This window comes from Flavobacterium sp. AK-301 (genome assembly GCF_058310215.1).
Window position 1 is genome coordinate 89,471 of record NZ_JBZEES010000006.1, and the last position, 54,399, is coordinate 143,869.

Annotated in this window: 58 protein-coding genes (1 of these 58 running past the window's edge); 25 read left to right on the forward strand and 33 right to left on the reverse strand. The window is 32.7% G+C overall.

What is annotated here, in order from left to right:
- From AC4FQX_RS10275 to AC4FQX_RS10295, 5 genes are all read right to left on the reverse strand, one after another.
- Window positions 1–69, reverse strand: the beginning of a protein-coding gene (locus tag AC4FQX_RS10275) for a DUF4280 domain-containing protein (RefSeq protein WP_491167603.1). Its footprint begins 285 nt before the window's first position; the window shows 69 of its 354 coding nt (coding positions 1–69); it begins with the start codon at window positions 67–69; its stop codon lies beyond the left edge, outside the window.
- Window positions 70–108: 39 nt separating this feature from the next.
- Complete coding sequence (locus AC4FQX_RS10280; RefSeq protein ID WP_491167604.1) at window positions 109–699, reverse strand: hypothetical protein; 591 nt, start codon at window positions 697–699, stop codon at window positions 109–111.
- A 171-nt stretch (window positions 700–870) separates the two neighbouring features.
- Window positions 871–1,557 (reverse strand): hypothetical protein, encoded by a 687-nt coding sequence (locus tag AC4FQX_RS10285; RefSeq protein ID WP_491167605.1) that lies wholly within the window; start codon window positions 1,555–1,557, stop codon window positions 871–873.
- A gap of 75 nt (window positions 1,558–1,632) precedes the next feature.
- A complete protein-coding gene (locus AC4FQX_RS10290; RefSeq protein ID WP_491167606.1) occupies window positions 1,633–2,322 on the reverse strand; it encodes a hypothetical protein in 690 nt (229 codons plus the stop codon).
- Window position 2,323: 1 nt separating this feature from the next.
- Window positions 2,324–5,407: a phage baseplate assembly protein V gene (locus AC4FQX_RS10295; RefSeq protein WP_491167607.1), complete on the reverse strand. Its 3,084-nt coding sequence runs from the start codon at window positions 5,405–5,407 to the stop codon at window positions 2,324–2,326.
- A 313-nt stretch (window positions 5,408–5,720) separates the two neighbouring features.
- Here AC4FQX_RS10295 and msrA point away from each other — a divergent pair, with 313 nt between their 5' ends.
- Both msrA and AC4FQX_RS10305 read left to right on the forward strand, forming a co-directional pair.
- A complete protein-coding gene (msrA, locus tag AC4FQX_RS10300; RefSeq protein WP_491167608.1) occupies window positions 5,721–6,371 on the forward strand; it encodes a peptide-methionine (S)-S-oxide reductase MsrA in 651 nt (216 codons plus the stop codon).
- A gap of 58 nt (window positions 6,372–6,429) precedes the next feature.
- Window positions 6,430–6,729, forward strand: a complete 300-nt coding sequence (locus AC4FQX_RS10305; protein ID WP_491167609.1) for a hypothetical protein — start codon at window positions 6,430–6,432, stop codon at window positions 6,727–6,729.
- Between the two features lie 159 nt (window positions 6,730–6,888).
- On the opposite strand, the gene AC4FQX_RS10310 is transcribed toward AC4FQX_RS10305, so the two are convergent.
- The 6 genes from AC4FQX_RS10310 to AC4FQX_RS10335 all read right to left on the reverse strand — a co-directional run bounded on the left by AC4FQX_RS10310 (window position 6,889) and on the right by AC4FQX_RS10335 (window position 12,118).
- Window positions 6,889–7,251 carry a DUF6787 family protein gene (locus AC4FQX_RS10310; protein WP_491167610.1) on the reverse strand — a complete coding sequence of 121 codons (363 nt, stop codon included), beginning with the start codon at window positions 7,249–7,251 and terminating at the stop codon, window positions 6,889–6,891.
- Window positions 7,252–7,279: 28 nt separating this feature from the next.
- Complete coding sequence (locus AC4FQX_RS10315; protein ID WP_491167611.1) at window positions 7,280–7,705, reverse strand: DUF6146 family protein; 426 nt, start codon at window positions 7,703–7,705, stop codon at window positions 7,280–7,282.
- A 338-nt stretch (window positions 7,706–8,043) separates the two neighbouring features.
- Entirely contained in the window at window positions 8,044–8,640 is a 597-nt protein-coding gene (locus tag AC4FQX_RS10320) for a DUF937 domain-containing protein (protein ID WP_491167612.1), read from the reverse strand.
- A 99-nt stretch (window positions 8,641–8,739) separates the two neighbouring features.
- Window positions 8,740–9,702 (reverse strand): D-2-hydroxyacid dehydrogenase, encoded by a 963-nt coding sequence (locus AC4FQX_RS10325; RefSeq protein ID WP_491167613.1) that lies wholly within the window; start codon window positions 9,700–9,702, stop codon window positions 8,740–8,742.
- Between the two features lie 193 nt (window positions 9,703–9,895).
- Window positions 9,896–10,966, reverse strand: coding sequence for a 3-phosphoserine/phosphohydroxythreonine transaminase (serC, locus tag AC4FQX_RS10330; RefSeq protein WP_491167614.1), 1,071 nt, complete (start codon window positions 10,964–10,966; stop codon window positions 9,896–9,898).
- 87 nt (window positions 10,967–11,053) lie between these two features.
- Entirely contained in the window at window positions 11,054–12,118 is a 1,065-nt protein-coding gene (locus AC4FQX_RS10335; protein WP_491167615.1) for an acyl-CoA reductase, read from the reverse strand.
- A 72-nt stretch (window positions 12,119–12,190) separates the two neighbouring features.
- Here AC4FQX_RS10335 and AC4FQX_RS10340 point away from each other — a divergent pair, with 72 nt between their 5' ends.
- Window positions 12,191–12,544, forward strand: coding sequence for a 4Fe-4S dicluster domain-containing protein (locus tag AC4FQX_RS10340; RefSeq protein WP_491167616.1), 354 nt, complete (start codon window positions 12,191–12,193; stop codon window positions 12,542–12,544).
- Between the two features lie 134 nt (window positions 12,545–12,678).
- Here AC4FQX_RS10340 and AC4FQX_RS10345 read toward each other — a convergent pair whose 3' ends face one another.
- Window positions 12,679–13,203, reverse strand: coding sequence for a hypothetical protein (locus AC4FQX_RS10345; protein ID WP_491167617.1), 525 nt, complete (start codon window positions 13,201–13,203; stop codon window positions 12,679–12,681).
- A 214-nt stretch (window positions 13,204–13,417) separates the two neighbouring features.
- On the opposite strand from AC4FQX_RS10345, the gene ychF reads away from it, so the two are divergent.
- The 6 genes from ychF to AC4FQX_RS10375 all read left to right on the forward strand — a co-directional run bounded on the left by ychF (window position 13,418) and on the right by AC4FQX_RS10375 (window position 22,093).
- Window positions 13,418–14,512 (forward strand): redox-regulated ATPase YchF, encoded by a 1,095-nt coding sequence (gene ychF / locus AC4FQX_RS10350; protein ID WP_491167618.1) that lies wholly within the window; start codon window positions 13,418–13,420, stop codon window positions 14,510–14,512.
- Window positions 14,513–14,718: 206 nt separating this feature from the next.
- On the forward strand, window positions 14,719–15,906 hold the full coding sequence (gene pncB / locus AC4FQX_RS10355) for a nicotinate phosphoribosyltransferase (RefSeq protein ID WP_491167619.1): 1,188 nt from the start codon (window positions 14,719–14,721) through the stop codon (window positions 15,904–15,906).
- Window positions 15,907–15,921: 15 nt separating this feature from the next.
- Window positions 15,922–16,620, forward strand: a complete 699-nt coding sequence (locus AC4FQX_RS10360) for a TIGR02117 family protein (protein WP_491167620.1) — start codon at window positions 15,922–15,924, stop codon at window positions 16,618–16,620.
- Between the two features lie 8 nt (window positions 16,621–16,628).
- The gene (locus AC4FQX_RS10365) at window positions 16,629–17,411 is read left to right on the forward strand and encodes a DUF1963 domain-containing protein (RefSeq protein WP_491167621.1); all 783 of its coding nucleotides are present in this window, start codon (window positions 16,629–16,631) and stop codon (window positions 17,409–17,411) included.
- A 119-nt stretch (window positions 17,412–17,530) separates the two neighbouring features.
- On the forward strand, window positions 17,531–19,387 hold the full coding sequence (locus AC4FQX_RS10370) for a DNA topoisomerase IV subunit B (RefSeq protein ID WP_491167622.1): 1,857 nt from the start codon (window positions 17,531–17,533) through the stop codon (window positions 19,385–19,387).
- A gap of 39 nt (window positions 19,388–19,426) precedes the next feature.
- Complete coding sequence (locus AC4FQX_RS10375; protein ID WP_491167623.1) at window positions 19,427–22,093, forward strand: DNA gyrase/topoisomerase IV subunit A; 2,667 nt, start codon at window positions 19,427–19,429, stop codon at window positions 22,091–22,093.
- A 251-nt stretch (window positions 22,094–22,344) separates the two neighbouring features.
- On the opposite strand, the gene AC4FQX_RS10380 is transcribed toward AC4FQX_RS10375, so the two are convergent.
- From AC4FQX_RS10380 to AC4FQX_RS10415, 8 genes are all read right to left on the reverse strand, one after another.
- On the reverse strand, window positions 22,345–23,115 hold the full coding sequence (locus AC4FQX_RS10380; protein WP_491167624.1) for a TerC family protein: 771 nt from the start codon (window positions 23,113–23,115) through the stop codon (window positions 22,345–22,347).
- A 9-nt stretch (window positions 23,116–23,124) separates the two neighbouring features.
- Window positions 23,125–23,496, reverse strand: coding sequence for a DNA topoisomerase IV (locus AC4FQX_RS10385; protein ID WP_491167625.1), 372 nt, complete (start codon window positions 23,494–23,496; stop codon window positions 23,125–23,127).
- 6 nt (window positions 23,497–23,502) lie between these two features.
- The gene (locus AC4FQX_RS10390; RefSeq protein ID WP_491167626.1) at window positions 23,503–24,081 is read right to left on the reverse strand and encodes a DUF1572 family protein; all 579 of its coding nucleotides are present in this window, start codon (window positions 24,079–24,081) and stop codon (window positions 23,503–23,505) included.
- A gap of 37 nt (window positions 24,082–24,118) precedes the next feature.
- Window positions 24,119–24,343 carry a DUF6095 family protein gene (locus AC4FQX_RS10395; protein ID WP_491167627.1) on the reverse strand — a complete coding sequence of 75 codons (225 nt, stop codon included), beginning with the start codon at window positions 24,341–24,343 and terminating at the stop codon, window positions 24,119–24,121.
- A 123-nt stretch (window positions 24,344–24,466) separates the two neighbouring features.
- Complete coding sequence (gene murQ, locus AC4FQX_RS10400; protein ID WP_491167628.1) at window positions 24,467–25,285, reverse strand: N-acetylmuramic acid 6-phosphate etherase; 819 nt, start codon at window positions 25,283–25,285, stop codon at window positions 24,467–24,469.
- A 167-nt stretch (window positions 25,286–25,452) separates the two neighbouring features.
- Window positions 25,453–25,905, reverse strand: coding sequence for a DsrE family protein (locus AC4FQX_RS10405; RefSeq protein ID WP_491167629.1), 453 nt, complete (start codon window positions 25,903–25,905; stop codon window positions 25,453–25,455).
- Window positions 25,906–26,047: 142 nt separating this feature from the next.
- Complete coding sequence (locus AC4FQX_RS10410) at window positions 26,048–26,755, reverse strand: ZIP family metal transporter (RefSeq protein ID WP_491167630.1); 708 nt, start codon at window positions 26,753–26,755, stop codon at window positions 26,048–26,050.
- A gap of 4 nt (window positions 26,756–26,759) precedes the next feature.
- Window positions 26,760–27,491: a class I SAM-dependent DNA methyltransferase gene (locus AC4FQX_RS10415; RefSeq protein WP_491167631.1), complete on the reverse strand. Its 732-nt coding sequence runs from the start codon at window positions 27,489–27,491 to the stop codon at window positions 26,760–26,762.
- Window positions 27,492–27,688: 197 nt separating this feature from the next.
- Between AC4FQX_RS10415 and AC4FQX_RS10420 the strand changes: the two genes are divergently transcribed.
- Genes AC4FQX_RS10420 through AC4FQX_RS10430 form a run of 3 tightly spaced genes read left to right on the forward strand, consistent with a single transcriptional unit; the run spans window position 27,689 to window position 29,655 of the window.
- A complete protein-coding gene (locus AC4FQX_RS10420; RefSeq protein ID WP_491167632.1) occupies window positions 27,689–28,867 on the forward strand; it encodes a THUMP domain-containing class I SAM-dependent RNA methyltransferase in 1,179 nt (392 codons plus the stop codon).
- A gap of 15 nt (window positions 28,868–28,882) precedes the next feature.
- Window positions 28,883–29,116: a hypothetical protein gene (locus tag AC4FQX_RS10425; RefSeq protein WP_491167633.1), complete on the forward strand. Its 234-nt coding sequence runs from the start codon at window positions 28,883–28,885 to the stop codon at window positions 29,114–29,116.
- Between the two features lie 41 nt (window positions 29,117–29,157).
- A complete protein-coding gene (locus AC4FQX_RS10430; RefSeq protein WP_491167634.1) occupies window positions 29,158–29,655 on the forward strand; it encodes a 5' nucleotidase, NT5C type in 498 nt (165 codons plus the stop codon).
- Between the two features lie 18 nt (window positions 29,656–29,673).
- Here AC4FQX_RS10430 and AC4FQX_RS10435 read toward each other — a convergent pair whose 3' ends face one another.
- The 3 genes from AC4FQX_RS10435 to rlmD are packed head-to-tail and all read right to left on the reverse strand — an operon-like array spanning window position 29,674 to window position 32,357.
- Window positions 29,674–30,432, reverse strand: coding sequence for a DUF6048 family protein (locus AC4FQX_RS10435; protein ID WP_491167635.1), 759 nt, complete (start codon window positions 30,430–30,432; stop codon window positions 29,674–29,676).
- Window positions 30,404–30,916: a DUF6452 family protein gene (locus AC4FQX_RS10440; protein WP_491167636.1), complete on the reverse strand. Its 513-nt coding sequence runs from the start codon at window positions 30,914–30,916 to the stop codon at window positions 30,404–30,406. Before AC4FQX_RS10440 ends, AC4FQX_RS10435 begins: the two co-directional genes overlap by 29 nt.
- Window positions 30,917–30,944: 28 nt before the next feature.
- Window positions 30,945–32,357 carry a 23S rRNA (uracil(1939)-C(5))-methyltransferase RlmD gene (rlmD, locus tag AC4FQX_RS10445; protein WP_491167637.1) on the reverse strand — a complete coding sequence of 471 codons (1,413 nt, stop codon included), beginning with the start codon at window positions 32,355–32,357 and terminating at the stop codon, window positions 30,945–30,947.
- Window positions 32,358–32,590: 233 nt separating this feature from the next.
- Between rlmD and AC4FQX_RS10450 the strand changes: the two genes are divergently transcribed.
- From AC4FQX_RS10450 to rocD, 3 genes are all read left to right on the forward strand, one after another.
- Window positions 32,591–33,007 carry an OsmC family protein gene (locus AC4FQX_RS10450; RefSeq protein WP_491167638.1) on the forward strand — a complete coding sequence of 139 codons (417 nt, stop codon included), beginning with the start codon at window positions 32,591–32,593 and terminating at the stop codon, window positions 33,005–33,007.
- Window positions 33,008–33,141: 134 nt separating this feature from the next.
- Window positions 33,142–33,843 carry a DUF1003 domain-containing protein gene (locus tag AC4FQX_RS10455; protein WP_491167639.1) on the forward strand — a complete coding sequence of 234 codons (702 nt, stop codon included), beginning with the start codon at window positions 33,142–33,144 and terminating at the stop codon, window positions 33,841–33,843.
- Between the two features lie 139 nt (window positions 33,844–33,982).
- Window positions 33,983–35,227 (forward strand): ornithine--oxo-acid transaminase, encoded by a 1,245-nt coding sequence (rocD, locus tag AC4FQX_RS10460; RefSeq protein WP_491167640.1) that lies wholly within the window; start codon window positions 33,983–33,985, stop codon window positions 35,225–35,227.
- Between the two features lie 62 nt (window positions 35,228–35,289).
- Here the strand turns inward: rocD and AC4FQX_RS10465 are convergent, their stop codons facing one another.
- Genes AC4FQX_RS10465 through AC4FQX_RS10475 form a run of 3 tightly spaced genes read right to left on the reverse strand, consistent with a single transcriptional unit; the run spans window position 35,290 to window position 36,274 of the window.
- A complete protein-coding gene (locus AC4FQX_RS10465) occupies window positions 35,290–35,631 on the reverse strand; it encodes a CCC motif membrane protein (protein WP_491167641.1) in 342 nt (113 codons plus the stop codon).
- A 37-nt stretch (window positions 35,632–35,668) separates the two neighbouring features.
- On the reverse strand, window positions 35,669–35,947 hold the full coding sequence (locus AC4FQX_RS10470) for a DUF2752 domain-containing protein (protein WP_491167642.1): 279 nt from the start codon (window positions 35,945–35,947) through the stop codon (window positions 35,669–35,671).
- A 6-nt stretch (window positions 35,948–35,953) separates the two neighbouring features.
- Window positions 35,954–36,274: a CCC motif membrane protein gene (locus AC4FQX_RS10475; protein ID WP_491167643.1), complete on the reverse strand. Its 321-nt coding sequence runs from the start codon at window positions 36,272–36,274 to the stop codon at window positions 35,954–35,956.
- A gap of 192 nt (window positions 36,275–36,466) precedes the next feature.
- Here AC4FQX_RS10475 and AC4FQX_RS10480 point away from each other — a divergent pair, with 192 nt between their 5' ends.
- Both AC4FQX_RS10480 and AC4FQX_RS10485 read left to right on the forward strand, forming a co-directional pair.
- Complete coding sequence (locus tag AC4FQX_RS10480) at window positions 36,467–36,628, forward strand: hypothetical protein (protein ID WP_491167644.1); 162 nt, start codon at window positions 36,467–36,469, stop codon at window positions 36,626–36,628.
- Window positions 36,621–37,169 (forward strand): DUF8465 domain-containing protein, encoded by a 549-nt coding sequence (locus AC4FQX_RS10485; protein ID WP_491167645.1) that lies wholly within the window; start codon window positions 36,621–36,623, stop codon window positions 37,167–37,169. Before AC4FQX_RS10480 ends, AC4FQX_RS10485 begins: the two co-directional genes overlap by 8 nt.
- A gap of 129 nt (window positions 37,170–37,298) precedes the next feature.
- Here the strand turns inward: AC4FQX_RS10485 and AC4FQX_RS10490 are convergent, their stop codons facing one another.
- Window positions 37,299–38,228 carry a hypothetical protein gene (locus AC4FQX_RS10490; protein ID WP_491167646.1) on the reverse strand — a complete coding sequence of 310 codons (930 nt, stop codon included), beginning with the start codon at window positions 38,226–38,228 and terminating at the stop codon, window positions 37,299–37,301.
- A gap of 170 nt (window positions 38,229–38,398) precedes the next feature.
- On the opposite strand from AC4FQX_RS10490, the gene AC4FQX_RS10495 reads away from it, so the two are divergent.
- The 4 genes from AC4FQX_RS10495 to AC4FQX_RS10510 all read left to right on the forward strand — a co-directional run bounded on the left by AC4FQX_RS10495 (window position 38,399) and on the right by AC4FQX_RS10510 (window position 41,530).
- A complete protein-coding gene (locus tag AC4FQX_RS10495) occupies window positions 38,399–38,974 on the forward strand; it encodes a Crp/Fnr family transcriptional regulator (RefSeq protein WP_491167647.1) in 576 nt (191 codons plus the stop codon).
- A 79-nt stretch (window positions 38,975–39,053) separates the two neighbouring features.
- Window positions 39,054–39,497, forward strand: a complete 444-nt coding sequence (locus AC4FQX_RS10500) for a carboxymuconolactone decarboxylase family protein (RefSeq protein WP_491167648.1) — start codon at window positions 39,054–39,056, stop codon at window positions 39,495–39,497.
- Window positions 39,498–39,643: 146 nt separating this feature from the next.
- On the forward strand, window positions 39,644–40,771 hold the full coding sequence (locus AC4FQX_RS10505) for a cysteine desulfurase family protein (RefSeq protein ID WP_491167649.1): 1,128 nt from the start codon (window positions 39,644–39,646) through the stop codon (window positions 40,769–40,771).
- Window positions 40,772–40,864: 93 nt separating this feature from the next.
- Window positions 40,865–41,530: an SMI1/KNR4 family protein gene (locus AC4FQX_RS10510; RefSeq protein WP_491167650.1), complete on the forward strand. Its 666-nt coding sequence runs from the start codon at window positions 40,865–40,867 to the stop codon at window positions 41,528–41,530.
- Window positions 41,531–41,577: 47 nt separating this feature from the next.
- On the opposite strand, the gene AC4FQX_RS10515 is transcribed toward AC4FQX_RS10510, so the two are convergent.
- The 5 genes from AC4FQX_RS10515 to truA all read right to left on the reverse strand — a co-directional run bounded on the left by AC4FQX_RS10515 (window position 41,578) and on the right by truA (window position 46,892).
- A complete protein-coding gene (locus tag AC4FQX_RS10515) occupies window positions 41,578–41,991 on the reverse strand; it encodes a DUF1348 family protein (protein WP_491167651.1) in 414 nt (137 codons plus the stop codon).
- 5 nt (window positions 41,992–41,996) lie between these two features.
- On the reverse strand, window positions 41,997–42,545 hold the full coding sequence (locus AC4FQX_RS10520) for a TetR/AcrR family transcriptional regulator (protein WP_491167652.1): 549 nt from the start codon (window positions 42,543–42,545) through the stop codon (window positions 41,997–41,999).
- A gap of 196 nt (window positions 42,546–42,741) precedes the next feature.
- Window positions 42,742–44,130, reverse strand: a complete 1,389-nt coding sequence (lpdA, locus tag AC4FQX_RS10525) for a dihydrolipoyl dehydrogenase (RefSeq protein WP_491167653.1) — start codon at window positions 44,128–44,130, stop codon at window positions 42,742–42,744.
- A gap of 237 nt (window positions 44,131–44,367) precedes the next feature.
- Window positions 44,368–46,125: an ABC transporter ATP-binding protein gene (locus AC4FQX_RS10530; protein WP_491167654.1), complete on the reverse strand. Its 1,758-nt coding sequence runs from the start codon at window positions 46,123–46,125 to the stop codon at window positions 44,368–44,370.
- Window positions 46,126–46,133: 8 nt separating this feature from the next.
- On the reverse strand, window positions 46,134–46,892 hold the full coding sequence (gene truA / locus AC4FQX_RS10535; RefSeq protein ID WP_491167663.1) for a tRNA pseudouridine(38-40) synthase TruA: 759 nt from the start codon (window positions 46,890–46,892) through the stop codon (window positions 46,134–46,136).
- A 399-nt stretch (window positions 46,893–47,291) separates the two neighbouring features.
- Here truA and AC4FQX_RS10540 point away from each other — a divergent pair, with 399 nt between their 5' ends.
- Window positions 47,292–47,789, forward strand: coding sequence for a metallophosphoesterase family protein (locus AC4FQX_RS10540; protein WP_491167655.1), 498 nt, complete (start codon window positions 47,292–47,294; stop codon window positions 47,787–47,789).
- Window positions 47,790–47,913: 124 nt separating this feature from the next.
- Here the strand turns inward: AC4FQX_RS10540 and AC4FQX_RS10545 are convergent, their stop codons facing one another.
- Window positions 47,914–48,324 carry a DUF4293 domain-containing protein gene (locus AC4FQX_RS10545; protein ID WP_491167656.1) on the reverse strand — a complete coding sequence of 137 codons (411 nt, stop codon included), beginning with the start codon at window positions 48,322–48,324 and terminating at the stop codon, window positions 47,914–47,916.
- A gap of 190 nt (window positions 48,325–48,514) precedes the next feature.
- Here AC4FQX_RS10545 and rho point away from each other — a divergent pair, with 190 nt between their 5' ends.
- The 3 genes from rho to AC4FQX_RS10560 all read left to right on the forward strand — a co-directional run.
- Window positions 48,515–50,272, forward strand: a complete 1,758-nt coding sequence (gene rho, locus AC4FQX_RS10550; protein ID WP_491167657.1) for a transcription termination factor Rho — start codon at window positions 48,515–48,517, stop codon at window positions 50,270–50,272.
- A 553-nt stretch (window positions 50,273–50,825) separates the two neighbouring features.
- A complete protein-coding gene (locus AC4FQX_RS10555; RefSeq protein ID WP_491167658.1) occupies window positions 50,826–52,316 on the forward strand; it encodes a hypothetical protein in 1,491 nt (496 codons plus the stop codon).
- An 800-nt stretch (window positions 52,317–53,116) separates the two neighbouring features.
- Window positions 53,117–54,399, forward strand: a 1,283-nt coding sequence (locus AC4FQX_RS10560; protein ID WP_491167659.1) for a phage tail-like protein, incomplete at its 3' end; no start/stop codon positions are given.

Here is a 54,399-nt window from a genome sequence, read left to right on the forward strand (position 1 = left end):
GGTTAATTCAGTAACAGAATCTCCTTTATTACATTGTAATTGGGCGGTATCGGTTATTTTTTGTGGCATTGTAAATGATTAGAATTTTATGTTGTTTACTGTTGTTGTTTATTCATCAGGATAAATTTGTTCTTCTTTTTTTTCAATTACTTCTCCTGTTTCTCCATTTATGGTATATTCTATTTGCATATAGTCATTAAATCGTGTGGGCAGGATCGTAATATACCATAATGAAGGTTTTTTATCTTTATTTATTAAAATACTATTACGCGTAGGAACAAAGTTGAACGTAAAAGTTTCTCTATTATCAGCATCAAAACGCCCTTTACCCGTTTTTAAATTAATAAATCCTTCTTTTTCCATAAACTGGAGTATATGTTCCGGTTTGATTGCTCCAAATTTTTTATCTTCATTTATTTCTTTAATAAAATTACCTTGAGTATCATAATATTTCCAAATACCGATTCTTATACGTTTTCCTATAAGAGTTCCTTTATAACTCAATATTCCATTTTCATGAAAATCTTTATATATTTTAGTAAAAGAGGGTGTAGGAGGTATTTCATAGATTGCTGGGCTTTTACCACCCATAAGTTCTACTAGTGTACCATCAGGTTTCGTATAAAAACGTCCTTTAGAAATACTTTTTTCTGTTCGTATTTTATAATCCTCAAAATCGAATTTCTCATTGGTTCTCATCGTGTCTTGTTTTGTAGTACTATTATTTTGCCCATTACAGCAATATACTATACAGATTAATAGGACGAAAAGGGATGTTTTAAAAGCATGTTGCATTTTACTTTATTTTAGAGTTTAATGGTTTTTATTGGCAGTGAAAAATATTTTTTGATATAGAATTATAATTTATTTTTATTCCTCTAAAAAAAATCTTTCTACTTTTTTCTCGATTACTTCTCCTGTCTCTCCATTTATAGTATATTCTATTTGCATATAATCATTAAATCGGGTAGGTAGGATTGTGATATACCATAGAGGAGGTTTTTTAGTAGCACTTATTAAAACACTATTACGAGTAGGAACAAATTCTAATGTAAAAGTTTCTCTATTATCAGCATCAAAACGTCCTTTACCTGTTTTTAAATTAATGAAATCTTCTTTTTCCATAAATTGCAATATATTATCTGGTTTGATTGCTCCAAACTTTGCATCTTCATCAATTTCTTTGATGAAATTACCTTGTTCATCATAATACCGCCAAGTTCCTATACTCAAGAATTTACCTATTATTTGTCCTTTGTAATGTAATATTCCATTTTCATGAAAATCTTTGTATATGTTAAAAAAAGTAGGAGGAGGGGGAGTTTCCCTGATTGCGGGGCTTTTACTGCCTATCATTTCTACTTTAGTTCCATCTGATTTAATATATTTATGACCATATGTAGGGTCTTTTTCTTTCCTTTTTTTATAATCCTCAAAATCGAATTTTTCATTTGTTCTCATGATATTTTGTTTTGTGGTACTGTTATTTTGCCCATTACAGGAATATAAAGTACAGATTAGTATTGCGAAAATGTAGACTTTAAAAGGTTGTAGCATTTTACTTTATTTTAGAGTTTAAAACTTTCCATTGCCAGTGAAATAGTTTTTTTGAACTAGAATTATAATTTAGTTTTATTCATCAGGATAAATTTGTTCTGTTTTTTTCTCAATTACTTCTCCTGTTTCTCCATTTATAGTATATTCTGTTTGTGTATAGGCATTGTAGTCATCGGAGAATATCATAATATACCATAGTGGAGGTTTTTTATTATTGCTTATTAAAACGCTGTTACGAGCAGGAACAAAATTTAAAGTAAAGTTTTCGTTACCAGAATCGTCAAAACGTCCTTTACCTGTTTTTAGATTAATAAAGCCTTCTTTTTCCATAAACTGGAGTATATATTCCGGTTTGATTTTACCAAATTTCTCATCTTCATTAATTTCTTTGATGAAATTTCCTTGTGTATCATAGTATTTCCAAACACCTGTTTTTACATTATTTCCAATTATAATCCCTATCCAATATAAATTTCCATTTTCATGAAACTTTTTGTATATTTTGGTAAAAGAAGGAGCGGGGGGAGTTTCATAGATTGCGGGTGCTTTGCCATCTGTTAACTCTATAATTGTTCCATCGGATTTTTTATAAATATGTCCATATAGAGGATCAGTTTGTAATCTTTTATTATAATCCTCAAAGTCAAATTTTTCATTAGTTCTCATGGTCTCTTGTTTAATAGTCGTATTATTGTGTTGTCCATTACAGGAGCATATTATACTGTTTAATAGTACTAAAATATAGATTTTGAAAGGTTGCAGCATCTTATTTTATTTTAGAATTTAATACTTTCCATTGCCAATGAAATAAACTTCTTCTTGGAATAGGTGGTTTAGCTCCATGGCTATAATCCATAATATTATCCGTTTTTTGAGCCTGATAAGTATAGGCTGCACGTTTACTACCATCAAAGGTATGCGGTAATCCCATAGCATGGAACAGTTCATGAGCAATCGTTGCTTTTTTATGTTTATGAAAATAAGCACCAAAGGTTGAATTAGGATAAGCATAACCATTGAGTCCGGGGCAGGGTTCTCCTATAAAAAATACCTGATAATAATCTTTATAAAGATCGTTAAACTGACTTTTTAGTTCACTTTCTAAAAAAGTTCTGAGCAATCTATGCCAATTTTTAGAATATTCTTTAGGATTACTCCCTTTTATATAATATTTTTTAGGGTCTAAAGAATAGACTCCTCCTTTCTGACTGCAAAACTGATCTCTAAAAGTAGACGATCCGGAATTACTACTGGTGGCATCTAATGTTACTTCTGTTATGGAAGGGATGACCAGTGCCTGATTGAGACATTGAATAAAAAAATCTTTCCCCCCTGTCGTGGGGATTCCTGTTTTTTCTCCATTAAAATCTGTTTTTACTTTTACAAATACTACTTTAATTGGTTTTTGATATACTGCAGTATTAGGTAAAATGCGTAGTTGTCCGCATATTTTATCGGCTATTTTTACCTGTAATAGTTGTTCTGTATCAAAAGCTTTTGTACAGGTGATTTGTAAATAATTATTCAGATCATATTTCCCTTTTTTAGGAGTTAGCTCTGCTGTATTGAGTTGCAGATAATCGGTTGCTTTTTTATTGATAAATTCAAAGGTTATTTTTTCTTCGGGTAGTTCCTCTATATCGACTTTTAAATTAAGAATCGCTTTTTTATTAAGCATTAATGTCAGTACAGGAGTAGGGTATAGATAGGGTTTTCCTTTTCGTGATTTCCAGCCTATTATTAAGTTGGTATAGCTCCTGAGTTTTTTATCATACATTTTGAGATCTTTGATAAAATTACTATTCCACTTATTACCATTACCAAATACGGTAACGTTATCTGCTTCATGGTATTTTCCTAAAATATGTCCAAACCAGTTATCGCCGGGCATACCGGTATCGCCACCTCTTAGCCAGTCAAAACCATATTCTCCGTCATAATTGGCATGTGGTCTGAAATGTACCAGACATTTTGCGGTTATTTCCTCTTTTACCGTTTCATATTCCTCTGCAATATTGCTTTGCTGGGTTCCTGCTGCTGCTTTTACTTCTGTAGTTCCTCCGGAATTGATAACCGTACTTTCATCACTATGCAGGAATAGTTTTTGCTGTCCTGCGAGTACCATTTCCGGACTTTCCATTTTTATTTCGTTGTGACTGTTTATTAATGCTTTGCCACTAAACAGATGCATGAATCCACTGATTATCTGCTGCATAAAAGGAACAACAATAAGCATTTTCTGTACAACAGTAAACTTGAGGGTATTTCCAATATTCAGATTCATGTTTTCTGTTGCGTTGAACGTGATGTTTTTTGCATTAAAAATCATTCCTTCGGGTGCTGTTGTGGTAAGAGTACGTGTAGCAGAGTCAAAATGCAGAATAATACCACTGTTCTCTTTAATGGTTATACTTTCATTTTGGGCAGTGTCGTTCATTTCTATTACATTACCGCTTCGGGAACGCATAAATTTTATATCATTATTGGCAGTAGTATATTCGGGTAATTCTTTTCCGTTATAATTGGCTCCGGATACATAAGGAGCATCGGGATTATTACCCTGAAAGGAAACGAATACTTCTTCACCAATTTCCGGAATAAAATAAAATCCTTTTCCGCCGCCCGCATAAAGTGTCTGTACTCTGAGCCAGTCGCTTTTATTTTCTCCTGTACGATTACTCCAGAAATACTCTACTCGTATACGTCCCATTCCTTTTGGGTCGTTATTGTCTATTACAATTGCAGGCTGGTCATAAGCAAATCCATCGGGATTTAATCCGGTATAAGGCGGTTGTGAGCAGTCTATGGGAATAGCTTCAAAGAGATTGAGAAGGTTTCCTGTGCTTATGCTGTAAAAGCTACATTTTGTAATGATTGCATGATGAACGATTTCTTTGTTATGGATAATTATAATCTGTCCTATATTAATTGGTTCTCGTGTTTCGGCAGTATAAGTGACCATTTGTGCTGCTTTTCCGGCAGTATGTAGCTGATTCAGCTGATCCATGTTTTTCTGATTGCCAATTGTGGGTGTGTAATTATGGAAAGGATTCTGTAAATTCCTTTTTTGTTTATATTGCTGATCTTGTGCATCAAGGGCACTTTTCATCAGATCGTCTGTAAAATGGCTGTTGGTATGTTCGAGTATAGAGCTGATTTGAGTGGCTTTATTGGGATCATAACCGGAAACAGCAGATCGGTTAGCTGTTAACTCGACATTCATTCCGAAGCTTCTCAGATGTTTCCCGTTTTTAAAAGTGGTTTTAGTCTCTTTTATATTTCCAAATTGTAAACGGGTACCATCCCAGTAAAACCATTCTCCATATTGTCTGGCTAATCGGGTCAGGTATTCCCAGTCGGTTTCGTTAGACTGTAACGAGCTGGGGATTCTTTCTGTATATCGGGGAGTGATATGCTCAGGTTCCCATAATCCCTGAATATGGTTTTGTAAGGTATCTTTAGCGATCTCGGATAATGTTTTGTTCAGATGCAGACGGTTTATTTTCATATCGCCCATAGCGACTGTATGGCTTTTTCCGGTAACCATGAATCCGGAGGTTGCACCGTCAAGGTTAATCATCTTTAATCCGGTAATCAGCCCTTTATAATAGATTTCCTTTCCGGCTTCTGTATATAAAGTGAAAAAAATTTCATCATCAAGATATTTATTGATATATCCAAAATCTTCGTGCGCATTAGTCATTAGATCATCGGATATACGCCACAAAAAGCGGAAGCTGCTATGAGAAAGAATTTCCTGATGTATTTCCAGATCAGAGAAATTTACAAACTTATCATACAAAGGAATGCGTATAATGATTCTTTTTTTAATGTTATTGGCTCTATTCATAAAATTATATTATAAATTGAAAATCAGAGAAATATTGTGAGTTTTCTCTGTTCTCAGCCATATCCTAAATCATTTCGATTAATTATTTAACATTACAAACTTAATTATATTTTTATGAAATTATTACGGATTTCCATATTTATTTTATTATTATTTTAAATTAAAGTTTGCTTCGTTATTGTTTTGTGTTGTTATTCGTATAATGTAATTTGTTTTTGGGACCGAATAATTTTGATATATAAAGTTTAGTTAAGAAAAGAAGTATTGTTTTGTTAATTTCTTAAATTTGAGAAACAGGTAAAAGTAACAAAAGATGAAAAAAATAGTAGGTTTAGTATTAGTTATGTTATCTTTTTCGTGCCAGTCAAAAGAAGAGAAAAATATCGTTAGCTTTGAGAAACAAAAAGAACCAACCTTTATGGAAATAAAAGAATTTGAGATTGCAACGCTTGCCGGAGGCTGTTTCTGGTGTACAGAAGCTGTTTTTTCAGAATTAAGCGGCGTTAAAAAAGTGGTTTCGGGATATACAGGAGGAATAACTAAAAATCCAACTTACAGAGAGGTTTCTGCCGGAACAACAGGGCATGCAGAAGCTATTGAAATTACTTTTGATCCCAAAGTGATCTCTTATAAGGATATACTGGAAATATTTTTTGCTACTCATGATCCTACTACTTTAAACCGACAGGGAGCGGATATGGGTACGCAATACCGAAGTGAAATATTCTATCACAGCGAACAGCAGAAAGAAACAGCTCAGGCAATGATTGCTGATCTGGATTCTCAAAATCTGTTTGGTAAAAAAATAGTAACTAAATTATCACCGGCAACCGTATTTTATAAAGCAGAAGATTATCATCAGGATTATTACAGCCTGAATTCAGGTCAGCCGTATTGTCAGATGGTTATTAGTCCGAAGCTTGAAAAGCTGAAAAAGAAATATGCTTCTAAGCTTAAAAACTGATATTTGTTATTTGGTATCAAATTTGATAGTACAGTCAGTAAATTATTAAATTAATAAAATGGCAGAAGAAGTTCAGATTCAAACGAAAACAGATAATAAGATCAGCAAATTAATGTTAGGTCTGTTACTGGATGCAGTAGGAATGATGTCTTATATAATTCCCGGAGCAGGGGAGTTTATAGATATTATCTGGGCACCGATATCCGGTTTGATATTAGCTAAAATGTATAAAGGAACAGTGGGTAAAGTAGCGGGTATTATTTCTTTTATTGAGGAAGCAACACCCGGCTTGGATATTATCCCGACGTTTACTTTAACATGGGTGTATACCTATCTTATTAAAGGAGAGAAGTCCTAAGTTAGTTGATAGTTTTGTGAGAGGGTTTAACCGCAATGGGCGCAAAGATTTACGCAAGGTTCGCAAAGGTTTTCTGAGTACTATATACTAAAACTGTGAACTGAGTACCGAAACTGATTACTGTAAACGAAATACTCTTTTTCTGTTGTACGTAAGGTTTTATCTTTCTTCCTGATTCTTTTTTTCTGATTCTTTCTTCTTGACTCTTTCTTCTTTTTTCTCAGAGAACAGAAACCCCAGCCCCATACTTCGGAGCATCTTTTTTTCAAATTCCCAGAAGAATCTGAACTGTCCTGATAAAAAACCAAAAAGAACCAATAATACCTGATAAGCAGGAAAGATTACAATCAGCCGAATGGGGATATAAAGCCACATTGAAAGGTTTTCTTTTGTTATTCCTATCCAGTTGGTAACTGGTTTAGATAAATAAGCGGAAGCAGAACCTGTAATGGCGAAAACGATAAAAATGATAACTAATTGATAATTTGAGGTTACTCCCCAATGTTGTTTTAACTTTTTCATAAATTATAAAAAAGCAAATATAGAGGATTTAATTTCTAGGAACAAAACCTGCAAGTCTCTGATTGTATTTATTCTGAAAATAGATAAAATAATTATACAACATATAATTTACCTCATAACCGTAATCAATTCCACTTTCATAGTCAATCCTCATACTATACAAATCTGGATTATATGTAAAAGGCTGATTAACACGACTATTCCATTCGGATGTATAAATTCTATTTTTCTGTTCCAGATAGTTCTGACCGTAATAATGTCTTGGTTTTGCAATGGAATTGACATAAGTAGAAAATCCGGGATCAAGAATTATAATTTCATAGCCGATACTGTCATTTGCAATTCGGATGGTATCATTGGTTGTTTTACCGGAAGCAAATTTACTGCTGTATTGTGATTTACAACCTATAGCAATTATTCCTATAACTGCTAATGCTAAAAAATAGTTTTTCATTTTTAAAATAGTTTAGCTTGGTGAAATTTAAAAATTGATGTCAGTAAAATAATGAACTATTCAGTTTGTAGTGTTTAGTTTCAGTAAACAGTAATTAGTTCGCAGTTATCGGTGCTCAGTTCACAGTTTTAGTATATAGTACTCAGAAAACCTTTGCGAACCTTGCGTAAATCTTTGCGTCCTTTGCGGTTAAATTTAAAAGAGTTGAAAGTCTGACATCGAAAGTCTTAAAGTCAGCTGAGCTACAAAACTATCAACTGTAAACTATCCACTAAATAAAGGTACAAAAAAACACCGATGGCTACATCGGTGTTCTGATAATATTAAGAATTGAATTACTATTTCTTGAAAAGATTACCAAGTAATGAAGATCCCATTTTCATAAGATCATCTTTAATGTCTCCATCTCCGTTTTTATCAATTAGAGAGGTAAGAATAGAAGAGTTTCCTCCGGACGACTGACCACCCATAAGGCCACCCAACATATCCATTAATCCCCCTCCATTAGACACATTACTTTGTTGTGTTTGTTTTGCAAGATACGCCATAACAAGTGGAGCGGCTATTTTTAATATTTGACCAACCTGACCTGCAGATACTCCTGTTTTTTCACTTACAGCAGTTTCAACAGCACTTTGTTTATTCCCGAAAACGTGACCTAATATACCTGCTCCGTCAGAAGAATCGCTTCCTCCTAAGAATCCGGATAGATTGTCTAAAATACCGCCGTCATGTTTTCCTCCTGTTAATGCAGAAAGTAAACTTTCAGCACCATCGGATGTAGAAGCGTTATTTTTCATTCCGCCAATTAAGGCAGGCAGGGCAGATGTTAATACAGCAGAAGTATCATTTGTACTTGTTCCTGTTTTTTGACTAACACCTTCAATAATTTGTTTTCCCAAATCACTGTTCACTAAGTCTAGAATACCACTCATAAATTTTTATAGTAAATTTATTAAAAAAAAGAACCCGAACACAGATCGCTGTGTCTGTCAGTTATTTTATAGATTATTTAACTATTTAAAGAACAATTACTATGCCATCTCTGTTTTTAAAAGGCGTATAATCTGTTCTGCTAATTCTGTACCGATTCTATCCTGTGCTTCTCCTGTTGCAGCCCCGATATGAGGTGTTAAAGAGATTTTCGGATGCATCAGAATCTGAACGGCTGGAGTTGGCTCCTGTTCAAAAACATCCAGTCCTGCAAAAGACAGTTTTCCACTGTCCAGAGCTTTTATTAATTCTACTTCATTAATAACGCCACCACGGGCAGCATTCACTATTGCCGCACCGTCTTTCATTAGACTGATTTCTTTTTCTCCGATAACATAACCTTCCTGAGCAGGTACGTGAAGCGTAATAAAGTCAGAATGTTTATAGACGTCTTCCAGTGGTTCAGTCACAATATTTACATTTATGAACTGACCATTATAGAAATCTACTTTTATTTCAGCATTGCCTACAAATTTATCTGCAGCAATTACTCTCATTCCTAATCCTAATCCTATTTTTGCTACGGCACGTCCAATTCGACCAAAACCAATAATACCTAATGTTTTACCTCTTAGCTCAATTCCGTCTCCATAAGCTTTTTTCAGATCGTTGAATTTAGTGTCTCCTTCTAGAGGCATGCTTCTGTTAGAATCGTGTAAAAAACGAACTCCTGAGAATAAATGTGCAAAAACCAGTTCTGCAACGGATTCTGATGAAGAAGCAGGGGTATTGATTACATGAATGCCTTTTGATTTAGCATATTCTACATCAATATTATCCATTCCTACGCCACCGCGTCCTATTACTTTCAAGGTTGGACAATTGTCAATAATATCTTTTCTTACTTTAGTAGCGCTGCGAACTAAAAGTACATCAACAGAATTTGTATTGATGAAATTAGCGACCTGTTCCTGTGCTACTTTCGTTGTGATTACTTCAAATCCGCCTTTTTCTAAAGCCTTGATTCCGCTTTTAGAAATACCATCATTTGCTAATACTTTCATTTTATAATTTATTTGATATTCAGATATTTTTATAATACATCCTGCTTTGAATTTGCTTGAAATTAAGGTAAGATGTAAGAAGTAAAATGTAAATAGAGATCGTTGATTGTTCCGGTTGAAAAGGTTTTATCGAATCTCTTTCTTCTTGATTCTTTCTTCTTTTTTCTAAATATGTCTGAATTTATTATTATATCTATACTTGTTTCTCTAATGCCTGCATTGCATCTACTAATATCTGTACACTTTCCAGAGGCAGAGCGTTATACATGGAAGCTCTGTAACCTCCTACGGAACGGTGACCGTTTAGTCCGTTGATTCCTGCTTCTTTCCATAATTTATCAAAAACAGGGGCGTGTTCTTCATTTACTAATAAGAAGGTGGCATTCATTTTGGAACGATCTTCCTTTTTAGCGGTTCCTGTAAATAAAGGGTTTCTGTCAATCTCATTGTACAATAAAGCAGCCTTGGCATTGTTTATTTTTTCAATAGCAGGAATACCTCCCTGATTTTTTAACCATTGTAAAGTAAGAAGAGAAGTATAAACCGCAAAAACAGCAGGTGTATTATACATACTTTCTTTATCGATATGTTGCTGATAATCCAGAATACCCGGAATAGTTCTGCCTGTTTTTCCTAATATGGATTCTTTGATAACAATTAATGTTACTCCGGCAGGGCCCATATTTTTCTGAGCTCCGGCATAGATAATATCAAATTTGGAAAAGTCCAGCTGACGGGAGAAAATATCAGAACTCATATCGCAGACTACAGGAATATCCAGATCAGGAAAAGTGTTCATCTGGGTTCCGAAAATAGTATTGTTACTGGTACAGTGGAAATAATCAGCATCTGAAGGTATAGAATAATCCTTTGGAATATGATTAAAATTATCTTCTTTCGAAGAAGCAACGATAACTGTTTCACCAAAAGCTTTCGCTTCTTTAATAGCGTTGTTAGCCCATGTTCCGGTATTCAGATAAGCTGCTTTTCCATTTACTTTCATCAGGTTGTAAGGAACTCTTAAAAACTCTAAACTGGCTCCTCCCTGGAGAAATAGAGCCTGATATCCTTTTCCCTGAAGACCTAACAATTCTAAAGCCAGACTTCTGGCTTCTTCCATAACAGGAATGAAATCTTTACTTCTATGTGAAATTTCTAATATAGATAATCCTGAGTTATTAAAATTTAAAACGGCTTGTGCGGCTTTTTCAAAAACCTCTTGTGGCAGGATACATGGTCCTGCACTGTAGTTGTGCTTTTTCATTATAGTAATTGTAGTTGTTAACCAAAAAATTAAATAACAAATTTCTTAAAAATAACTGGATAAAGTCTTATAAAAAACGTTTTGTTTCTATAAAATTTGTGATAAAAATGTAATTGTATCTACATTATCTGCATAGTCCCATAAATCAGGCTTTTGTGTTTGTCCAAAGGGGATACTTTCGGGAATAAGGTTGTCACTTACAATACATTGAATTTGTTCTTTTTCTTTTTCAATACGTTTCTTAAGATCTTTCAGATCTGTATAATACTCATAGAATATACTCGAAATGGGAGAGCTGTAGCTGATATCTTCTTTTAATGTGATAAAGCCATTATCAGTTAACTTATAGTTGCTCATTAAAAATACGGCTTTATTATAATCATAATTATTAGCGTACTTTTCATAATGTATTATATCTCTGTATTCGAATATAGCTTCGAAGAATTCTTTAAAATCATAGTCTTTTGGAACAAATAATTTAGAGACATTACGACAACCTAAACCGAAATATCTAAAAATATCTTCTCCCAGATTGACCAGTTGTTCTTTTGTTTCCTTACCGTGTAATACTGCAATAGAATTTCTGTTTTTCCTGATAATAGAAGGTTTGTCTTTAAAGTAATATTCAAAATATCGGGCAGTATTGTTACTTCCTGTCGCAATAACGGCATCAAAACCGATTAATTTTCCTTCTGTAAATGTGATAAAGTCTTTCATTTCAAAAGCAACGGCAATCATATAATCTGCCAGAAAGGGTAAAAGGTGCTGATCATTAGAAGAGGTTTTTACCTGTACTTTATGCCCTGAGATTAAAACAGATAAAAAATCATGAAAACCCACTAACGGAACATTCCCGGCAAGGATTAGTCCGATTGTTTTTGGAGTTTCCGGTTCGAGATTTGTATAGTTTGATAGCCAGGTATTTATGTTTTTTTCTGTTAAAGCAGAAGCCCATGACTGAACAGCAAAATAAACCTGCTCCTGTGTATACCATCCATTGTGAGATTGTGATAATTCAATTAGATCTATGAACCTCTGATAAAATAAATCGTTCTGTAAAACAGACGCTTTCTTAACATTGTTGTTTAAAGAGAATTGATTTAAAAATTCTCCTAAATGGATAAAAAGATTTTTTTTCTCAGCTAAGGTCATATTGATTTGGTTTTAAATACTTTTGGGCGTAAATTTGTGCAAATTTAAGGTTTATAAATTAAAATTAAGCTTATGGCAATCATAATAACCGACGAATGTATTAATTGTGGCGCATGTGAGCCGGAATGTCCAAATACAGCTATATATGAGGGGGCAGATGACTGGAGATATAAAGACGGAACAAAACTAACCGGTAAGATTGTTTTACCTAGTGGTGAAGAGGTTGATGCAGATGAAACTCAGATACCTATTTCAGATGATATTTATTTCATAGTTCCCGGTAAATGTACAGAGTGTAAAGGATTTCATGATGAGCCACAATGTGCTGCAGTATGTCCGGTAGACTGTTGTATTCCGGATGATAATCGTGTTGAAAGTGATGAAACACTGTTAAACAGACAGGCATTTTTACATGGAGAGGACTAGAAACGATTAAGGCATAAAATAATAAAATCCCGAAAATTCTTTCGGGATTTTTTATTGGTATAAAAATGATAATGAAAAACCCTAAAAAAATCCTGTTTTAAAACAGGATTTTTTTGGTGATTTTATAAAGTTATTTATTTCGTGAAAGTAAAAGTTTCCACAATAACATTATCTGTGTTCTCATCATATCTTTCTAAAACAAGATTACCGTCAGCATCAAAGAATCCGAAAGAAATACCATCTTTTGTTTTATAGATCCAGTTGTTATTAGGTGTTTTTCTTAAGATACCTAAGTTTCCGTCTTCGGCTGTACTAACGTTATAACCGGCTCCTTCGGATGTGAACTCATATTGTTTGCCATTAAGACTATATAAGCTAGATCGGCTGCTTAAAGTTTCGACTACTTTACCATCTTTGGCTACAGTAACTTTTTTAGTAACCTGAACAGGTGTGTTTTTCACGTCACGAACATTTTTGTGAGCAGCAGAGGTTTTGGTTTCTACATCCTGAACAGCTTCTATCTCTTCTGTTTTTACAGTTGGAGTACCGTTGTTTACTTTAATGATAGTTGTTTTGGTTTCTTTTACTACATTTTTGTTTTGAGCATTTATTGTAAAACAAAATAATAATGTCATAATGCTCGAAATTGCAATTTTCATAATACCTGTGTTTAAGGGTTTGTATTCACAAATTTAAGAAAAAACTGTTAAATAGGTTCTTAAATTTTTTATAATTAATTAAATGTTTTTCAGAGAGAGTTTGAAAACCAAGGCTGAGGAAGGAGTTAAGAGCTCATTTTTTAAATCATTAATTTTTTTGATTTCAAAAGCTTATATTTGCACCCTGAAAAAATCAATTTTTTAAATTACTAAGATGAAAGCAGGGATTGTAGGGTTACCTAACGTTGGAAAATCGACTTTATTCAATTGTTTATCAAATGCTAAAGCACAGAGTGCTAATTTTCCATTTTGTACTATTGAACCAAATATAGGTGTTGTAAATGTTCCGGATCCAAGACTGGAAAAACTGGAAGAATTAGTTAATCCGGAGCGTATCCAGCCGGCTACTGTTGATATTGTTGATATTGCAGGGTTAGTAAAAGGAGCCAGTAAAGGAGAAGGACTTGGAAACCAGTTTTTAGGCAACATCAGAGAATGTAACGCTATTATTCATGTATTGCGTTGTTTTGATAATGATAATATTGTTCATGTAGATGGTAATGTAAATCCTATCAGAGATAAAGAAACAATAGATATTGAATTACAGTTAAAAGATCTTGAAACTGTTGAAAAACGTCTTGAGAAAGTAAAGAGAGCTGCAAAAACAGGAAATAAAGAAGCACAGGTTGAGGAAGCTTTTTTAGAAAGAATCAGACAGGCACTGCTACAGGCAAAATCAGCAAGAACAGTAGAGCCTCAGAATAATGATGAAGCAGAACTGATGGAGGATTTTCAGTTAATTACGTCAAAACCGGTTTTGTATGTGTGTAATGTTGATGAAGGGTCAGCTGCTACAGGAAATGCATATGTGGATCAGGTAAGAGAACTGGTAAAGGATGAAAATGCAGAAGTGATTGTTTTAGCAGTAGGAACAGAAGCAGATATTACTGAACTGGAAACGTATGAAGAACGTAAGATGTTCCTGGAGGATTTAGGTCTTAAAGAACCGGGATCTTCTGTTTTAATTCGTTCAGCTTATAAATTACTGAATTTACAAACCTACTTTACTGCGGGTGTAAAAGAAGTACGTGCCTGGACTATTACTGTAGGATCAACCGCACCACAGGCAGCAGGAGTAATTCATACTGATTTTGAAAAAGGATTTATTCGTGCTGAGGTTATCGCTTATGAAGATTTTGCTTCTTTTGGTTCTGAAGCAAAAGTGAAAGAAGCAGGAAAACTAAGAGTGGAAGGAAAAGAATATATTGTTAAAGATGGTGATGTAATGCATTTCAGGTTTAATGTATAAAAATCAGATTTATATATAAACAATATTTTGAAAATAGAAAAAAAAGTGAAGTTAGAGATAGTTTCACTTTTTTTTGTGATATAATCCGTATCAGGATAAGATTAAAAAATCTATTTTTGACGAACAACAAATAAAAGGTTGGTGTTACATAAATATTTTTAACTTTATGTGAAATATATAACACCGTTAATTAAATAAGAAAAACAATGTTGCCAGCTACTATAATAACTCCGGTATCTATTCTTGATAATGATTTTTACAAGTTTACAATGCAGCATGCAGTAATAAAGTTGTTTCCAAAAGCAAAAGCTAGTTATGGATTCATTAATAGAGGAAATCATTCTTTTCCGGAAGGTTTTGCAGATGCGCTTCGTAAATCAGTAGATGCTATGGCAACTCTGAAATTAACGAGAGAAGAGAAAAAATATTTAGCGGTAAACTGCCCTTATTTAGATCCTACTTATCTTGATTTTCTTCAGGGGTATCATTATGATCCCGATGAAGTGACGATACAGCAGGAAGGGGATCAGTTATCGGTAACCATAACTGGTTACTGGTATCGTACTATTTTATGGGAAGTTCCTTTAATGTCTTTAATATGTGAGTTGTTTTATAAACTGAAAAACTTACAGCGTGTAGAAGATTCAGTGGTTATTGATGTTACCAAAGAAAAAATAGAAAAATACAAAGCTCTGGGGATTACTATTGCCGAGTTTGGGACACGTCGTCGTCATTCCTATGATGTACATCGTCTCGTAATGCAGTCTCTGACTCAGTATGGTACAGGGAGTTTTATAGGTACAAGTAATGTTCATATGGCAATGCTGAGTGGTACTAAACCAATTGGTACACACGCTCATGAATGGTTTATGTTTCATGCGGCAAAATATGGTTTTAAAATGGCGAATTCTACGGGACTGGAACAATGGTCCGATATTTACAGAGGTGATCTGGGAATTGCATTGACAGATACTTATACAACTGATGTGTTTTTTGAACAGTTTGATAAAAAATTCGCAAAGTTATTTGATGGTGTTCGCCATGATAGTGGTGACCCAATTGAGTTTGCAGATAAGACGATGCATCATTATGAGAAATTGGGAATTAATCCAAAATCAAAGACTATTATTTTTTCGGACGGATTGAATTATGAAAAAGTAGAACGTATAGCAAATCACTGTAAAGGCAGAATAGGAATATCATTTGGAATCGGAACTAATTTCACAAATGATGTTGGATTAGAAGCGATGAATATTGTGGTTAAAATGCTTGAAGCTCATCCTGACGGAGGACACTGGACGGGTGTGGTTAAATTATCCGATGAAAAAGGAAAATATACCGGGACACCAAAAATGATCCATCTGGCTAAAGAAATTCTTGAAATTACAGATTAAATCCTATTCTGTGATATGAAACTATTCAGTAAAATAATTAAGTTCTTTTGGAAATTTATCTTAATTATAATCGGGTTATTGTCAGCTTATCTTCTGGTAGAATTTCTTTTATCCAGAATTGCCGTTAATTCAGAAGTAAAATCAGCTCCTGATGGGATTGATATTTATCTCCTTTCTAACGGGGTGCATACAGATATTGTAATGCCGATACAGTCTGATATAATAGATTGGAGTAAGGAGGTTAAATTTGAAAACACAAAATCAAAGGATAGTGCTATGCAGTTTGTAGCTATGGGTTGGGGAGACAAAGGTTTTTATCTGGAAACACCAGAGTGGTCAGATTTGAAATTTAGTGTTGCTTTTAAAGCAGCGTTTTATTTAGGCTCTTCCGCAATGCATACTACTTTTTATAAGCAGATTACTGAGGATGAAAAGTGTGTTAAGATTACGATTAGTAAAGAAGAGTATCAAAAATTAATCCGATATATAAAGGATAGTTTTCAGTATAATAGTGAAGGAAATATTATTTTAATTGATGCTCCGACTTATGGTGTAAATGATTCTTTTTATGAAGCAAAAAGAGTATACGGTCTTTTTTATACTTGTAATACCTGGACTAATAATGCTTTAAAAGCCTCAGGTCAGAAAGCTTGTTTCTGGACGGCTTTTGATAAAGGAATTTTTTATCAGTATAAAAATAAAACGATACAGTAACAGAACGAATGACTTTCAGAGAAGAAATAGAACGCAAAATAACAGAATTTGAACTGGATCGGTTCAAAGAACCTATTCTGAGAAGAGCTACTTTAGGTATTGCTGTCAGAACAGTCGCTCCCGATGATTATTCTATTGTGGGTAATACTCGTTTTGGAGGACATCCCGATCTGCCTTCTGATATGGAATATCCAATGGATGAAGGATTGTATCAGAATTTTCTTTGTCAGATTAATTTATTGGATATTGCTCATTTACGACACGATTTGCCAAAAGATGGTATGTTGTATTTTTTTATGATCGATAGTGAAATGGCGTCAGAAGTGAATGTAAATGTATTCTATTATCCCGAAAATAAAAGTTTAGAGTTATATGAGTTAATAAAAGGGCAGGATGCTGTTTGCAGTGAAGAAGATGATTACAGAGAAAACGGGCATACCGTTTCTTTTAAAAATGTTATCAGTTTACCACCAGATTATATTGCTCCTTCACCGGAACTGGAATTTAGTGACAGAGAAGCATCTCAGTATGCTGCGTTACGTTCTGTTTTGTTGGATCATGACGATCATACCCATCATTTATTTTGTCAGGAAACCTATATAAGTGAAGATCCCCGAAAGAATCATTTCGGAAGGAATTACAGAGAAGCGGATTTCTTATTGGCTTTACGATTTGATAAGCATACTGAATTTTGTTTCTGGGATGCCGGTGATTTACTTTTTATGATCCATAAAGAGGATTTAAAAAATCTTTCCTTTGATAAGGTATGTGCTACTATTGAAACTTCTTAAATTAATTTAATAAAAATTTAGATTAACCGAAATAGTGCATAGTTGTCTGATAACTTTCTATTCGCTCTCTTTCATTTTTTTAGGATATATAGTATCTTAGCGAAAAATCACAAGTTTACATGTCAGAACAAAATCAGTATACCGAAGATAATATCCGATCGCTCGATTGGAAGGAACACATCCGTATGCGTCCCGGAATGTATATTGGAAAACTGGGAGACGGTTCTTCTCCGGATGATGGTATTTATATTCTTCTTAAAGAGGTATTAGATAACTCTATCGATGAGTTTGTAATGGGTGCCGGAAAAACAATTGAAGTTACCATAAAAGAGAAAACAGTGACTGTAAGAGATTATGGTCGAGGTATTCCTTTGGGTAAAGTAGTTGATGTTGTTTCGAAGATGAACACAGGGGGAAAATATGATTCACTTGCTTTTAAAAAATCAGTTGGTTTAAATGGAGTAGGTACTAAAGCAGTAAATGCTTTGTCTAATTTTTTTCGTGTAGAATCCGTTCGTGATAATCAGCAGAAAGGTGCGGAATTTTCCGCAGGGAATCTGGTAACAGAAGAAGAAGTTACTGAAACAACAAAACGTAAAGGAACTAAGGTTACTTTTATTCCGGATGAGGCTATTTTTAAAAATTACAAATTCAGAAATGAGTATGTAATTAAAATGCTTAAAAATTACTGTTATCTGAATACCGGTCTGACCATTATTTATAACGGTGAAAAGTACTATTCCGATAACGGATTAAAAGATTTACTGGAAGAGACCATCAATGAAGATGATATGGTTTATCCGATTATTCACTTAAAAGGGGAGGATATTGAAGTAGCTCTGACACACAGTAAATCGCAGTATAGTGAAGAATATCATTCGTTTGTAAACGGACAGAATACAACTCAGGGCGGTACGCATTTGGCAGCTTTCAGAGAGGCACTTGTAAAAACAATCCGTGAGTTTTATAATAAGAATTTTGAAGCTTCAGATGTAAGAAAGTCCGTTGTTAGTGCAGTTAGTGTAAAAGTAATGGAACCGGTTTTTGAATCTCAGACCAAAACCAAATTAGGATCTACTGATATGGGACCCGATCTGCCTTCTGTACGTACATTTGTAAATGATTTTGTTAAAACACAGTTAGATAACTTTTTACATAAAAATACAGAGGTTGCCGAAGCATTGTTGCGTAAAATTTTACAGGCAGAAAGAGAACGCAAAGAGTTATCCGGTATCCGAAAATTAGCAAAAGATCGTGCTAAGAAATCCAGTGTACATAATAAGAAATTAAGAGATTGTCGTGTTCACCTGACGGATACAAAAGATCAGCGCAGTTTAGAAAGTACCCTTTTTATTACTGAGGGAGATTCTGCGAGTGGATCTATTACCAAGTCGCGTAATGTAAATACACAGGCGGTATTCAGTTTACGTGGTAAGCCTTTGAATTCTTATGGAATGACAAAGAAGATTGTTTATGAAAATGAAGAATTTAATTTGTTACAGGCAGCTTTGAATATTGAAGAAGATATGGGTGATCTGCGATACAATAATATCGTGATCGCTACGGATGCCGATGTTGACGGAATGCATATCCGATTATTACTGATTACTTTCTTTTTACAGTTTTTCCCGGAATTAATCAAAGAAGGACATTTGTATATTTTACAGACACCACTATTCAGGGTAAGAAATAAAAAAGAAACCATTTACTGCTATTCCGAAGAAGAACGAAGAGCAGCGATAGAAAAACTAAAACCAAAACCGGAGATTACCCGATTTAAAGGTTTAGGAGAAATTTCTCCTGATGAGTTTCAGTTCTTTATTGGTGAAGATATTCGTCTGGATCCTATTATGCTGGATAAAGCAACTTCAATAGAACAACTGTTATCTTTCTATATGGGAAAAAATACACCGGACAGACAAGAATTTATTATCAAGAATCTGAAAGTAGAGTTAGACGTACTTGAGAAAGAATAAAATAAAGAATAGAAGATTAATTTTATTCAAAGAAATTAAATGAACGAAGAAGAAGAAGAAAACTTAGATCCAATAGAAGAAGGAGAAGGGCAACCTACCGGAGGAGAGCATTTTTATGAAAATAACGAAGAAGGTCAGGATACCATTACGAAAGTAACCGGTATGTATAAAGACTGGTTTTTAGATTATGCTTCCTATGTAATTTTAGAACGTGCTGTTCCTGCGATAGAGGATGGTTTTAAACCCGTTCAGCGTCGTATTATGCACTCGTTAAAAGAGCTGGATGACGGACGTTACAATAAAGTAGCCAACGTTGTAGGTCATACCATGCAGTATCATCCTCACGGAGATGCCAGTATTGGAGATGCCATGGTACAGATTGGTCAGAAAGATTTGCTGATTGATACTCAGGGAAACTGGGGTAACATTCTGACTGGAGACGGAGCAGCAGCTTCCCGTTATATAGAAGCACGTCTTTCTAAGTTTGCTTTAGAAGTTTTATACAGTCCGAAAATTACAGATTGGGGTGTTTCCTATGATGGAAGAAGAGCGGAACCGAATAATCTCCCGGTTAAATTTCCTTTATTATTAGCACAAGGAGCAGAAGGTATTGCAGTAGGACTTTCTACAAAAGTATTGTCTCATAACTTTAATGAGCTAATTGATGCCTCTGTTAAAATATTAAAGGGGAAGCCTTTTCAGATTTATCCGGATTTTCCAACAGCGGGTATTGCGGATATATCAAATTATAATGATGGTATGCGTGGTGGTCGTGTTCGGGTAAGAGCGAAGATAGGACAACAGGATAAAAGTACTTTAGTAATTACTCAAATTCCTTTTAGTACCAATACGACAACTCTGATTGATAGTATTCTGAAAGCCAATGATAAAGGGAAGATCAAGATTAAAAAAATTGAAGATAATACCGCAGCAGAAGTAGAAATAGTAATTCATCTTCCGCCGGGTGTTTCACCGGATAAAACAATTGATGCTTTATATGCTTTTACTGCTTGTGAAACGTCTATTGCTCCTTTAGGTTGTGTTATTGAAGATAATAAACCGCTGTTTATCGGTGTTACCGAAATGTTGAAGATTTCAACAGAAAGAACCGTTGGGTTACTGAAAAAAGAATTGGAGATCCAGTTAGAAGAATTGGAAGAACAATGGCATTTTCTGTCTCTTGAGCGAATTTTTATTGAAAATAAAGTCTATCGTTTAATAGAGGAAGAATCTACTTGGGAAGGAGTAATAAACGCCATTGACGAAGGTTTAAAACCGTATACCAAACATTTAAAAAGAGCAGTTACTCAGGATGATATTGTTCGTTTAACAGAGATTAGAATTAAGAGGATTTCTAAGTTTGATATTGATAAAGCACAGGAAAAAATTGAAGCTTTGGAAGGGGATATCGAACAGGTAAAACACGATTTGATTCATCTGATTGATTTTGCAATTGCCTTTTTTATGCGATTAAAAGAGAAATACGGAAAAGGAAGAGAGCGTCAGACTGAGTTACGAATGTTTGATGATATTGAAGCTACTAAAGTTATTCTGCGTAATACAAAACTATATGTTAATCGTGAAGAAGGCTTTATAGGAACCAGTTTAAAGAAAGATGAGTATGTAGCAGACTGCTCTGATATAGATGATGTTATTGTATTTTTGAGGGATGGTAATATGATGGTCACTAAGGTAGATGCAAAAACTTTTGTGGGAAAAGATATTATTCATATTGCTATTTTTGATAAAAATGATAAACGAACGATTTATAACATGATTTATCGTGACGGTAAATCAGGATCTTCTTTTGTGAAGCGTTTCAATGTATCCGGAATAACAAGAGACAAAGCTTATAATTTAGGACAAGATAAACCGGGAACACAAGTGTTGTATTTCTCCTGTAACCCTAATGGAGAGGCTGAGGTTGTAACCGTTTTATTAAGACCGGTAGGAAGTGTTAAAAAACTTAAATTTGATTTAGATTTTGCAGAATTACTGATTAAAGGAAGAAACTCAAAAGGAAATGTAGTTACAAAATATCCGATCAAGAAAATTGAGCTGAAAGAAAAAGGTATTTCTACTTTGAAACCGAGAAAAATCTGGTTTGATGATACAGTACAACGATTAAATGTTGATGGAAGAGGGGAGTTATTAGGAGAGTTCAGAGGGCATGATAAGTTATTGATTATTACCCAATCCGGAAAATTAAAAGTGATTACTCCTGAATTATCGACTCATTTTGAGCAGGATATGATCGTTTTGGAAAAATGGATACCTAAAAAACCGGTTTCCACTATTTATTATGATGGTGAAAAAGAGCGTTATTATGTAAAACGTTTCCTGATTGAAAATGAAAATAAAGAAGAAATATTCATTACTGAACATGCTAATTCTCAAATTGAAATTGTATCAACTGATTTCCGTCCGTTAGCAGAATTAGTATTTGCAAAAACAAAAGGAGTTCAGAAAGAAAATATGATTATCGATCTGGAGAGTTTTATTGCTATTAAAGGTATTAAGGCTTTAGGGAATCAACTAACAACCGATAAGCTGAAACAGGTAAGCCTTTTAGAGCCGTTACCTTATGAGCCTCCTGTAGAAGAAAATCCGGAAGAAATGGAAGTTGTAGAAGCAGAGACAGAAGGAGAGGGAGAAGAAAATGATATAGATAATCTGGAAGATGATGGGCAGACTGCTTTGTTCTAGAAATTAGTATTGAGATTCTAGAATTGAGTATTGAGATTTAAAAAAGGGTTTTGTTGAATAAACGAAACCCTTTTTTATTATAATTGGATTTAGATTAACCGATTTGATTTTGTGAAGGATGTTCCAAGTCAAAAAGGTCAGGAGACCTTAGTACACTCCTGCAAAGTTGAAAACTTTACAGGGTATCAAATGAGCTTGTGAACCATCACAACTTCATCTATCTTTCTTCTTGGTTCTTTTATCTAAACTTTCTATTTCTTCTTACGCATTTTCATATTAATGAATTCTACTGCTAGGGAGAATGTAATAGCAAAGTAAAGATATCCTTTTGGTACGGCGCCGATTTCCTGTCCGACTAATTGTGCATGGGATAAATGCATACTTTCTGTAATTAGCATAAATCCGATTAAGATCAGGAATGCCAGACCAAGAATCTGAATAGATGGATTTGCATTTACAAAATTCCCTACAGGAACGGCAAACAGCATCATTACACCTACAGAAATAACCACAGCAGTGATCATAATATATAAAGCACCTTCTAAACCGTTTGTCATTCCGACAGCTGTCAGAATAGAATCTACAGAGAAAATAAGGTCAATTAAAAGTATCTGAATGATTACATTAGAAAAGGAAGCTTTTGCAGCCTGATTTAATGTTTTTTCTTCCTCTCCTTTATGATCTACTTTCTCATGGATTTCTTTCGTACTTTTATAAATCAGAAATAATCCTCCAAGAAATAAAACTAATGCTTGTCCTGTAAAACTAGCACTGAACCAACCCCAGTCTATACTGAATAAGGCGGCTTTCATCGCGACAAGCAACGTTATACCGAATAAAAGACCAATTCGCATGAACATAGCCAGAAACAATCCGATTCTGGTTGCTTTTTTACGTTTCTCCACAGGAAGTTTTCCTGTCACAATTGAAATAAAGATAATATTATCAATTCCCAGAATAATTTCAAGAAATGTCAAAGTTAATAAAGCAATCCACGCATCCGGATTTAGAAATACTTCCATAAAAATTAATTAGTTGATTTTAGTAACGGTTCCTTTTTGTTTTTTGTTATCGCCTACATTTGAAAACTCAAAAGTATAGGAATTTTTCTTAGTAGTCAATATTTTCATGTGAATTGCTTTTTGTTCTGCTCTGTTTTTTGGATTCAGTTTTTGCAGGATATATTCGCATTCATTGATCCATCGAACGGAGGAAGTGTCTGCTTTTCCTTCAAAATAATCAATCTCCAAAGATTCAGATCTTTCAAAAATAGTTGTTTTTTTCTGTCCGTCAATTTCAAAATCAAACTGGAATTTACCCGTTTTGAAATCACTGCAATTGCGTTTCTGATTATAACAGGACACTAAAAGAAGCAGGGCAGGAATGATTAGAATTTTTTTCATTTAAAATTATTTATTAATTCGATTTAATTCGTCGTCTGTAAAATTTTTGATGTTTTTTTCTTTAGAAAATTTTTCAGTATTATAATCTTTTGATTTGTTTCTGGAGATCGATAAGCTATTCCATTCAGATGTTTTTAATTGTTTTGCATAAAAAACAATCTGTCCTACATGATAAGGATAGTGGGCTAATTGTCTGTTGATTGCTTCTATTACACTATGCCCTTCATTTCGAATATAAATAATGGAAGACAGTTGTTCTTTTTGCAAATTGTTTATGGCAGAAAAAAGATATTGCCAACCTTCTTCCCATTTCTCAAATAATTCTTCTTTTGTTTTAAAAGGTTCTTCAAATTCTTCATCACGACGCCTCCATTCTTTTTCCCCGTCCGATGTAAGGAAATCGGTCCAGCGCGAACGCATATTTCCCCATAAATGTTTTACAATTATCGCTATACTATTAGTATCTTCATTAGTTGAGATAAATAATTGTTCAGGTTCTACTTGATTCATGGCTTTTTCGCCTAACGTTTTATAATATAGAAACTGTTTTCTGACACTTTCTAAATAAGATTCAGTTGCTTCCATGGAATAAGAATTGAATTAATAATAAAAATAATATTTTTTATTTTGCGTCAAATATACTTTTTACAACTGTTTTTAAGCCTAGATAGGTAAGATAAACACCTGTACAGCTTACAATTATTCCGATACTTAGTACTAACCAGTATAAAGGATGTTCCTGGTTTTTAAAAGAACTGTGAATAATTCCGGGACCAATAAAAAGCATTGGCAGAGCAAAAGCTAAATATTTAATACCTCTTGATAATATTTTCCTATCCGTAGACATGGTTTTATAGTTGTTGGTTTGTAATTGATAGTTTCAAAGTTTTAGAGTCGCAGAGTTTTTCTGAGTACTGTGATTGAGTACAGGAAACTAAATACTTTACATCTTTCTTCTTGTCTCTTTTTTCTATATTCTCTTTTGATATTCCTCAATGACAGTTCTGACTTTTTTGTATTTTTCTAAAAGAGCGGCAGCTTCTTTGTCAGTTATACTCAATTCAGAAACGATCATGCGTACACCGCGTTCAAAAAGTTTATGATTACTCAGCTGCATATCGACCATTTTGTTTCCTTTAATATAACCCAGTTGAATCATTGTAGTTGTGGAGATCATATTCAGAACCAGTTTCTGAGCAGTACCGGCTTTCATACGAGAACTTCCCGTAACAAATTCAGGACCTACAATAACTACAATAGGAAATTGAGCAGTAAGTGCGAGAGGACTGCCTTCATTACAGGTAATACACCCTGTTGCTATACCGTTTTTATTACAGGTTTCCAGTCCGCCGATAACATAAGGAGTAGTGCCTGAAGCCGCTATACCAATCACGACATCGTTTGTAGTAACAGCAAAAGTTTGTAAATCTTTCCATGCCTGTTGGTCATCATCTTCCGCAAATTCTACTGCTTTTCGTATAGCAGTATCACCGCCGGCAATAATACCATTTACCAGATCAGATGCTACGCCAAAAGTAGGAGGACATTCCGAAGCATCAACAATTCCTAATCTTCCGCTGGTTCCCGCTCCGATATAAAAAATCCGACCACCGGATTTTAGTTTGGTAACGAGCTCATTTACTAATTTTTCTATTTGAGGAATGGCTTTTTCAACAGCCGGAGGTACGGTTCTGTCCTCTTCATTGATATGAAGCAGTATTTCTTTTACCTTCATTTTTTCCAAATTGGAGTAATGAGAATCCTGCTCCGTTGTTTTTGTAAAAGGCATAATTTGATTTATATAATGGTCAGAGTCAAAGTTAATGATTTCCGTTCTGAACGCTGAAGTTTATTCCTTAAAATATTTTGTTTATTAATCTTGTGTTATTTGTTTTTTTTATAGAAAAACTTAGTATTGATGTTAGTTTTAACACACCTAAGAAGCGATTTTTCAGGTTAAAAACCACCTTTTATATATATCCACCCCTGTTCTTGTTTTGTAATAATTTCGCTAAGTCCAGAAGGAACAATGATAACACCATTGATGAGTTGTTCTTTTTTTATGTTTTTTCTGGTTATTGTATTTTGACAAGCGGCAAATAAGATACCTTTTTTTATCATTTTTATAATATCTTTTGTTACAGGTGATTTCTCATGCAGTAAAAAAGATATTCCCGGTCCGTGTACTACGACTTCAATTTGAATTTTATCTCCCCAGGTTTCTTTTAAATTTTCAATATTAATGATTAAGCCTTTTTGCGCTTCTATGTCGTTTGTACTCATTTGAATTATCACTTTGTGATTCTCTCTCTCTTTTGTTTGAGCCCCTACAGAGGTAATTATTGCCAGAGTGGAAAATAATACTATTACTATAGATATTATTTTTTTTGATTTGAATTTGATTTGCATTTTTTTAGTGTTTATTTCTCAAATCTACTGTATAAACAGGAGTATAAACGTAACAATAGTTACAGATTTCTAAAATTTAGCAGTATTTAATATTTTGTGTTTTTAAGAAAATAAGATTCTCTTGTGCTTAGAATAATCTAAATTATACAAAATAAGCACATAAAATCCCTAATGTTATTACCGATAATTTAGCAATATTAAACTTATGTCCCTCACTACTTTCAAAAATGATTGTAGAAGAAATATGAAATAATATTCCAACAACGACAGCAGAAATTTCAGTATAATAATGACTTAAAAAAGGTAAATATTCAGAAAGTATTGTTCCTAATGGTGTCATTAAAGCAAAAGTTACCATGAATAGAAAAATAGCTTTTTTATTCAGTTTAGCATTAATAAAGAAAGTGGTCAGAATGATTGCGATAGGGAAGTGGTGTATTGCAATTCCCCAGGCAAGATCATGATGATGACTTACAGGAAATCCTTCCAATAAGGCATGAATACATAAGCTGATAAATAAAAGCCATGGCATTTTATCCATTTCCTCATCATGATGAACATGTACATGACCATGTTCTGCTCCTTTTGAAAAATATTCCAGTATGATTTGGAATAAAATCCCAAGCATTATAAAGATTCCTATAGAATTATTATCATTATGTTCAGCATCATGATCAATATGTTGCTGTGCGTGGTAGATATCCGGTAATAAATGCAGAACAGTCAGTGATAGTAAAAAAGAACCACTAAAAGCCAACAGTAATTTGATGTTTTTTTTGTTCTTAGGTCTAAAAAACAATGCTATTGCATAACCTAGGAGAACAGATAACAGAGGAATAGTGTATAACATATATTTATTTAAAAATCATGATTAATCTGTCAGAATCTGTTTTATGAAATTTTTTCAGTTTATAATCGCCGAAAATGTCTAATAGATCAATATCGGCTTCCTGCATTAAGGTTTCAAAATCCTGTAAAGTTAAAGCTTTTACCTTTTCTGTAAAATGAAATTTTTCACCTTTATCTTCAAACTCAATCTCTTTTAATATATGACCGTCTTTTTCATAGCGTTTGATTTGAAACTCTATTCCATCAACTGTTTTGATCTCATTAGGCACTAAATTATTAATTACCCGATTTACATTCATAAAATCAATCATGGCAAATCCATATTCAGATAAACTTGCTTTTATTGCTTTCAGAGTAGTCAGATTATCCTCATCATTTTCAAAATAACCAAAACTGGTAAATAAATTAAGAATAGCATCAAACTTTTTATTGAAAGGTTTACGCATATCATGTATCTGAAAGTGTAAAGTGTCATTCTGACATTTTGAAGCTTCTTTAATACTATTTTCAGACAGATCAGCTCCCGTTACATCATATCCCAGTTTATTTAAATAAATAGAATGGCGTCCCTTCCCACAGGCGAGGTCCAAAACTTTTGCGTTTTCAGGCAGATTCAGGTAATGTGTGATGTTATCGATGAATAACTGGGCTTCGGCATAATCACGGTCTTTATAGAGAATATGATAGTAAGGAGTATCAAACCAAGAGGCATACCAGTTTTTAATTTCTTTTTGCATGTTCATTTATTAAGCAACAAATTTAGTGTATTTTTGCAAAGAATAAGAATAACAAGATTCAAATAGAAAACTTTACTATTTTAACTGCTTTAACTACTTGTTTTTGGTTTATCAGAAAGCAATTCAGACTTATTAATCAGTTATCTGTACTATTTAATCCTTTCAAATTTGTTGTTTGATAACCGGAATTTATAAAAATGGAAAATAATTTTAAAATGGTTGCCAAAACCTTTTTTGGTTTTGAAGAAGTGCTTGCTAAAGAGTTAAAAATGTTAGGAGCACAAGATGTAGAGCAGGGAATACGAATGGTGAGTTTTGTTGGAGATAAAGGGTTTATGTATAAAGCTAATTTATCATTAAGAACCGCTTTAAAAATTTTAAAACCTATTTACCATTTCAGAGCTTTTAATGAAGAAAGCTTATACAAAGGAATTTCAGGAATCAACTGGTCAAAATATTTAAATTCAAGTCAGACGTTTGTAATTGATACCACAGTTCATTCAGATCATTTTAACCATTCACAGTTTGTAGCTTTAAAGTGCAAAGACGCCATTGTGGATCAGTTTAGAAACCGATCCGGTCAGCGACCGAGTATTGATAAAGATTACCCGGATTTGAGAATTAATATTCATATTCAGAATGATCAGTGTTCAGTAGCCTTAGATACTTCCGGAAATTCATTACACCAGAGAGGATACAAAACGGCAACTAATATTGCTCCTATTAATGAAGTACTTGCAGCAGGGATGATTTTGCTTTCAGGCTGGGATGGTCAGGGAGATTTTCTCGATCCGATGTGTGGTAGTGGAACCATTTTAGCAGAAGCAGCTATGATTGCCTGTAATATTCCTGCAAATCTGAACAGAAAAGAGTTTGCTTTTGAAAAATGGAATGATTGGGATAATGACTTGTTTGATACCATTATAGATTCATTAATGACAAAAACAAGAGAATTCCACTATACAATTAAAGGGTATGATAAAGCCCCGTCAGCAGTAAGAAAAGCGCAGGATAATATCAGAAATGCCAATTTGGATGAATATGTGACCATTTCCGAACAGAATTTCTTTACTACAGAAAAAACAACACAAGGACCATTACATATGGTATTTAATCCTCCTTATGGAGAACGATTAGATATTGAAATGGAAAATTTCTATAAAAATATCGGAGACACTTTAAAGAAAAATTATCCCGGAACAAATGCATGGTTTATAACAGCAAATTTAGAAGCTTTGAAATTTGTAGGACTCAGACCATCCAGAAAAATAAAATTATTTAATGGAAGTTTAGAAGCCAGACTGGTAAAATATGAGATGTATGAAGGAAGTAAGAGAACAAAATTTCAAAAAGATAACAATCAGGACAATCAATAAAAATATCAAAAAAATATGAGTGCTAAAACAAAATCGTTACTTTATAATTTTGCGTGTTTCGCTATATTATATACTGTTTTTTATTTTCTGACAGTTACTTTTACACAATTAACAGGTTTATGGATTCCGTTAACAGCAGCAGTTGTAGCTTCATTATTAGCTCCTAAATTTCAGGTAATGAAGGTACAGGATAAAGAAAGAATATTTGTAAAATGGATATTTATCAAAGGGATCAAAGAGATAAAATAATTATAAAATAAATTATCAGAGTGAAAAGGCTTATAGTTGATATGGATGGGGTACTTGTAGATATTTATACACAGTTTCTGAGTTATGAAGAAGCAGAACTTGGAGTAAGGCAGACTATAGAAGATGTTATAGGAAAAACAGAATCAGAAGCTTTTCAGAATGGAAAAAAATATGTTCTTACACCCGGTTTTTTCAGGAGCGCACCTGTAATACCAGATAGCTACAGAGTCTTAAAACATTTAAATAAAGTATATGACTTGTATATTGTATCCTCTGCGATGGAGTTTCCTCAGAGTCTTTCCGAAAAGTATGAATGGTTACAAGAGCATTTTCCTTTTATTACCTGGAAACAGATTGTACTTTGCGGATCAAAAAAATTAGTAAGTGGAGACATTATGATAGATGACCATTATAAGAATTTAGATTTTTTTAATGGAACCACCCTTTTATTTACACAGCCGCATAATCAGCTGGAAGATGAAAAATGGCATACAAGAGTTAATTCGTGGGCAGATATTCAGAGATTGTTACTTTCATAGAAAGAGTATGTTTTAATCTTATTGTTTTTTTTCAGCTTTCTTTTTATAAAGAGGAATAAAGTAAGAAACAGTATAATTTAAACCCACACCAAATTTGCCATCATAAGTACGATTAAATCCCGGAATATACAGATTATCAAAATTATCAGGTTTTTTATCCGTTATTAAATAATTCAATCTAGCACTGAAACCAATAAAAACATTATTGAAAACCTCTGCTTTAATTCCGGCGACCACCTCTGCCCAGTGTGCGCTTAATCCACCATAATTTTTATCAGCAAGAACAGTATTATCCTCAAAATAATTTGGAGGTAAATTAATTCCGGGAGGTAAAATATTACCCTCAGGAGCTGTATTATAGTAAATAGTATAACTGTTCAGATTCTGGCTAAAAGTACTGAAACCGTAGCGAAAACCAAGATAGATCATGTTTTCCATATCCAGCCAGTTCTCATAAGTATTAAAATCGATTCCTGCCTTAATATAAGTTCCTTTAGTTGTGAAATTTAAGCGATCATCATCCGTTGTTTTATTTTCAGTACCAATTTCTCCCGCAAAAAATATTTTTTTTGAAAGACGATAATCTGCTGTTATTTCAAAACCTTTAAAATCTTTATCATAAACTGTTCTAGCAAGATGCTGAAGATCAAGTCCTACACGAAGTCCATAGCGTTGCATTTTCGTTGGAATAACAGTATCCTGCTCCTGAGAAAAACCAGTCTGAAAAGTTAAAACGAATACTAAAAGACTAAAGGAATATTTTAATATGTGTTTCATTTTCATTAATTATATTAGTTTGTAGTACCTGTATATCCTGGATCCAGCTTGTATTATCATAAGGAGTATCTATTACACCATCTGAGCTGTTCAGAGTGAATAGTGTCTTATAACCACAGGCTCTGGAAACATAAATATTTTCAGTGGTATAATTAAATTCTAATTTATCAGTATCAGAATTCAGAATTTCCCCATTAGGATTTAAAAAGTTAAAAGTAAGCAGAAAAGAAGTCTTTTGAGCATTAGTTCTTAATGGCAGTTTTATCGCATCTTTTCCCTGAAACAACAAAGTATCAGTACGGTTCTCTTCTACAATTTCTAAACTGGCAATTGTCCTTTTAGCCGAAGGGTTAGTAACATCATAAAACTCAATGACTAACTGAGGAGTAGTAGGCGTTCCGCTACAGATGTCATCTTTCTCACAATTCCAAAGCAGTACAGCAGAGAAAAGTGCTATAGTTATATATATTGTTTTCTTGATCATTTAACCGATTTAAAAGGTATTAAAGTATTTATCTTTTTTCCAAAAGTACAACATTTTCCACATGATGCGTTTGCGGAAACATATCCACAGGACGTACTCTGGTTACTTTATAAAAATCATCCATTAAAGCCAAATCCCTTGCCTGAGTGGCAGAATTACAACTTACATAAACTATTTTTTCCGGAGCAATCTTTAAGATTTGTTCTATAACAGCTGCATGCATACCATCTCTCGGAGGATCAGTGATAATAACATCCGGTTTACCATGTTGCGCAATAAAAGCCTCATTAAAGACTATTTTCATGTCTCCAACAAAGAATTCCGTATTCGTGATAGCATTGCGTTTTGCATTTTCCTTCGCATCCGCAATAGCCTCAGGAACCGCTTCCACACCAATTACCTTTTTAGCCTGTTTTGAAACAAACTGAGCAATAGTTCCCGTTCCCGTATATAGATCATATACTAATTCATTTCCGGTCAGACCTGCAAAATCACGTGTAATCTTATATAATTCATAAGCCTGATCCGAATTAGTCTGATAGAAAGATTTAGCATTGATACTAAATTTTAAACCTTCCATTTCCTCTAATATATAATCACGCCCCTTATATAAAATAACCTTCTGATCATATATTGTATCATTTGCCTTATCATTAATAACATACTGTAACGATGTTATTTCAGGAAACCGATTTGAAATAAAGTCTAACAATAATTCTCTTTTTTCTTTATCATCCTGATAAAACTGGATTAATACCATTATTTCACCGGTCGAAGCCGTACGGATCATAAGTGTTCTTAATAATCCACCATGATTACGGGCATTAAAGAAAGGCATATCATTTGCCAGAGCAAAAGTCCTGATTTCATTTCTGATAGCATTTGAAGGATCTTCTTGTAAATGACATTTATTTATATTCAGGATTTTATCCCACATTTTCGGAATATGAAATCCCAAAGCATTTCTGTCAACAATAGAATCAGCAGCTTCTATTTCATTTTCTGTCAGCCAGCGACTGTCAGAAAAGGAGAACTCCATTTTATTTCTGTAGAAGAACTGTTTTTCCGAACCCAGAATAGGCTCAAAAGCAGGTAAATCAATTTTGCCAATTCGTTTCAGGTTATTTTCCACCTCATTATGTTTGTAGAATAACTGCTGGTTATAATTCATATTCTGCCATTTGCAGCCACCGCAAACACCAAAGTGTTCACATACAGGTGTCACACGATGTTCCGAATATTCATGAAAGCGAATTGCTTTCCCTTCATAATAAGCCTTACGTTTCTTAAAGGTCTGTATATCTACAACATCTCCCGGAACAACATTCTGCACAAAGATAACCTTACCATCCGGAGCCTTTGCAACCGAAACCCCTTTAGCACCTGCATCAAGTACTTTTATAGTATCAAAAATGATTTTGTCTGTATTTTTTCTTGCCATAGCGCAAAAATAAGGGTTTGTATAGATTTTTGAATTCTATTTTCAAAATATTTTCAGTAAGTGTGATTTTTATCTGTTTTTTATCATTTTAGTATTCGATTACAGATGTTTTATTTTTGTTAAAATTAATTGTTTGGTAATGTAAATGAGTTTTTATTGTTTATTTTTAATAAATAATTAACCAATTAATAAATATTGTATTAAAATTTAATTTAACATATAAAAACTGCTTTATGAAAAGACATGCAACAGCAATTTGGGAAGGTTCTCTAAAAGAAGGAAAAGGAAGTTTGACTACACAGAGTAACGTTTTAAACAGAACACCATATTCATTTAAAACTCGTTTTGAAGATGGTCATGGTACTAATCCGGAAGAATTGGTCGGAGCAGCACATGCAGGGTGTTTTACGATGCAGTTAACCGCTTATATCGGAGAAGCAGGGTATCAGGTAGATCATATCGAAACAAAATGTGATATTGATTTTAAAGAAGGAACTATCGTAGGATCCTATTTATCTGTTATTGCAAAAATAAAAGATATTTCACCCGATGAATTTCAGAAATTAGTAGCTAAAGCAGAGAAGAACTGCCCTATTTCAAGATTATTGAATACTAAGATTACTTCAGATGCAACCTTAGTACAGAGTTAATTCAGTGTAGCTAAAAACTCAAACAAAGTCAAAACCTCATTAATATCTAAATTACTGAGGTTTTTGCAATATATATACTTTAAACGTATAGAAAGAAAAAGAGTACTATATTTTATCAAAAAAATCTATTTTCAATGAAAGTCAAACCTACCTTTATTAGTGATATTTCTAAGAAAGAATTTTCAGAGCGGGAAAAAATTTCGGGAAGTATTATTGGAGAGCCCATATTATCAATGATCCTTAAAGATTATCCTGATTTTAACAATGAATGCTATATTGCTATTTCAGAGTTGAATATTTATAGAGAAAAGTACATTGCTGATTATTTGTCAAAAGAATTAGGAGAGTTGACTTCTCTGGAAGAAAAAGTGATGGATTCTCTGGGGTCAGATGAGTTATTGGTCAATAAAGTAGAAGAAGAACCTACTAATTATACTATTGGTCAGAGGGTGGCAGATAAAGTAGCTTCTTTTGGTGGAAGCTGGACTTTTATAATTTTCTTTGGATTTTTCATTTTGTGCTGGATTGGAATAAATGTATGTTTTTTAGTAGATAAAGGATTTGATCCTTACCCTTTTATTTTACTCAATCTTATCCTTTCCTGTTTAGCTGCATTACAAGCTCCGGTAATTATGATGAGCCAGAACAGACAGGAAGAAAAAGACAGAGATCGTTCAAAAAAAGATTATATGATTAATCTCAAATCAGAAGTAGAGATCAGAATGCTTCATGAAAAACTGGATCATCTGATTTTGCATCAGCAACAGCAACTTATAGAGATCCAAAAAGTACAGATTGAAATGATGAATGACATTCTAAGCAGGATAAAAAAATAACCTAATTTTTAAAGCAAAATTACTTTTCCGAAATAAGTTTTATAATTTTTGATTTAGATTTAGTAATTTGCAGATTCGTATTGGATGATTCCTCTCCATAAAGAAGGAATTTTAATTTTTGAATTAAATAATAAAAACCATGTTGTTAACTGAGAAAATTACCTCACCAGTTGCTATTGCTCTGGAGGATAAGTATGGAGCACACAATTATCATCCATTACCTGTTGTATTATCAAAAGGAAAAGGAGTTTATGTATGGGATGTAGAAGGTAAAAAATATTATGATTTCTTATCAGCCTATTCGGCTGTTAATCAAGGACACTGTCATCCTAAGATCGTTGGAGCTATGATCGATCAGGCGAGCATATTAACCTTAACATCAAGAGCTTTTTATAATGACAAATTAGGTCAATATGAAAAGATGGTAACAGAATTTTTTGGTTTTGATAAGGTGTTACCTATGAATACAGGTGCTGAAGCAGTTGAGACCGCTATTAAATTGTGTAGAAAATGGGCTTATGAGAAAAAAGGGGTTCCGGAACAAGAAGCACAGATTATAGTTTGTGAGAATAACTTTCATGGAAGAACCACTACAATTATTTCTTTTTCCAATGATGAGAGCGCACGTAAAAACTTTGGACCTTATACCTCAGGATTTATTAAGATTCCGTATGATGATATCAAAGCACTGGAAACCGCCTTATCCGGTAATAAAAACATAGCAGGATTTTTAGTTGAACCTATTCAGGGTGAAGCAGGCGTATATGTTCCGGCAGAAGGATATCTGGCAAAAGCAAAAGCTTTATGCGAAGCAAATAATGTATTATTTATTGCAGATGAAGTGCAGACAGGTATTGCAAGAACCGGAAAGTTACTGGCAGTTCAGCATGAAAACGTACAACCCGATATTCTGATCTTAGGAAAAGCATTATCAGGAGGAGCCTACCCTGTTTCAGCAGTTTTGGCAAATGATGGCATTATGAACGTGATTAAACCAGGACAACACGGATCTACCTTTGGAGGTAACCCTATTGCCGCTGCAGTTGCTATTGCCGCTTTGGAAGTAGTAAAAGAAGAGAAATTAGATGAGAATGCCGCTGTTTTAGGAGAATTATTCCGTGATAAATTAAATGATTATATAGAAACCAGTAATATTGTCTCCTTAGTGAGAGGTAAAGGGTTGCTAAATGCTATTGTAATTAACGATACAGAAGAAAGTGATACAGCCTGGAATATCTGTGTAGCTTTAAAAGAGAATGGTTTGTTAGCAAAACCAACTCATGGTAATATTATTCGTTTTGCACCACCCTTAGTAATTAATGAAGAACAGTTATTAGATTGTGTTTCGATTATTATTAAAACTTTAAAGGAGTTTGAAAAATAAGAATTTTTTAGTCATATAAAAAAGCCACTTTAAGTGGCTTTTTTATAAACTATTATATTTAATTATCTACCGCTTCCCTGATTATATCCCTGCATAAACCCTTCCGAAAAACTACCTGATGACATTGCATCCCATCCAATATAAGCAATCATAATGATCATATAAATTAAATAGATCACACCTAATACAATTCCTATTATTGCTAAGATCTTACCTGTTTTTAGGTTTTGGTAACCATTATATAATTCAGGATTTTCCTGATATAATTTCATGTCTTTATTGGCTAATATGATAGCAATAACGCCAAGAATTATACTGATTATCCCATAACAGCAGCAAGTAACGATAGATGCTATTCCTAAAATGATAACATTTGTACTATTAGGTAATTTTAGTTTTTCCATGATTTAAAAATTAATTATTTAGATGTATTTGATAAATTTAGTGTGTGATTATTTTATAAAAATAAGAAATGACCATTATTAAAGCATTTAATATTGCCAGATTAATAATAATCCTATGGTAGTTTCGTCCTCGATCTATAAAGTTAAGTAAAAGAAAACCAAAAAGAGGAATAAGAGTATAAATAGCAGGATACATATAAAAAGCCTCCAGAAATTCACCTTTAAAAAGTAATGCTGCAGCACGTTGCGTTCCGCAGCCTAAACATTCCACTCCAAAGAGTTTTTTATTCATACAAGGTAACATGAAGTCTTCCATATACTTCTATTTAAAAAGACCTAATGAAAGAGGATCGGAAGTAATGACGCTGAAACCTGTAGTTAGTACCATATAAATAGAATATACTAAATACGGAATACTTAATATAAGTCCAATTATGGCTAAAATTTTTCCGGTTTGTAAATTTGCATAGCCACTATAAGATTCAGAATTCTGTTTGTATAGTCTAGTGTCTTTATAGGCAAGAAATAAGGCTATAAGTCCTAAAACGCTACTGATTCCTCCCAGAAATAGACAAGGAGTAATAATAGAAAGAACTCCTAAAGTCAGAACGGTTATACTATTAGGTAATTTTTGTTTTTGCATGGTACAGAAGTATCAATTATTGATTTTTGAGATAACAATTGTTCTTAATGTGCAAACTGAGACAATTGTTATTTTTTGCAATCTTACGAAAAATATATAAACTTTATTAAAATAAAGTATCTTATTTTAAAGTTTCCTATTTTTGGAAAAGAATTTTACAAGATGAAAAATAAAAAAATACTGATTCCAGTTATGGTTTTCGCAGGAGCTATAGCTCTTTATGAACAAAGTAAAGATAATGCCAATATCTGGATAATGATAGTTGCTATTGTTGTCTTTATGTTTGGGATGATGCGGCTGAGTGCGGCAACACCAAGTAAAAAAGATCAGGATAATACAAATGATTATGTTTAATAAAGGAGATAAAGTAACAGTACTTGACGATGCTATTAATGGCATTGTTCTGATTGTCAAAGGAGATGAGGTAACCATAGAAACAGAAGATGGTTTTGAACTTGATTTTAAAGCAAAAGAACTTCTGAAAATAGGAGAAAGTGATTTGTTGAAAAATGTGAGTAATCATAGTATAAGCCAGATCGTTCAGGATAAAGAAATTCCAAAACCAAGAAGTTTTGTAAAAGAAAAGAAATCTAAAAAAGAAGATTTTGTTCTGGAAGTTGATCTGCATATTGAAAAATTAGTTCCCAATAAAAAAGGAATGTCTAACTATGATATTCTGACTATTCAGACAGAAACAGCTCAGAGACAAGTTGAATTTGCAATAAAAAACAGAATCCCGAGAATTGTTTTTATCCATGGAATAGGAGAAGGAGTACTGAAAGCAGAACTCGACTTTATGTTAGGACGTTATGATAATATCTCCTTTCAGGATGCAAATTATCAAAAATACGGAGTCGGAGCAACAGAAGTATATATCAAACAGAATGTAAAATAAATTAAGTTTATGTTTATATCAGGATTATACTAAGAAATAAAAAAGGTAACAAAAATAAGTTTTTGTTACCTTTTTTTAATTGATGTCATTTTTTAATGAATCGGTTATTTAGTATATATCAACTATCAACTAGTTTGTCGTTGTTTGCGTTCCGAACTCTAAAGTATACAGTGAAACTTCCGTATCAGGGAATATAATATTTTTTAGTGTGATTTTATGATTAAATCCCTGACCGTTACTAAAAGGAGTAGTTTCTATTACGATCATACCGGTTGTATTCATTTCCCCATTTTCCGCAATACTCTGAAAGGTTACTTTTATATCTGCCGGAGGTATAGCAGAACAGATAAAATTGCTAGTAATACTGGTATCATATTTACGATATATTAGTTTATTGATATTACTAACAAGAATTGTTTTTGTTCCTGCTGTACTAGGAAATTCAGTTACAGGAATATCCAGAAGTAAAGCCTCATTGATATTTATTTTAAAAAGTAGATTATTACTACAGGATTGTAATGTAGCATTTTCGAAATCAAAAGGTAGTTTATTAGCCATTGTCTCATAATTACCAAAGGTATAGGTAGAAAAAACCATCTCTTCAGTTCCTTTCCTAAAAACAAAATTTTTAAAAATAATAGTATGAGAATATTTTTCAGTTACAACAACTCCCGTAACTGGATCCGGTTTAGAAGGAATGGCTGTTGTTGTGATTTCTAGGGTTCCTCCCGCAGCATTCCATTCATCCGTAACGACAGGGTCTGCTGGTGGTATAACAGAACAAATTGAAGTTCCGGCTATAGCACCACTAAACAACCTGTAAATTACTTTATTTGCAGAATTGATTGTTACAGTTGTTGTACCTATTTTGTTTTTAAAACTTTCTTTTGGAATATCAATAATTAAAGCCTCTTTTCCATTAATTTTATAGATAAGGTTATTTGTAGTACATTCGTTTACAGTTGCGTTGTCAAAATTAAAAGAGGTGAACTGCATATCCCCATCATCACAACCATTAAATAACAACACTAATATTATTAATCCTAAAAATCGTTTCATCTTTAATAAATTTGAAGACAAAAATAAGATTTTTAATGATTCTAAAAACGTTGTCAGAGCAGAAATAGGCTATTTATAAAAAATGCTGTTATTTTTGCCTTACTTTTAAAGTTAGTTATTCATTTTCACAAAGAAAAGCCATAAATAGTTTTACATATAAAAAAACCGGAATGATGCACTCAAACATTATAGAACATATTAATCGTTATGTGACCTTAAATGAAGAAGAAATTACAATTTTAAGATCCCATTTGAGATGTCAACCCATTAAAAAGAAAGAACTTCTTTTAGAAGCAGGGCAGATATGTAAAGCAAATTATTTTGTTTCACAAGGTTGTATTCGTTCCTATTTTATTAATGAAAGAGGTAAGGAGCAAGTTCTTTCCTTTGGTATTGAAAACTGGTGGATAACAGATTATATCAGTTTAGAAAATCAGTTACCGTCTCATTTTTATATTCAGGCAATTGAAGATGGAATAGTAATAGCTATTGATAAAAATATAGAAGAAGAACTTTTTGAAAAAATACCCAAGTTAGAGAGGTATTTCAGATTAGTACTTCAGAAATCATATTCCGCTGCCCAGATGCGGGTTAAATATGCTTTTAGTCTTTCAAGAGAAGATGTCTTTCTTCATTTTAAAAACACATTTCCTGAGTTTGTTCAGCGTGTTCCCCAATATATGCTGGCTTCCTACCTAGGTTTTTCAGCCGAATTTATGAGTAAGATCAGAGCAAAAAAAGAATGATTCCGATTTCTTGAACTGGTTCAACTTTTTTTCAAAAGTTATTACTGAATTTTGTATTTCAATTTTAAATAACAAAAAGATGAAAGACAGAATCAATCTTAATAAAACAGAACCAATGGCTCATGCAGCAATGATTGGTCTTGAAAAATATTTGGGAACTACTAAATTAACAAATATTCAAAAAGAACTGATTAAGATCAGAGCCTCTCAAATTAATGGTTGTGCTTTTTGTCTGGACATGCATACTAAAGATGCCCGTAAATATGGAGAAACAGAACAACGTATTTACCTTTTGAATGCATGGAAAGAAACAACATTATTTACAGAAGAAGAAAAAGCAATTCTAGCTTTAACCGAAGAAGTTACTTTAATTACAAAAGGTGTGTCTGATGAAACCTATCAGAATGCAGCCAAATATTTTGATGAACAAACATTGGCTCAGATCCTTATGGTAATCGTTACGATTAACGGATGGAATAGAATTGCTATTACAACTCAGATGCAACCAGCAGAACAGTTGTAACAGACCCTCACATTATAATAATTCCCGGACAGATTTTTAAAATTTGTCCAGGGATTTATTGATTATTATGTTTCTCATTTTACTAAAAACATTTTTACAAATAACATTTTACATCTTACTTCCTTAAAATTAGTAACTTTGTAGAGATGAAAAGAGTATATTTAGATAACGCTTCCACAACAGCAATACGACCGGAAGTTCTTTTAGAAATGACCAAAGTTCTTCAGGAAGAATATGGTAATCCGTCCTCTACACACAGTTTTGGGAGAACAGCAAAAGTTTTAACAGAAACAGCCAGAAAGTCCATTGCAAAGCAAATTAATGCAACCGCACAGGAAATTATTTTCACTTCCGGTGGTACAGAAGCAGATAACTGGATTATCAGAAGCGCTATAAAAGATCTGGGAATAAAACGCATTATAACAAGTAAAATAGAACATCATGCCGTTTTGTATAGTGTTGAAGCAGTACAAAAAGAATATGCTGTTAAAGTTGATTATGTGAATATAAAACCGAATGGCGATATTGATTTGAACCATTTAGCAGAATTACTTTCTTCAAATGAACCTACTCTGGTAAGCTTAATGCATGTAAATAATGAAACAGGGAATATCCTGGATTTAGAAAGAGCAGGACGAATTTGTAAACAGAATAATGCGCTTTTTCATAGCGATACAGTACAGTCTGTTGGAAAGATTCCTATTGACGTACAACAGCTTCAAGTAGATTTTTTAGTAGCAAGTGCACATAAATTTCACGGTCCCAAAGGTGTTGGTTTCGCTTATATCAGAAAGAATAATCTGTTACAGCCCATGCTCTTTGGAGGGGAACAGGAAAGAGGTTTACGTGCCGGAACAGAATCTATTCATAATCTGGTAGGGATGGCTACAGCCTTAGAATATTCATGTAAAGAACTTGAAAAAGAAAGAGAACAAATAACAGCATTAAAAGCATATGCTGTTCAGCAACTGGAACACCATTTCCCAGGTGTTAAAATAAATGGTAATATAGAGCATTCATTTTATAATTTACTGAACGTTTTATTGCCTTTTTCAGAAGATAAAACCGCAATGATTCTGTTTCATTTAGATATGAAAGGGATCGCCGTTTCCAGAGGAAGCGCCTGTCAGTCCGGAAGTATACGACCTTCCCATGTTTTAAAAGAGATTCTGTCAGAAGGAGATATTAAAAAACCCTCTCTGCGTATTTCGTTGAGTCATTATAATACCAAAAGAGATATTGATACGCTTATAGAAGGACTAAAAACGGTTTAAAAAAGTAAAATGTTTTTTGTAAAAGGTGAAATGGTATTAGTGGCTCCGTTAACTAGCAGAGCTAACTTTAAACTTTAAACCAATTATGACCATATGTATAAAATAAAACGAATAGCAGAAGAACTATTAGGGCGTAAAGTTCAGCAAACAGACGGCATTTCTATATCAGAAATAGAAAAAGCAGAAATGTATTTAGGATTTGATCTTCCTGAAGTATTGCGTTATTTTTATTTACTAATCGGAAATCAACCTTTATTTATGTCCTCCTTTCAGCGAATATTAAAACCTAATGAAATCTATCGTGAAGGAGATAAAGTAGTTTTCGCAGAAGAAAATCAGAATGTTTGTTATTGGGGTATTCGATTACAGGATATTGCTAATCAAGAAGCTATTGTTTTTCAAGGTAATAATGATGGTTCCTTAGTATGGTATTCAGAAGAGATTACTTTAGACGTTTTTTTGAAATTATTATTATACTACCAGTGTGCACAGGGTGGCTACGGATATAGTGGCTATATAGTGAATGATTTTTTTATAGATAAAAAAGAACAGGATATTTTTTTTCAGGACTTAAACGAAAACTGGGAAAAAGTAGTAGATCATAATCATCTTATAATCTATTGCAAGGAAGGAAAATTGATATGGTATTTTACAAATGAAGAAGGAGAAATTGATATAGACTCTTCTGTTTTAGCTTCTGTAAGAACAGAAACGGAATTAAAAGAACTAATCAATATTTATGATTTTATGGAATTGTAATTATAGTAATTTATAATAATAAAAATCCGCTTTTATAGCGGATTTTATTATTTAAATTTACGTTCTTCCTCTTTAATAGGGAGATCATTGATACTAGCATAACGTTTCTGCATTAAACCATTGACATCAAATTCCCAATTTTCATTACCATAAGCCCTGAACCAGTTTCCATTCACAGTTTTGTATTCATATTCAAAACGAACAGCAATCCGGTTCTCTATATGTGCCCAGTATTCTTTTTTTAATTTATAATTAAGTTCCTTTTTCCATTTTTGAGATAAAAATGCAACTATATCATTACGACCGGTAAGGAATTCATCACGATTTCTCCATTCACTATCTTTTGTATAAGCCTTAGAGATTAATACAGGGTCCTGACTGTTCCAGGCATCCTCAGCTAATTGTACTTTTTGTATTGCAGTTTCCTGTGTAAAAGGTGGTAAGGGTAGTTTCTGTTCCATATTGCTTATTTTTTGATTAGAGAATATATTATTTTTTGAGACTGTTCAATAGGCCAGTTATCCTTAAACAGTTGACTTTCTATTATTGCACTTTCAAATAAGATATAAATATGATCCATTGTTAAATCATTTTCATTCTTTAAAATATCTCTAAAAAAGTTTCTAAGATCTTTTTTATGATTTTGGATCACAATTAAAATAATCTGATTATTATTGGGTATCTCAGAAAGTATATTCAGAAAACTGCAGCCTCTGAAATTTTCTTTTTCATTCATTTCTTTAAGAAAATCAAATGCCATAAGGATTTTCTTTTGAGGGCTTTTTTCTTTATCAGTAAATAACCTGAGCTGATTGAACCAGAAAGTATGTCTGGAATTGAGATATTTAACAGCTAATTCTTCTTTTGATTTAAAGTGTTGGTAAAGAGTTGCTTTAGCGACAGAAGCCTCTTCAATTATCTGATTGATTCCTGTTGCATTATATCCCTGCGTATGGAAAAGCCGTAAAGCAGTTTCTAAAATTCGTTGTTTTGGTTGTACTGAATTATGTTTCATTAAACAAATATATTCTTTTTTATTAATACAGACAAGTCTGTCTGTGTTTTTAATAATAAAAAATAGAAGAATAGCAGGTTTATACCAATGATTCGATTTAGGTTAGAAAATATGAGATATGAAAAAAGCCGTTTTATAAAATAAAACGGCTTTTTAGTCGAAGATAAATAATTAAATATAACTATTTATCTGTATTTTACAAGTGAATCACTTCATCATAAGCATCAGCAACCGCTTCCATAACCGCCTCACTCATAGTCGGGTGGGGGTGTATCGATTTTAAGATCTCATGCCCCGTTGTTTCCAATTTTCTAGCTACAACCGCTTCAGCAATCATATCTGTAACACCAGCACCAATCATATGACATCCTAACCATTCACCATATTTAGCATCAAAGATTACTTTAACAAAACCGTCTGGTGTACCTGCAGCTTTTGCTTTTCCCGAAGCAGAGAACGGAAATTTACCTACTTTTAATTCATATCCTTTTTCTTTAGCCTGTTTTTCAGTTAGACCAACAGAAGCAATTTCAGGAGTAGCATAAGTACAACCCGGAACATTTCCGTAATCTAACGGCTCAACATGTAATCCTGCAATTTTCTCAACACATAAGATTCCTTCAGCAGAAGCTACGTGTGCTAAAGCTTGACCTGGAACAACATCGCCAATAGCATAATAACCCGGTACATTGGTCTGATAGAAAGCATCTATCAGAATTTTATCTCTATCTGTAGTAATTCCTAATTCTTCTAAACCGATATTTTCAATATTAGATTTAATTCCAACAGCAGAAAGAAGGATATCCGCTTCAATAACTTCTTCTCCTTTAGCTGTCTTTACAGTAGCTTTAACTCCGCTTCCGGAAGTATCTACCTTTTCAACAGAAGAATTAGTCATGATTTTTATACCCGCTTTTTTCATAGAACGTTCCATTTGTTTAGAAATATCCTCATCTTCAACAGGTACTATATTCGGTAAAAATTCAACAATAGTAACCTCAGTTCCCATTGAATTATAGAAATGAGCAAACTCAACTCCGATTGCACCGGAGCCAACAACAATCATTTTCTTAGGTTGCTCCGATAACGTCATTGCCTGACGATATCCGATTACTTTTTTACCATCTTGAGGTAGACTAGGTAATTCACGAGAACGTGCTCCTGTTGCAATAATAATATGATCTGCACTGTATTCAGTCACTTTTCCGTCTTTAGCTGTAACATCAACTTTTTTTCCGGTTTTCAGTTTTCCCGTACCATCAATAACGTCAATTTTGTTTTTCTTCATTAAGAACTGAACCCCTTTGCTCATTCCTTCAGCAACACTACGGCTGCGGGCTACAACAGCATTAAAGTCTTTATCAAATTCTTTAACAGTTATACCATAATCTGATGCATGTTTTAGATAATCGAATACCTGAGCACTTTTTAGTAATGCTTTTGTTGGAATACATCCCCAGTTTAAGCAGATTCCTCCTAAGTTTTCCTTTTCAATAACTGCAACTTTAAAACCTAATTGTGAAGCTCTGATAGCAGTAACATAACCGCCGGGACCACTTCCCAAAACAATGATATCGTATTTCATAGTAATGTATTTACAAAATTTATTTTCAGAGTACGAAAATACGGAAATATTTAATTAATTAAAAGCAGGAAGTCTTTATTTACTTTATCTGATTATTGGATTGTTGGATAGTTCGATTATTGGATGAATCCAATGCTTAAATATGTTAATTTGAAATAACCTATAAAATGTTATTAATTTACACTAATCATATAGTTTAATGCAGAAAGACCTTTTCTAATTATCAAATAATCAATATTATTCCTTATCAGTTTCCATCATAAATTGGGACTGGTAAAGATTTTTGTAAAAACCATCCTCTTTTTGAACTAGTTCCTGATGTGTTCCCTGTTCTACAATAAGTCCTTTATCCATTACCACAATTTTATCCGCATTTATAATTGTAGCCAGACGATGTGCTATTACAATCGATGTACGTCCTTCCGTAATTAATTCAGTTGCGTTTTGGATCATTTCTTCAGAATAAGAATCAATAGATGAAGTTGCCTCATCTAATATTAATATACTCGGATTACTCACATAAGCACGTAAAAAAGCAATTAACTGACGCTGACCAGAAGACAGCATTGCTCCCCTTTCTTTTACATTATAATCATATCCATTCGGTAAGTTCATTATGAAGTCATGAATTCCGATTTCTTTTGCAGCAGCTATTACTTTTTCCTTTGTAATATCAGAATTGTTAAGCGTAATGTTATTCAGAATAGTATCTGCAAACAGGAAAACATCCTGTAAAACGACTGCAATCTGTTTACGTAAAGAGTCTAAAGTATAATGAGAAATATTTTCATCATCAATTGAGATCGTACCACTGTTTATTTCATAAAAACGATTCAACAAGTTGATAATGGTAGATTTTCCAGCTCCGGTCGACCCCACAATAGCTACCGTTTCTCCTGGTTTTACCTTTAGATTGATCCCTTTTATAACTTCTTCATTTTCGATATAACTAAAATGAACATCGTTAAATTCGATCATTCCTTTAAACAGAGGTGCTTCAATCGTTCCTTTATTCTGTATTTGATTATCAGTGTCTAAAATCTCAAAAACACGGTTAGCGGCTACCATTCCCATTTGTAGTTCGTTGAATTTATCCGCAATTTGGCGTAAAGGGTTAAACAGCATACTGATTAACATAGTATAGGCAAACAAATCTCCGAAAGAAGTGATGTTGTCACCATTCAGAATATTATTACCACCATACCATACAATAACACCAAGTGTTAAAGAAGAAACGATATCAGCAATAGGAAAGAAGATAGAGTTGTACCAGACCGTTTTCATCCAAGCCTTATTGTGCTTATCATTAATTACTTTAAATTTTTCATATTCAATATCTTCTCTGGAAAATAACTGAACGATTTTCATTCCCGTAACACGTTCTTGTACGAATGTATTTAGGTTAGCTATTTGTGCCCTTACTTCCTCAAAAGCAGATTTCATTTTGATTTGAAAAACACGTGTAGCAATTACCAGAATAGGCATCGCAAGAAGAACGATAAAAGTTAGTTTCCAGTTCATATAAAACATAAAGATCAGGATAACAACCATTTTAAGCAGGTCACTGATAATCATAAACAGCCCCTGGCTGAAAATACGAGCAATAGATTCTATATCAAATACAGATCGGGTTACTAACTGACCTACAGGAGCATTATCAAAATATTTCATTTTGAAATTAGTCATGTGGTTAAAAAGTTTGATTCTTAAATCCTTAATGATATCCTGTCCCAGCCAGTTTGCCCAATATACAAAGTAGAATTGAGAAAGTACTTCAAGTAACAAAACAGCCGCCATTAAAGTAATATACAGTAATAATCCGTATGAATCCTCTTTTTGAATATAACCATCAACAGTTTGTTTCAGTAAATAAGGTCTTAAAGCTGCAAATACAGAAAGAGAGACAGCCCAAATAATTACACCATTAAAACGGCGCTGATAAGGCTTAGCAAAAAGCATTATTTTTCTAAAAATACGGTTATCTATTAGTTTCATCCTAAAATTTATAACTTGTTATAGTGCTGATTATTAATATATGGATAAATAACATTCGTTAAATATAAACCATGTGCCGGAACTGAAAAACCGGCATTTCCCCGATTCCGACTTTCTATTATTGTTTTAAAATCAGTACTATTTATTTTATGTAAACCAATATTTATTAATGTTCCGACAATTGCTCTGACCATATTTCTTAAAAATCGGTCTGCAGAAATTGTAAAAACAAGTTTATGATTATCTTGTTTCCAGAAAGCTTCAAAAATAACACAGTTATAAGTATTTACGTCTGTATTTGATTTTGAAAAACATTTGAAATCAGTATAATCGAATAATAATTTTGAAACTTCATTCATCAGATCAATATCTAATTTTTGTTGAAAATACCAGCTGTTTTCATTTTCAAATACATCCTTATAAGAATGAATATGGTACTCATAAGAACGGCGTACAGCATCAAAACGGGCATGTGCCTCATCATGAACAGGAATAATAGAATAAATAGCGATATCTTTTGGTAAATAGGCATTCAGTTTATGAACCCAAAAAGCCGTATCCAGTTCTTTATCTATATCAAAGTGGGCATACATTTGTTTAGCATGTACCCCTGAATCCGTTCTTCCGGCTCCCATAATATCAATATTCTGTCCCAATAGTACAGATAGTGCTTTTGTAATGGTTTCCTGAACAGTTATCGCATTAGGCTGATATTGCCAGCCATGATATTGCGTTCCGTTATATGCAAATTCAATAAAATATCTCAAGAGATTGTTTTCCATTTATTGTATGCAAAGTTACAGCAAAATCGTAAGCCGTGAAACGTTATTTATAAAATGTGAGAAGTAAAAGGTAAAATGTTGTATTAACTAATCCATGAAAAGCATTTTAATTGGTGACGTGTGAAATTATTATATAAAAGAAAAAATTCAATAATTACTCCCAATACAGAACCAAAACTAACATCTAACGGAGTATATACTCTCGTTGCCACTCGGGAAACCGCTATAATCAAAGCCCATAAAAGGGATAAAGTATAGTTTATTTAGTTGTATATAGCTGGTGTTGAAACAGATAGGATATACTGTTGTTATAGCAAATAAAAGGTATTAAAACTTTGTAACTTTACATCTTTTATATTTTTGTAACCTTTTAACAGAAAACCATTGAAGAAGATTCTTTTACTTTCAGACACCCATAGTTATATTGATGATGCCATTTTAAAATATGTTAATCAGGCAGACGAAGTCTGGCACGCAGGTGATATAGGAGATCTGGCAGTAACAGATACTATAAAAAAATTAAAGCCGTTAAGAGCCGTTTTTGGTAATATAGATGATTATAAAGTAAGGCAGGAGTTTCCTCTGAATAACAGATTTATGTGTGAAAGAGTAGATGTCTTGATTACACATATAGGAGGATATCCGGGTAAATATAATCCTGAAATTCGTAAAGAGATCGAAAGCAATCCTCCTAAACTTTTTATTTGTGGACATTCACATATTTTAAAAGTAATGAATGATAAAAAATATAATTTATTACATATGAATCCCGGAGCAGCCGGGAAGCATGGTTTTCATCAGGTACGTACTATGTTAAGATTTGAAATTGATGGTATTCAGATTAATAATTTGGAAGTTATAGAAATGGAGAAAAGAATTTAATTTATTTAAATTCAGAATTTGAGATATATTTATTATTATATATCTGAGTTTGTGAAAAATTAATAATAAAAAAATCCGAATCATTATGATTCGGATTTTTCACGCACTAATAAACTAGAAAGGTTTATCTCAATCGATCAACAGATTTTACAAGATCTTCATCCTTTTTGATGGCTTTATTAGCCAGAGCTAAAAAAACGATAGAGACTATAGGAAGAAAAAGCCCAATACCCTTCTCAGAAACCGTAGCTTCTCCAGATAGATTTAGTGAACGATAAACAAATAATCCTAGTAAAATAAAGTTTAATATTATGTTCAATCTGCCAATAACAAATTGATTTTTTCTGTTTTTATAAAATAAAATTCCTAATAATGATAACGTTGTGCTTAAGCCAAACAAAACAACATAGACTATATTATTTATAAAATAATAATCTTTATTGTTCTGATCAGTCCACAAAGGAAAAATAAAAGGTAATATACCAGTCACTGTCAAAGCAACAATTAAGTATATAGTTTGTATTCTCTGTATCATTAGTAATTTATCTTTTGTTTGACAAAAATATAGCTTCTTTTTTAAAAATACTATTGATTCATAAAAATTAATTCGTATTATTGCATAACAATTCCGTAAGTACTTCATTCTACGGGCAATCTAGAAGCAATAAATGCACCACACTTAACGAACTGCATTACTGACCGAATAATTAATTCAAATTAAATAAATGTTTGATATTTCTGTATTAAAAGAAATGAAGCTGTCTGAGCTTCAAGAAATAGCTAAAAATGCTAAAATTAATAAGTTTAGAGGATTAAAGAAAGATGAATTAGTTTATCAGATTCTTGATCATCAGGCTGCGAACCCCGAGATTATAGCTCCTCTGGTTGCTGAAACGAATGCTAGTGACAGTAAATCAAAGAGAGTCCGGATTTTGCCGAAAAAAGATGTAACAACTGAAATTACTGAATCTGAGCCAATTGTCAAGCCAAAATCTTCCGAAGTTGAAAAGAAGATTTCAGTAGCAGAAGTTAAAGAAGAAACCGAGAAAAAAGTGGATGTAAAACCACAGGAAGAAAAACCTTTTGTAGCAAAGAATACTGAGAAGAAGGTAATTAAATTTAGTAAGGATAATAATAATGTTGTTCGTGTTGCTTCTAACAACAATCCAGCGGAAGTCTCAGAGATCAAACCACAAAGTCAAAATACAACAGATGCTGTAACGGACACTAAAACAGTTGTTAAACCTAATAATAATCCAAATCAGAAACCTAATCTAAACCAAAAAATCAACCCGAATCAAAAAACCAATCCGAACCAAAATCAACACTCAAAAAATAAAAATAATTTTAGAGACTCCGATTTTGAATTTGATGGTATTATTGAAAGTGAAGGAGTGTTAGAAATGATGCCTGATGGATACGGTTTTTTACGTTCCTCAGATTATAATTATTTAGCATCACCGGATGATATTTATTTATCAAATTCACAAATAAGGTTATTTGGATTAAAAACAGGTGATACAGTAAAAGGAGTTGTAAGACCACCAAAAGAAGGAGAGAAATATTTTCCGTTAGTAAGAGTGTTAAAAATCAATGGGCATGATCCTCAGGTTGTAAGAGACAGAGTTTCTTTTGAACATTTAACTCCTGTATTTCCTACAGAAAAATTTAATATAGGAGGTAGGCACAGTACTATTTCTACACGTATCATTGATTTGTTTTCCCCAATAGGTAAAGGACAGAGAGGTATGTTGGTTGCACAACCTAAGACGGGTAAAACAATGCTTTTGAAGGATATTGCAAATGCTATTGCAGCAAATCATCCTGAAGTATATCTTATTGTTCTACTTATTGATGAAAGACCCGAAGAGGTTACAGATATGCAGAGAAGTGTCAGAGGAGAAGTTATTGCTTCTACTTTTGACAGAGAACCGCAAGAACATGTTAAAATTGCAAATATAGTTCTGGAAAAAGCGAAGAGATTAGTAGAGTGTGGTCATGATGTTGTGATTTTGTTAGATTCTATTACTCGTTTAGCAAGAGCTTATAATACGGTACAGCCGGCGTCAGGAAAAGTTTTGAGTGGTGGTGTTGATGCAAATGCATTACAAAAACCAAAACGTTTCTTTGGAGCGGCCAGAAATGTAGAAAATGGAGGGTCATTAAGTATTATTGCTACAGCATTAACAGATACCGGTTCTAAAATGGATGAAGTTATCTTTGAAGAATTTAAAGGAACTGGAAATATGGAGTTACAGTTAGATAGAAAAATTGCGAATAAACGAATTTTCCCTGCTATTGATCTTACTTCATCAAGTACTAGGAGAGATGATTTATTACTGGATGAAAAAACAATTCAGCGTATGTGGATTATGCGTAAATATTTAGCAGATATGAATCCTGTTGAAGCAATGGACTTCATTAATGAGAGATTTAAGAAAACAAGAAATAATGAAGAATTTTTGATTTCGATGAATGATTGATTCTAGAATCGAAATATAAAAAAAGCCTGCAATTTTTGCAGGCTTTTTTTATAATAGAGAAGATATGATTTAAAATAAAATTCGTTTTTAATTAATTGATTATCATGTTTTAAAGTTATATGAGTAGTGAAATTAATTATTGAGTAGAGAAGATATGGGTTTATAATAAAATATAAATTTATATTTTAGTTTGATTGAAACAGAATAGAAAAACAATGTTTTTTACTTTGTTTTAAAGAATTAGTGATTATTTAAAATGCTTTATTTTTAATTTAAAATATAAATCTAATTATTTTTTTCTAAATCTAATTTAGTTTTTAAAACTTAGATTAAGTATTTTTGTCTAAATTTGTATTTTATATAGAAATCTAAAACAGATAAAGATTTATATAAACAGCATTTATAATAAACTGTTATTCAGTGTATTAAATTTCTATTATTCTTTAACGTGTATTTGTGAGTAGAAACTAAAGTAGTTATCTTTGTAAGATAAAGGCTTAAAAAATATCTTTTGGTGCGAAATATGTTATTGGATTATAATTATCAATCCTCAATGAAAAATTATATTTTTGTTATTTTTTTATGTTTTCTCTTTTTAGGAAATAAAACATTTGCGCAGCGTTACAATAAAAATCAAATAGATTGTTTGTTGTCAATTATAGATAACTATGGAGACAGTATTCCTAATCATGCTGTTTTTTTAAGCTTGGAGGCTTCAAAATATTCAAAAAAAATAAATTATATTGAGGGTTCCATTCGCGGGTATATTTCAGCAAGTAAAGGTTCTTATGAGTTAGGAAAGTATAAAGAAGCTTTAAATTATGCAGTACAGGCTGAGAAACTTGCGGAAAGAGTTGAGTATGATAAATATACAGTAGAAGCGATACGTTTAAAGGCTATAAGTTATACCGCTTTGGGTTTTTATGATAAAGGAAGGAATGAACTGAATAAAGGACTTGTTGTTGCGGAAAATTTTTTTAATGATAATGCAAGGCATAAAAGTCTTGGCCTTATTTATTCAGATATAGCCGTTAATCTCAAAAGAAATCATAAATCTGTAGACTCTATAATTTCTTTTTTTAGAAAAGGATATTATGAGTTTGATAAGATGGATGATAATTTGCCTGATAAAAAATCAAATTTATCTTTAGCTACAATTAATTTAGGAGCAAGTTTTATTGCTTTAAAACAAAAAGATTCAGCAGAGTATTATCTCAATAAATCAATAACTTTAACCGAAGAGAATTATTTTAACTCTCAGGAAATAAATGCATTAATGGATTTAGGAAACTTGTTTTATGATAATAAAGAATATAATAAATCAGTCTTTTATTTTAATGATGCAGTTGTCAAGGCAAGAAAAATAAATAAGCCCTATATTTTAAAGGAATTATATAGAGATTTATCAAAATCTTTTGATGCTAATGGTAGTGATATTAAAGCTAAAGAGTATTTGATTAAATATGTTTTATTAAATGATAGTTTAGTTAAATTAGAAAAAGAAATTGCTAAAAAATCCTCAATACAAGTAAAAGAGCAGCTGGATACAAAAGGGAATAATTTTGCTAATTACCTTCTGCTCCTTTTTATTGTTTTATTGATCATGGCAATTATTGTTGGTCTTTTCTTTTTTATAAAATATAAGAAAGAAGAGATGAGAAGAAAAATCAAAGGAATATTGCTAAGAGAAAAGCAGGAACAATTGAGAAATGCGGTAAATAATAAGAAAGAAATAAAAACACCTGTTGTATCTGTATCTTTAGAAGAAGTAATACAGTTAGCAGTGAATAATGAACCCTCTTTTTTTATTAAATTTCAGGAGTTATACCCGGATTTTTGTGATGAAATCGTACGTTTAGGTCCTTCTCTTGGAGCAAATGATTTAAAATTTTGCGCTATGTTAAAGCTTGATTTTACTACAAAAGAGATAGCTCAATATCTTAATATATCTGTTAGGGCTGTTGAAGGGAAAAAATACAGAATACGTAAGAAACTTGACATACCTTCGGAAGAAGATCTTAATATATGGATGATGAATATTTAAATAATATTTCATAGTGTGTGTAATTATATTTATTTAGTGTTACTTTAGTTTAAATGTCTTAGTTTATTAAAAGGTTTTTGTTTTGAAAGGGTATTCTTTCAAAACAAAAACCTTTATTTATTTCTTGTTTGAGCTAATAAAGTAATATGTTGCTTTATAGAAGAAAGGAGGATATGGGGTTGGAATTTGTAAAAGTGTTGTGTTTTGATAAAGAAATTTGAAATAAAGATAGTTAATAGACGAGGAGTGTTTTGTATTATGTTGATTTGTAATATTTTGTATTTCTTTATAATCTTAATTCTGCTTTGTTGGAGTCAAATATAAAAAAATGTGACCCTAGATTCTTTTTTGTAGATTACAAATGTATTTAAAAAGACATAAATCTAACTGTATTTTAATCAAATACTACTGATAATGAGGTGCTTAATATGTCTTTTTGATTGAAATAATAAACTTGAGTATATTCAGGTAGACTTGAGTAGTCTGTTTTTAAAATAAACTTATTTACATGTGTATCTTTGCACCGTTGGTTTTATGCTAAGTTTTTTAGGGATGAAAAATATCAGATCACAAGAATGATATTTTTCTCCCATTATTTGTTTCGGAAAGTTTTAAATTAAGAACAAATTAGTTAAGGAGTAGTTTGTTTTGTTTAAAAATGACAGATTGAGAAAATATAGCAAAATATTTAAAGAATATAAAACTATAGGAGTTTTTAAAATTCAACATTTACGGTTTAATCCCAAATACGTTTTTGGTTATCCAAAAATATTTAATTAATTATTATTATTTTAAGACTTATGAAAAATAGATTACTACCCTTGTTTCTAGTGTTAGGAAGTTACGGTGCTTACTCACAGGTAGGTATCGGCACTATCACTCCAGACAAATCAGCGCAGTTAGAGGTTACTGTGGATCCAAGCAACCCAGTGAAAAAAGGTGTGCTTATACCAAGGGTTGAGTTAGAAAGTATTAATAATGGTGTCAGTCCAATAAACGATCCGGCATCAAGCCTTCTTGTTTTTAATACAAATACGGTTGCTAATGAGCTTTCTCCTGGGTACTACTATTGGTTTAATAACAAGTGGAATAGACTTGTTATTAAAGGGGAAGAAGGATTGGTTGATTTTAAGGAAAAATTGACCAGCATTAAACCAGCTACTGATGGATCAGGTAATTATGTTTATTTTGATGAGAATGAGAAATATACTACTGTAAATATTAGAGAAAGTATACTTACTAATCTTACTAATAGTACAGAAATCAATGATAAGATAATAAAACTTATTCAGGCATCCGAGACCGTTACGCATATTGAAAACGGCGGACGCGACGGTATGTATAAGTATTTCAATGAGAATAAAGGAGCTTTACCGTTTATCATTGATGTAATTGCAGATGTCGTTAACAACATTAAGAATAGTACAGAGATCGCTAACGAGATTGTTAATAATTCCGATATCATTAACCAGATCGCAAATAGTTCAGAGATCATTAATCAGATTACAAACCTCGTTCAGGCATCCGAGACCGTTACCCATATTGAAAACGGCGGACGCGACGGTATGTATAAGTATTTCAATGAGAATAAAGGAGCTTTACCGTTTATCATTGATGTAATAGCCGATGTAGTCAACAATATTAATAACAGCACTGAAATAGGGAATGCTATTGTTAATAATTCAGACATCATCAACAAAATAGTTAATAGTTCAGAGGTAATTAATCAGATTACAAATCTTGTTCAGGCATCTGAAACCGTTACCCGTATTGAAAACGGCGGACGCGACGGTATGTATAAGTATTTCAATGAGAACAAAGGAGCTTTACCATTTATCATTGATGTAATTGCAGATGTCGTTAACAACATTAAGAATAGTACAGAGATCGCTAACGAGATTGTTAATAATTCCGATATCATTAACCAGATCGCAAATAGTTCAGAGATCATTAATCAGATTACAAACCTTGTTCAGGCATCTGAGACCGTTACCCATATTGAAAACGGCGGACGCGACGGTATGTATAAGTATTTCAATGAGAACAAAGGAGCTTTACCGTTTATCATTGATGTAATTGCAGA

Excerpts from the sequence above, each read along its gene's own strand:
- AC4FQX_RS10425 (WP_491167633.1), top strand. The coding sequence starts at position 28,883 with ATGAGTGCTAAAACAAAATCGTTACTTTATAATTTTGCGTGTTTCGCT.
- AC4FQX_RS10455 (WP_491167639.1), top strand. The coding sequence starts at position 33,142 with ATGAAAGTCAAACCTACCTTTATTAGTGATATTTCTAAGAAAGAATTT.
- AC4FQX_RS10340 (WP_491167616.1), top strand. The coding sequence starts at position 12,191 with ATGGCAATCATAATAACCGACGAATGTATTAATTGTGGCGCATGTGAG.
- lpdA (WP_491167653.1), bottom strand. The coding sequence starts at position 44,130 with ATGAAATACGATATCATTGTTTTGGGAAGTGGTCCCGGCGGTTATGTT.
- AC4FQX_RS10305 (WP_491167609.1), top strand. The coding sequence starts at position 6,430 with ATGGCAGAAGAAGTTCAGATTCAAACGAAAACAGATAATAAGATCAGC.
- AC4FQX_RS10375 (WP_491167623.1), top strand. The coding sequence starts at position 19,427 with ATGAACGAAGAAGAAGAAGAAAACTTAGATCCAATAGAAGAAGGAGAA.
- AC4FQX_RS10505 (WP_491167649.1), top strand. The coding sequence starts at position 39,644 with ATGAAAAGAGTATATTTAGATAACGCTTCCACAACAGCAATACGACCG.
- AC4FQX_RS10545 (WP_491167656.1), bottom strand. The coding sequence starts at position 48,324 with ATGATACAGAGAATACAAACTATATACTTAATTGTTGCTTTGACAGTG.
- AC4FQX_RS10295 (WP_491167607.1), bottom strand. The coding sequence starts at position 5,407 with ATGAATAGAGCCAATAACATTAAAAAAAGAATCATTATACGCATTCCT.
- AC4FQX_RS10485 (WP_491167645.1), top strand. The coding sequence starts at position 36,621 with ATGTTTAATAAAGGAGATAAAGTAACAGTACTTGACGATGCTATTAAT.
- AC4FQX_RS10470 (WP_491167642.1), bottom strand. The coding sequence starts at position 35,947 with ATGGAAGACTTCATGTTACCTTGTATGAATAAAAAACTCTTTGGAGTG.
- AC4FQX_RS10490 (WP_491167646.1), bottom strand. The coding sequence starts at position 38,228 with ATGAAACGATTTTTAGGATTAATAATATTAGTGTTGTTATTTAATGGT.
- AC4FQX_RS10475 (WP_491167643.1), bottom strand. The coding sequence starts at position 36,274 with ATGCAAAAACAAAAATTACCTAATAGTATAACCGTTCTGACTTTAGGA.
- serC (WP_491167614.1), bottom strand. The coding sequence starts at position 10,966 with ATGAAAAAGCACAACTACAGTGCAGGACCATGTATCCTGCCACAAGAG.
- rocD (WP_491167640.1), top strand. The coding sequence starts at position 33,983 with ATGTTGTTAACTGAGAAAATTACCTCACCAGTTGCTATTGCTCTGGAG.
- murQ (WP_491167628.1), bottom strand. The coding sequence starts at position 25,285 with ATGCCTTTTACAAAAACAACGGAGCAGGATTCTCATTACTCCAATTTG.
- AC4FQX_RS10290 (WP_491167606.1), bottom strand. The coding sequence starts at position 2,322 with ATGCTGCAACCTTTCAAAATCTATATTTTAGTACTATTAAACAGTATA.
- AC4FQX_RS10410 (WP_491167630.1), bottom strand. The coding sequence starts at position 26,755 with ATGTTATACACTATTCCTCTGTTATCTGTTCTCCTAGGTTATGCAATA.
- AC4FQX_RS10555 (WP_491167658.1), top strand. The coding sequence starts at position 50,826 with ATGAAAAATTATATTTTTGTTATTTTTTTATGTTTTCTCTTTTTAGGA.
- rho (WP_491167657.1), top strand. The coding sequence starts at position 48,515 with ATGTTTGATATTTCTGTATTAAAAGAAATGAAGCTGTCTGAGCTTCAA.
- AC4FQX_RS10430 (WP_491167634.1), top strand. The coding sequence starts at position 29,158 with ATGGATGGGGTACTTGTAGATATTTATACACAGTTTCTGAGTTATGAA.
- AC4FQX_RS10280 (WP_491167604.1), bottom strand. The coding sequence starts at position 699 with ATGAGAACCAATGAGAAATTCGATTTTGAGGATTATAAAATACGAACA.
- AC4FQX_RS10390 (WP_491167626.1), bottom strand. The coding sequence starts at position 24,081 with ATGGAAGCAACTGAATCTTATTTAGAAAGTGTCAGAAAACAGTTTCTA.
- AC4FQX_RS10450 (WP_491167638.1), top strand. The coding sequence starts at position 32,591 with ATGAAAAGACATGCAACAGCAATTTGGGAAGGTTCTCTAAAAGAAGGA.
- AC4FQX_RS10420 (WP_491167632.1), top strand. The coding sequence starts at position 27,689 with ATGGAAAATAATTTTAAAATGGTTGCCAAAACCTTTTTTGGTTTTGAA.
- ychF (WP_491167618.1), top strand. The coding sequence starts at position 13,418 with ATGAAAGCAGGGATTGTAGGGTTACCTAACGTTGGAAAATCGACTTTA.
- AC4FQX_RS10325 (WP_491167613.1), bottom strand. The coding sequence starts at position 9,702 with ATGAAAGTATTAGCAAATGATGGTATTTCTAAAAGCGGAATCAAGGCT.
- msrA (WP_491167608.1), top strand. The coding sequence starts at position 5,721 with ATGAAAAAAATAGTAGGTTTAGTATTAGTTATGTTATCTTTTTCGTGC.
- AC4FQX_RS10510 (WP_491167650.1), top strand. The coding sequence starts at position 40,865 with ATGTATAAAATAAAACGAATAGCAGAAGAACTATTAGGGCGTAAAGTT.
- AC4FQX_RS10520 (WP_491167652.1), bottom strand. The coding sequence starts at position 42,545 with ATGAAACATAATTCAGTACAACCAAAACAACGAATTTTAGAAACTGCT.
- AC4FQX_RS10415 (WP_491167631.1), bottom strand. The coding sequence starts at position 27,491 with ATGCAAAAAGAAATTAAAAACTGGTATGCCTCTTGGTTTGATACTCCT.
- AC4FQX_RS10285 (WP_491167605.1), bottom strand. The coding sequence starts at position 1,557 with ATGCTACAACCTTTTAAAGTCTACATTTTCGCAATACTAATCTGTACT.
- AC4FQX_RS10380 (WP_491167624.1), bottom strand. The coding sequence starts at position 23,115 with ATGGAAGTATTTCTAAATCCGGATGCGTGGATTGCTTTATTAACTTTG.
- AC4FQX_RS10515 (WP_491167651.1), bottom strand. The coding sequence starts at position 41,991 with ATGGAACAGAAACTACCCTTACCACCTTTTACACAGGAAACTGCAATA.
- AC4FQX_RS10465 (WP_491167641.1), bottom strand. The coding sequence starts at position 35,631 with ATGGAAAAACTAAAATTACCTAATAGTACAAATGTTATCATTTTAGGA.
- AC4FQX_RS10315 (WP_491167611.1), bottom strand. The coding sequence starts at position 7,705 with ATGAAAAACTATTTTTTAGCATTAGCAGTTATAGGAATAATTGCTATA.
- AC4FQX_RS10530 (WP_491167654.1), bottom strand. The coding sequence starts at position 46,125 with ATGAAACTAATAGATAACCGTATTTTTAGAAAAATAATGCTTTTTGCT.
- AC4FQX_RS10335 (WP_491167615.1), bottom strand. The coding sequence starts at position 12,118 with ATGACCTTAGCTGAGAAAAAAAATCTTTTTATCCATTTAGGAGAATTT.
- AC4FQX_RS10365 (WP_491167621.1), top strand. The coding sequence starts at position 16,629 with ATGACTTTCAGAGAAGAAATAGAACGCAAAATAACAGAATTTGAACTG.
- AC4FQX_RS10435 (WP_491167635.1), bottom strand. The coding sequence starts at position 30,432 with ATGAAACACATATTAAAATATTCCTTTAGTCTTTTAGTATTCGTTTTA.
- AC4FQX_RS10495 (WP_491167647.1), top strand. The coding sequence starts at position 38,399 with ATGATGCACTCAAACATTATAGAACATATTAATCGTTATGTGACCTTA.
- AC4FQX_RS10385 (WP_491167625.1), bottom strand. The coding sequence starts at position 23,496 with ATGAAAAAAATTCTAATCATTCCTGCCCTGCTTCTTTTAGTGTCCTGT.
- AC4FQX_RS10500 (WP_491167648.1), top strand. The coding sequence starts at position 39,054 with ATGAAAGACAGAATCAATCTTAATAAAACAGAACCAATGGCTCATGCA.
- AC4FQX_RS10395 (WP_491167627.1), bottom strand. The coding sequence starts at position 24,343 with ATGTCTACGGATAGGAAAATATTATCAAGAGGTATTAAATATTTAGCT.
- AC4FQX_RS10360 (WP_491167620.1), top strand. The coding sequence starts at position 15,922 with ATGAAACTATTCAGTAAAATAATTAAGTTCTTTTGGAAATTTATCTTA.
- AC4FQX_RS10440 (WP_491167636.1), bottom strand. The coding sequence starts at position 30,916 with ATGATCAAGAAAACAATATATATAACTATAGCACTTTTCTCTGCTGTA.
- AC4FQX_RS10345 (WP_491167617.1), bottom strand. The coding sequence starts at position 13,203 with ATGAAAATTGCAATTTCGAGCATTATGACATTATTATTTTGTTTTACA.
- pncB (WP_491167619.1), top strand. The coding sequence starts at position 14,719 with ATGTTGCCAGCTACTATAATAACTCCGGTATCTATTCTTGATAATGAT.
- AC4FQX_RS10320 (WP_491167612.1), bottom strand. The coding sequence starts at position 8,640 with ATGAGTGGTATTCTAGACTTAGTGAACAGTGATTTGGGAAAACAAATT.
- AC4FQX_RS10405 (WP_491167629.1), bottom strand. The coding sequence starts at position 25,905 with ATGCAAATCAAATTCAAATCAAAAAAAATAATATCTATAGTAATAGTA.
- AC4FQX_RS10480 (WP_491167644.1), top strand. The coding sequence starts at position 36,467 with ATGGTTTTCGCAGGAGCTATAGCTCTTTATGAACAAAGTAAAGATAAT.
- AC4FQX_RS10310 (WP_491167610.1), bottom strand. The coding sequence starts at position 7,251 with ATGAAAAAGTTAAAACAACATTGGGGAGTAACCTCAAATTATCAATTA.
- rlmD (WP_491167637.1), bottom strand. The coding sequence starts at position 32,357 with ATGGCAAGAAAAAATACAGACAAAATCATTTTTGATACTATAAAAGTA.
- AC4FQX_RS10370 (WP_491167622.1), top strand. The coding sequence starts at position 17,531 with ATGTCAGAACAAAATCAGTATACCGAAGATAATATCCGATCGCTCGAT.